The sequence below is a fragment of the Maritalea sp. genome (assembly GCF_047634455.1).
GTDB lineage: Bacteria > Pseudomonadota > Alphaproteobacteria > Rhizobiales > Devosiaceae > Maritalea.
This window is the reverse complement of record NZ_JBLIAI010000018.1, coordinates 1-47101: the sequence shown is the minus strand read 5'-3', so window position 1 is coordinate 47101 and position 47101 is coordinate 1. Positions and strand designations below refer to the sequence as shown.

Annotated in this window: 48 protein-coding genes and 1 tRNA gene; 23 read left to right on the top strand and 26 right to left on the bottom strand. The window is 51.3% G+C overall.

Features of this window, described 5'->3' with window-relative positions; all coding sequences use genetic code 11:
* The first annotated feature begins 313 nt into the window (after window positions 1–313).
* Both ACJAZW_RS07020 and ACJAZW_RS07015 read left to right on the top strand, forming a co-directional pair.
* Entirely contained in the window at window positions 314–1711 is a 1398-nt protein-coding gene (locus ACJAZW_RS07020; RefSeq protein WP_415156451.1) for an L-serine ammonia-lyase, read from the top strand.
* Window positions 1712–1718: 7 nt separating this feature from the next.
* Window positions 1719–2405 (top strand): formylglycine-generating enzyme family protein, encoded by a 687-nt coding sequence (locus ACJAZW_RS07015; RefSeq protein ID WP_415156449.1) that lies wholly within the window; start codon window positions 1719–1721, stop codon window positions 2403–2405.
* On the opposite strand, the gene ACJAZW_RS07010 is transcribed toward ACJAZW_RS07015, so the two are convergent.
* The 8 genes from ACJAZW_RS07010 to ACJAZW_RS06975 all read right to left on the bottom strand — a co-directional run bounded on the left by ACJAZW_RS07010 (window position 2402) and on the right by ACJAZW_RS06975 (window position 10534).
* Entirely contained in the window at window positions 2402–2764 is a 363-nt protein-coding gene (locus ACJAZW_RS07010) for a GFA family protein (RefSeq protein ID WP_415156447.1), read from the bottom strand. The genes ACJAZW_RS07015 and ACJAZW_RS07010 overlap by 4 nt on opposite strands.
* The gene (gene flhA, locus ACJAZW_RS07005; RefSeq protein ID WP_415156445.1) at window positions 2765–4903 is read right to left on the bottom strand and encodes a flagellar biosynthesis protein FlhA; all 2139 of its coding nucleotides are present in this window, start codon (window positions 4901–4903) and stop codon (window positions 2765–2767) included. It abuts the gene before it with no gap.
* Between the two features lie 17 nt (window positions 4904–4920).
* Window positions 4921–6294, bottom strand: a complete 1374-nt coding sequence (locus tag ACJAZW_RS07000) for a sigma-54-dependent transcriptional regulator (protein WP_415156443.1) — start codon at window positions 6292–6294, stop codon at window positions 4921–4923.
* A gap of 33 nt (window positions 6295–6327) precedes the next feature.
* Window positions 6328–6690 carry a flagellar motor switch protein FliN gene (gene fliN, locus ACJAZW_RS06995; RefSeq protein ID WP_415156441.1) on the bottom strand — a complete coding sequence of 121 codons (363 nt, stop codon included), beginning with the start codon at window positions 6688–6690 and terminating at the stop codon, window positions 6328–6330.
* Complete coding sequence (locus ACJAZW_RS06990; RefSeq protein WP_415156439.1) at window positions 6687–7373, bottom strand: hypothetical protein; 687 nt, start codon at window positions 7371–7373, stop codon at window positions 6687–6689. Before ACJAZW_RS06990 ends, fliN begins: the two co-directional genes overlap by 4 nt.
* Window positions 7373–8434 (bottom strand): flagellar motor switch protein FliG, encoded by a 1062-nt coding sequence (gene fliG, locus ACJAZW_RS06985; RefSeq protein WP_415156437.1) that lies wholly within the window; start codon window positions 8432–8434, stop codon window positions 7373–7375. The genes ACJAZW_RS06990 and fliG overlap by 1 nt, the downstream gene beginning before the upstream one ends.
* Window positions 8435–8437: 3 nt before the next feature.
* On the bottom strand, window positions 8438–10084 hold the full coding sequence (gene fliF / locus ACJAZW_RS06980) for a flagellar basal-body MS-ring/collar protein FliF (protein WP_415156435.1): 1647 nt from the start codon (window positions 10082–10084) through the stop codon (window positions 8438–8440).
* A 171-nt stretch (window positions 10085–10255) separates the two neighbouring features.
* Window positions 10256–10534 (bottom strand): DUF1153 domain-containing protein, encoded by a 279-nt coding sequence (locus ACJAZW_RS06975; RefSeq protein ID WP_269394777.1) that lies wholly within the window; start codon window positions 10532–10534, stop codon window positions 10256–10258.
* 289 nt (window positions 10535–10823) lie between these two features.
* Between ACJAZW_RS06975 and ACJAZW_RS06970 the strand changes: the two genes are divergently transcribed.
* The 8 genes from ACJAZW_RS06970 to ACJAZW_RS06935 all read left to right on the top strand — a co-directional run bounded on the left by ACJAZW_RS06970 (window position 10824) and on the right by ACJAZW_RS06935 (window position 15341).
* Window positions 10824–11312: a toxin-activating lysine-acyltransferase gene (locus ACJAZW_RS06970; RefSeq protein ID WP_415156432.1), complete on the top strand. Its 489-nt coding sequence runs from the start codon at window positions 10824–10826 to the stop codon at window positions 11310–11312.
* 108 nt (window positions 11313–11420) lie between these two features.
* The gene (locus ACJAZW_RS06965; RefSeq protein WP_415156430.1) at window positions 11421–12173 is read left to right on the top strand and encodes a hypothetical protein; all 753 of its coding nucleotides are present in this window, start codon (window positions 11421–11423) and stop codon (window positions 12171–12173) included.
* Window positions 12170–12496 carry a hypothetical protein gene (locus tag ACJAZW_RS06960; RefSeq protein ID WP_415156428.1) on the top strand — a complete coding sequence of 109 codons (327 nt, stop codon included), beginning with the start codon at window positions 12170–12172 and terminating at the stop codon, window positions 12494–12496. The genes ACJAZW_RS06965 and ACJAZW_RS06960 overlap by 4 nt, the downstream gene beginning before the upstream one ends.
* Before the next feature lie 104 nt (window positions 12497–12600).
* The gene (locus ACJAZW_RS06955; protein WP_415156426.1) at window positions 12601–13266 is read left to right on the top strand and encodes a transposase; all 666 of its coding nucleotides are present in this window, start codon (window positions 12601–12603) and stop codon (window positions 13264–13266) included.
* A gap of 303 nt (window positions 13267–13569) precedes the next feature.
* Window positions 13570–13908 (top strand): hypothetical protein, encoded by a 339-nt coding sequence (locus tag ACJAZW_RS06950; protein ID WP_415156424.1) that lies wholly within the window; start codon window positions 13570–13572, stop codon window positions 13906–13908.
* 53 nt (window positions 13909–13961) lie between these two features.
* Entirely contained in the window at window positions 13962–14510 is a 549-nt protein-coding gene (locus tag ACJAZW_RS06945) for a hypothetical protein (RefSeq protein WP_415156422.1), read from the top strand.
* A 5-nt stretch (window positions 14511–14515) separates the two neighbouring features.
* Complete coding sequence (locus ACJAZW_RS06940) at window positions 14516–15025, top strand: hypothetical protein (protein WP_415156420.1); 510 nt, start codon at window positions 14516–14518, stop codon at window positions 15023–15025.
* Between the two features lie 148 nt (window positions 15026–15173).
* The gene (locus ACJAZW_RS06935; RefSeq protein ID WP_415156418.1) at window positions 15174–15341 is read left to right on the top strand and encodes a hypothetical protein; all 168 of its coding nucleotides are present in this window, start codon (window positions 15174–15176) and stop codon (window positions 15339–15341) included.
* Window positions 15342–15609: 268 nt separating this feature from the next.
* On the opposite strand, the gene ACJAZW_RS06930 is transcribed toward ACJAZW_RS06935, so the two are convergent.
* The gene (locus ACJAZW_RS06930; protein WP_415156416.1) at window positions 15610–17028 is read right to left on the bottom strand and encodes a PLP-dependent aminotransferase family protein; all 1419 of its coding nucleotides are present in this window, start codon (window positions 17026–17028) and stop codon (window positions 15610–15612) included.
* Between the two features lie 101 nt (window positions 17029–17129).
* On the opposite strand from ACJAZW_RS06930, the gene ACJAZW_RS06925 reads away from it, so the two are divergent.
* Window positions 17130–17990, top strand: a complete 861-nt coding sequence (locus ACJAZW_RS06925) for a DMT family transporter (protein ID WP_415156455.1) — start codon at window positions 17130–17132, stop codon at window positions 17988–17990.
* Window positions 17991–18024: 34 nt separating this feature from the next.
* Here ACJAZW_RS06925 and ACJAZW_RS06920 read toward each other — a convergent pair whose 3' ends face one another.
* Window positions 18025–18687 carry a flagellar hook assembly protein FlgD gene (locus ACJAZW_RS06920; protein WP_415156414.1) on the bottom strand — a complete coding sequence of 221 codons (663 nt, stop codon included), beginning with the start codon at window positions 18685–18687 and terminating at the stop codon, window positions 18025–18027.
* Window positions 18688–18696: 9 nt separating this feature from the next.
* Entirely contained in the window at window positions 18697–20415 is a 1719-nt protein-coding gene (locus ACJAZW_RS06915; protein ID WP_415156413.1) for a flagellar hook-length control protein FliK, read from the bottom strand.
* 289 nt (window positions 20416–20704) lie between these two features.
* On the opposite strand from ACJAZW_RS06915, the gene mnmA reads away from it, so the two are divergent.
* A complete protein-coding gene (mnmA, locus tag ACJAZW_RS06910) occupies window positions 20705–21847 on the top strand; it encodes a tRNA 2-thiouridine(34) synthase MnmA (protein WP_415156411.1) in 1143 nt (380 codons plus the stop codon).
* Window positions 21848–22010: 163 nt separating this feature from the next.
* Here the strand turns inward: mnmA and ACJAZW_RS06905 are convergent, their stop codons facing one another.
* The 3 genes from ACJAZW_RS06905 to ACJAZW_RS06895 are packed head-to-tail and all read right to left on the bottom strand — an operon-like array spanning window position 22011 to window position 26038.
* Entirely contained in the window at window positions 22011–23654 is a 1644-nt protein-coding gene (locus ACJAZW_RS06905) for a thiamine pyrophosphate-binding protein (RefSeq protein ID WP_415156409.1), read from the bottom strand.
* A gap of 12 nt (window positions 23655–23666) precedes the next feature.
* Window positions 23667–24815 carry a CaiB/BaiF CoA transferase family protein gene (locus tag ACJAZW_RS06900; protein WP_415156407.1) on the bottom strand — a complete coding sequence of 383 codons (1149 nt, stop codon included), beginning with the start codon at window positions 24813–24815 and terminating at the stop codon, window positions 23667–23669.
* Entirely contained in the window at window positions 24815–26038 is a 1224-nt protein-coding gene (locus ACJAZW_RS06895; RefSeq protein WP_415156405.1) for an acyl-CoA dehydrogenase, read from the bottom strand. Before ACJAZW_RS06895 ends, ACJAZW_RS06900 begins: the two co-directional genes overlap by 1 nt.
* A gap of 165 nt (window positions 26039–26203) precedes the next feature.
* On the opposite strand from ACJAZW_RS06895, the gene ACJAZW_RS06890 reads away from it, so the two are divergent.
* A tRNA-Gly gene (locus tag ACJAZW_RS06890) sits at window positions 26204–26277 on the top strand.
* Window position 26278: 1 nt separating this feature from the next.
* On the opposite strand, the gene ACJAZW_RS06885 is transcribed toward ACJAZW_RS06890, so the two are convergent.
* The 11 genes from ACJAZW_RS06885 to ACJAZW_RS06835 form a co-directional block, all read right to left on the bottom strand.
* Window positions 26279–26944 carry a GNAT family N-acetyltransferase gene (locus tag ACJAZW_RS06885; protein WP_415156403.1) on the bottom strand — a complete coding sequence of 222 codons (666 nt, stop codon included), beginning with the start codon at window positions 26942–26944 and terminating at the stop codon, window positions 26279–26281.
* The gene (locus ACJAZW_RS06880) at window positions 26868–27311 is read right to left on the bottom strand and encodes a hypothetical protein (protein WP_415156401.1); all 444 of its coding nucleotides are present in this window, start codon (window positions 27309–27311) and stop codon (window positions 26868–26870) included. The genes ACJAZW_RS06885 and ACJAZW_RS06880 overlap by 77 nt, the downstream gene beginning before the upstream one ends.
* 441 nt (window positions 27312–27752) lie before the next feature.
* Window positions 27753–27992: an Lrp/AsnC family transcriptional regulator gene (locus ACJAZW_RS06875; protein ID WP_415156399.1), complete on the bottom strand. Its 240-nt coding sequence runs from the start codon at window positions 27990–27992 to the stop codon at window positions 27753–27755.
* Window positions 27989–28834 carry a tryptophan 2,3-dioxygenase gene (gene kynA / locus ACJAZW_RS06870; protein WP_415156397.1) on the bottom strand — a complete coding sequence of 282 codons (846 nt, stop codon included), beginning with the start codon at window positions 28832–28834 and terminating at the stop codon, window positions 27989–27991. Before kynA ends, ACJAZW_RS06875 begins: the two co-directional genes overlap by 4 nt.
* 185 nt (window positions 28835–29019) lie before the next feature.
* Window positions 29020–30213, bottom strand: coding sequence for a kynureninase (gene kynU, locus ACJAZW_RS06865; RefSeq protein WP_415156395.1), 1194 nt, complete (start codon window positions 30211–30213; stop codon window positions 29020–29022).
* 5 nt (window positions 30214–30218) lie between these two features.
* A complete protein-coding gene (locus ACJAZW_RS06860; RefSeq protein ID WP_415156393.1) occupies window positions 30219–31835 on the bottom strand; it encodes an AMP-binding protein in 1617 nt (538 codons plus the stop codon).
* Complete coding sequence (locus ACJAZW_RS06855; RefSeq protein WP_415156391.1) at window positions 31835–32980, bottom strand: acyl-CoA dehydrogenase family protein; 1146 nt, start codon at window positions 32978–32980, stop codon at window positions 31835–31837. Before ACJAZW_RS06855 ends, ACJAZW_RS06860 begins: the two co-directional genes overlap by 1 nt.
* Complete coding sequence (locus ACJAZW_RS06850) at window positions 32980–33783, bottom strand: enoyl-CoA hydratase family protein (protein WP_415156453.1); 804 nt, start codon at window positions 33781–33783, stop codon at window positions 32980–32982. Before ACJAZW_RS06850 ends, ACJAZW_RS06855 begins: the two co-directional genes overlap by 1 nt.
* Before the next feature lie 11 nt (window positions 33784–33794).
* Window positions 33795–34259, bottom strand: coding sequence for a MarR family winged helix-turn-helix transcriptional regulator (locus ACJAZW_RS06845; protein WP_415156389.1), 465 nt, complete (start codon window positions 34257–34259; stop codon window positions 33795–33797).
* A complete protein-coding gene (locus tag ACJAZW_RS06840; RefSeq protein WP_415156387.1) occupies window positions 34256–35002 on the bottom strand; it encodes an SDR family NAD(P)-dependent oxidoreductase in 747 nt (248 codons plus the stop codon). The genes ACJAZW_RS06845 and ACJAZW_RS06840 overlap by 4 nt, the downstream gene beginning before the upstream one ends.
* Window positions 34999–37287, bottom strand: a complete 2289-nt coding sequence (locus ACJAZW_RS06835) for a bifunctional salicylyl-CoA 5-hydroxylase/oxidoreductase (RefSeq protein ID WP_415156385.1) — start codon at window positions 37285–37287, stop codon at window positions 34999–35001. The genes ACJAZW_RS06840 and ACJAZW_RS06835 overlap by 4 nt, the downstream gene beginning before the upstream one ends.
* A gap of 160 nt (window positions 37288–37447) precedes the next feature.
* On the opposite strand from ACJAZW_RS06835, the gene ACJAZW_RS06830 reads away from it, so the two are divergent.
* From ACJAZW_RS06830 to ACJAZW_RS06795, 8 genes are all read left to right on the top strand, one after another.
* The gene (locus ACJAZW_RS06830; RefSeq protein ID WP_415156383.1) at window positions 37448–38287 is read left to right on the top strand and encodes an alpha/beta hydrolase; all 840 of its coding nucleotides are present in this window, start codon (window positions 37448–37450) and stop codon (window positions 38285–38287) included.
* A gap of 274 nt (window positions 38288–38561) precedes the next feature.
* On the top strand, window positions 38562–39707 hold the full coding sequence (locus tag ACJAZW_RS06825) for an ABC transporter substrate-binding protein (protein ID WP_415156381.1): 1146 nt from the start codon (window positions 38562–38564) through the stop codon (window positions 39705–39707).
* A gap of 65 nt (window positions 39708–39772) precedes the next feature.
* Window positions 39773–40693, top strand: a complete 921-nt coding sequence (locus ACJAZW_RS06820; protein ID WP_415156379.1) for a branched-chain amino acid ABC transporter permease — start codon at window positions 39773–39775, stop codon at window positions 40691–40693.
* Window positions 40686–41675 carry a branched-chain amino acid ABC transporter permease gene (locus tag ACJAZW_RS06815; RefSeq protein WP_415156377.1) on the top strand — a complete coding sequence of 330 codons (990 nt, stop codon included), beginning with the start codon at window positions 40686–40688 and terminating at the stop codon, window positions 41673–41675. Before ACJAZW_RS06820 ends, ACJAZW_RS06815 begins: the two co-directional genes overlap by 8 nt.
* The gene (locus ACJAZW_RS06810) at window positions 41668–42417 is read left to right on the top strand and encodes an ABC transporter ATP-binding protein (RefSeq protein ID WP_415156375.1); all 750 of its coding nucleotides are present in this window, start codon (window positions 41668–41670) and stop codon (window positions 42415–42417) included. Before ACJAZW_RS06815 ends, ACJAZW_RS06810 begins: the two co-directional genes overlap by 8 nt.
* Complete coding sequence (locus ACJAZW_RS06805) at window positions 42414–43103, top strand: ABC transporter ATP-binding protein (protein ID WP_415156373.1); 690 nt, start codon at window positions 42414–42416, stop codon at window positions 43101–43103. The genes ACJAZW_RS06810 and ACJAZW_RS06805 overlap by 4 nt, the downstream gene beginning before the upstream one ends.
* Window positions 43103–43522: an acyl-CoA thioesterase gene (locus ACJAZW_RS06800; RefSeq protein ID WP_415156371.1), complete on the top strand. Its 420-nt coding sequence runs from the start codon at window positions 43103–43105 to the stop codon at window positions 43520–43522. Before ACJAZW_RS06805 ends, ACJAZW_RS06800 begins: the two co-directional genes overlap by 1 nt.
* Window positions 43522–43920, top strand: coding sequence for a RidA family protein (locus tag ACJAZW_RS06795; RefSeq protein WP_415156369.1), 399 nt, complete (start codon window positions 43522–43524; stop codon window positions 43918–43920). Before ACJAZW_RS06800 ends, ACJAZW_RS06795 begins: the two co-directional genes overlap by 1 nt.
* On the opposite strand, the gene ACJAZW_RS06790 is transcribed toward ACJAZW_RS06795, so the two are convergent.
* The gene (locus ACJAZW_RS06790) at window positions 43917–44915 is read right to left on the bottom strand and encodes an AraC family transcriptional regulator (RefSeq protein WP_415156367.1); all 999 of its coding nucleotides are present in this window, start codon (window positions 44913–44915) and stop codon (window positions 43917–43919) included. The genes ACJAZW_RS06795 and ACJAZW_RS06790 overlap by 4 nt on opposite strands.
* Before the next feature lie 89 nt (window positions 44916–45004).
* On the opposite strand from ACJAZW_RS06790, the gene ACJAZW_RS06785 reads away from it, so the two are divergent.
* Window positions 45005–46495, top strand: a complete 1491-nt coding sequence (locus ACJAZW_RS06785) for a flavin-containing monooxygenase (protein ID WP_415156365.1) — start codon at window positions 45005–45007, stop codon at window positions 46493–46495.
* Between the two features lie 68 nt (window positions 46496–46563).
* Window positions 46564–47007: a cupin domain-containing protein gene (locus ACJAZW_RS06780; protein WP_415156363.1), complete on the top strand. Its 444-nt coding sequence runs from the start codon at window positions 46564–46566 to the stop codon at window positions 47005–47007.
* The last annotated feature ends 94 nt before the right edge of the window (window positions 47008–47101 follow it).

Here is a 47101-nt window from a genome sequence, read left to right as displayed (position 1 = left end):
GGGGTCTCCTTGCTGGTGCTGCCAGCAAAGGTTGGGCAAAGCGTGGCGGACGCGTTCGTTAATCGGGCCGGGTTGATCAACGTCATGTTTGGGTTTTGCGTTGCCATTGGGCTGCTGTTTACCTATTACGGTTTCTTTGCTTAGTTCAAACCGGCTGAAACAAAAGTTGAATAGGAGAGTGTAGTTATTTCTTTGCACTTCATCCTATTCACCGTTAATCCTGTTGTTAGATCGGGGGCATAGACCCCAATAACGACATGTGGAGGAAGCGAACCCAAAAGAGGTGCGCGGCTTCGCAACAAAGGGATAGCGCATGTTTGTCAGCGTATTTGAAATATTCAAGGTCTCGATTGGACCTTCGTCTTCGCACACTATGGGACCAATGGTCTCCGCCAATCGATTTGCGGAACATCTAGCAAAAAACAACGGCCGATTTGACCGTGGTGACGCGTGCATCGTGCAATGTAAATTGCAGGGATCATTGGCGTTTACGGGCAAGGGGCACGCCACAGATCAAGCAGTTTTGTTTGGGTTAATCGGTTTTTCGCCCGAGACATTTGATCGCGAAGATGCCGAAGACAAAATGGTCAAATTGCGCATCGGCAAAAGCGCTGAAATCTGTGACGGCTTTACGGTTGGCTTGGACCCAGAAACCGGTATCATTTTTGACTATGACACCATCGAGATACCGCATCCAAACACAATGGTTCTTTCGCTGATCGGTCCAGACGGCGACGTAAGGTTTCAAGAAACCTACCTCTCTATCGGCGGTGGTTTTGTGCTGACGCGCGAAGAGCATAAGAATGTCGATAAGCTCAAAATGAAGATCGAAGCGATTGCCATTCCGTTTCCGTTTCATAGCGCAAAAGAAATGCTGGAAATGGGCAAAAAGAGCGGCAAAACCATTGCTGAAATGAAACGCGCAAACGAACTCACACGGATGAGCGAAACAGATCTTGAGATCGGACTTAAGAAACTTTGGGTGGTGATGGATGATTGCGTGGAACGCGGTTTGGCGGGAACGGGGATTTTGCCCGGTGGCTTGAAGGTGCGGCGGCGCGCGGCAAATGTGCATGAAAAACTGATTGAACAACGTAAGTCCAATCAGCAAATGCCCCATGCAGCAAATGATTGGATTTCGCTCTATGCGATGGCGGTGAACGAAGAAAACGCTGCGGGCGGGCAAGTGGTGACATCACCGACAAATGGCGCGGCGGGTGTGTTCCCCGCGGTGATCAAATATTATCTAAACCATGTGCCGGGTGCCACCATTGCCAAGGCGATGGACATGCTTTTGGTTGGTGCAGCGATTGGCGGTTTGATCAAACATAATGCGTCGATTTCTGGTGCTGAAGTGGGCTGTCAGGGCGAAATTGGTTCAGCATCGGCCATGGCGGCCAGCGCGTTTTGTGCGGTTCTGGGCGGTTCCAACGAGCAAGTGGAAAATGCTGCCGAAATCGCGTTGGAACATCATTTGGGCATGACCTGCGATCCGATTGCGGGCTTGGTGCAAGTGCCATGCATAGAGCGCAACGGCATGGGGGCCATCAAAGCCATTGCTGCCGCGTCACTGGCTTTGAATGGTGATGGGGATCATATTGTGCCGCTCGATGCCTGTATCAAAACCATGTACGAAACGGGCAGAGATATGGACAGCCGCTACAAAGAAACATCATTGGGCGGCTTAAGTGTTAATCACGCCGCTTGCTGATTGAACGATGATGAAACATAGTCAACTAATTGAATTGATCGATGCGGATATAGTTCGCATTGAAGGTGGCGTCGTCGCACTGCGTGACGATCGGGTGAAACGCCACTGGCAGCTCGAACTTGCGCCTTTCCGCCTATCGAAATTTCAAGTGACACAAAAATCCTACGCATCGATTATGGGTAAAAACCCAGCAACTTTTTTTGGTGATGATCGCCCGGTCGAAAATGTGTCGTGGTATGACGCAATTGGATTTTGCAATGCCTTATCGGATGCAGCGGGGTTGGGACGCACTTACACAGTGGGTGCAAATCCAGATGATGTTTTGATCAACCAAAATGCCAATGGCTATCGCTTGCCATCAGACGGAGAATGGCAGTTTGCCGCTCTAGGTGGGCAAGAGAAACCGCGTTATGGCGAAGTGGGTGATGTGGCCTGGTACAAAGAAAATTCGGGCGGCGAAACACACCCTGTTGGTCTGAAACAACCTAACGCATATGGCCTGCATGATATGCTGGGCAACGTCTGGGAATGGTGTTTCGACATCTACGACGCCGAGATTTATGGCACCTATCGCGTGTTTCGCGGTGGTGGCTGGAACGACCCAGAGCGAGGCTGCTTGGCCACCAACCGACGGCGCAGCCACCCAACATATGGCATTGATGATGTTGGATTTCGTTTGGCGCGGAACGTCTAGTCCAAAAATTTCCAAGTGTCAGCGCCGTCAAAATGGCGAATTGGGATCGTCTTAATCACTTCAAGCTCAGCCATATTCAGGTTTAGCGCTGTGCGGCCCTTGCCGGGTGTGGTGGCGGATTGCCATAGAATGGATGTGCCGCAAGTTTTACACGTGCGGAAGTCCAATTCCTTGTCGGCGTGGCTGTAGCTCAAACTGTTTTCATCATTGGCGTTGATGGTGATATTTGCAGCGTCGGTATAAATCCACAAGGTACCCAGGCGGCGGCAGATCGAGCAGTTGCACCGGACTGTGAATTGGGGGGTGTCGCGAAACTCATAGCTTATTTCGCCGCAATGGCACTTGCCTTTGATGGTCATTTATATACTCCCGATGGTTTTAAGGCGGGCGCGCGGGTGGATTTCGTTTTGGCTCATCACCACTGTTTGTGGGCGGAAACGTTCAACAATGGCGCGCACGTGGGGGCGAATTGGCGGGGAGGTGATCAACACGGGCAATTCGCCCATTTGTGCCGCGCTTTCAAACCCGGATTGAATTTCTTGAATGAATTCATGCAAGCGCGATGGCGCCATGGCAAGGTGACGTTCAGCGCCTTCGCCGTGCAGGGCCTCGGAGAAATCGCGCTCCCATTCTGGTGATAGGGTCAGGATGGGCAGTGTGCCATCAGGCGATGAGTTGGCGGCGCATAATTGGCGGGCAAGGCGCGAACGCACATGCTCGGCGATCAGCTTGGCAGACGTCAAATTGCCTGCCACTTCGGCGATGCCTTCAAGAATAGATGCAAGATCTCGGATCGAAATGCGTTCGGAAAGCAGGCTTTGCAACACGCGTTGAATGGAAGAAACTGACACCATGTTTGGCACCATGTCGTCGACCAGTTTTTGCTGTTCTTTGGGTAAGTTGTTCAACAGTTCTTGAACGTTTGCATAGCTCAAAAGATCAGAAATATTGGTTTTGAGGACTTCGGTGAGGTGTGTTGAAATCACCGATGATGGGTCAACAATTGTATACCCCTTCACTTCGGCTTCGTCGCGAAGGCCAGCATCTACCCATGTGGCGGGCAAGCCAAATGTCGGTTCAATTGTGTGTTGGCCGGGCAGGTCAATTTGTCCGCCCATTGAGTCCATCACCATATACTGGTCGGGGTACACATTGCCTTGGCCTGCTTCAACTTCCTTGATGCGCACCACATAGTCATTGGGTTGCAATTGCATGTTATCCAAGATGCGCACTGACGGCATGATGATGCCCATATCGGTGGCCAACTGGCGCCGCAGCGCCTTAATTTGCTCGGTGAGACGATCATTGCCTTGGTCATCTTCTTTGACCAGTGAAAGTAAACCATAGCCAAGCTCAAGTTTGAGCTCATCCATTTTGAGCGAATCGGTAATGGGTGGCTCTTTATTAGGTGCGTCTTTAGCGATTTTTTCAGCAACTTTTGTCGCCAACTTTTCGTCAGCGACTTTGGCTTTGTCTGTTGAGAATTTGTAGGCCAAATAACCCGCACCAGCAGCAAGGCTGAGAAACGGTATAATCGGCATGCCCGGCATTAAAGCCATAATGCCCATCACCGCAGCGGTCATGCCCAAGGCGCGCGGATATCCAGAAAATTGTTCGGCTAGTGCTTGGTTGGCAGAGCCCGTAACACCAGCTTTTGAGACCAACAGGCCGGCCGCTGTGGAAACGATCAAAGCGGGAATTTGCGACACCAATCCATCGCCCACTGTGAGCAATGTGTAGTTGTTGGCCGCGTCGCCGATTGGCATTTGTTTTTGCCCGACGCCGATAATGATGCCCGCAGCAATGTTGATGAATGTGATCAACAAGCCCGCGATTGCGTCACCACGTACGAATTTGGACGCACCGTCCATAGCCCCAAAAAACGAGCTTTCATCTTCAAGGGTTTTCCGGCGGGTGCGGGCGGTTTCTTCGTCGATCATGCCCGCTGACAGGTCGGCGTCGATGGCCATCTGCTTGCCCGGCATCGCATCAAGGGTGAAGCGTGCAGCGACCTCCGCAATCCGGCCAGAACCTTTGGTGATAACGACAAAGTTCACAATGATCAGGATGGCAAAAACAATGATCCCGATCACAAAGTTGCCCTGCATAACGAAATTACCAAAGGCCTCGATGACGTTGCCAGCCGCATCTGTGCCCAAATGCCCATTGGCCAAAATTAACCGGGTTGATGCCAGATTGAGCGCCAAACGCATCATGGCAGCAATCAACAAAACGGTTGGAAATGCGGAGAATTCCAGCGGTGTGCGGATGAACAAGGTGGTCATCAAAATCAACACTGAGAACACGATGGAAATTGCCAATAGCATATCCAGCACGATCGCAGGCATCGGCATGATTAAAACGAACAGGATTGAAACGACGCCAATGGCTAGGGCGATATCGCCTTGCCGTAGGATGTCCAACACTGAACCAAATGATGGGAATGCAGATGTAGCGCCAGTAGTTTTGGGGCTTGGAACTTGGGATGTGTCACTCATCTATGTACTGTCGCTTTTCACGCTGCACCTGACGAGCGGTTTTCACCGGGTGCGGGTATCTGTTCACCGTTATCTGCATATTGGTTCAATTTGTTACGCAAGGTGCGGATTGAAATGCCCAATATGTTGGATGCATGGGTGCGATTGCCCAAACAATGGCCCAGCGTATCCAGAATCAGTTCTTTCTCGACGTCGGCAACTGTGCGCCCCACCATCGCGCGTGAAATGGCATCAGCGGTACTGGCAGCCTGTGCCACAATATTGTTGGCTTGTGGTGCTGCGCCAAGGCCAGAGCCGTCTGGCAAACTGATGGCTGCCGCGTCAATCTCATCGCCTGTGGCCAACAAGACCGCGCGGTGCAGTGTGTTTTCCAATTCGCGAACATTGCCGGGCCAATGTGCTTGTACCAGTTGAACCCGTGCATCGTCGGCCAAGGGACGTTCAGGCACGCCATTGGCTTTTGCGTATTTTTTGATGAAATGTTCTGCAAGGGCTAAAATGTCACCGGGACGTTCGCGCAGCGCAGGAATTTTGAGATTGACCACGTTCAGGCGGAACATCAAATCTTCGCGAAATTGACCGTTTCTGACGCTCTCATCAAGGTCGCGGTTGGATGTGGCGAGAATGCGGATGTCCACTGGAACAGGTTTGGTGCCGCCCACCCGATCAATAATTCTTTCCTGGATGGCGCGCAGCAATTTGGCTTGCAAGCGAATATCCATCTCTGAAATCTCGTCCAGCAGCAATGTGCCGCCATTGGCCTCTTCGAATTTACCGATCCGACGTGCCACTGCGCCGGTAAACGCACCTTTTTCATGGCCAAACAGCTCGCTTTCCAGCAAATTGTCGGGGATGGCCGCGCAGTTGATGGATATGAAGGGCCTGGATGCTCGTTTGGACCGCGCATGCACATATTTGGCGACAACTTCCTTACCCGAACCGCTTTCACCAGTGATCAAGACGCTGGCCTCAGATGGGGCGATCTGGTCAGCCAGTTTGACCAGTTTTGCCATGATAGGATCGCGATAAAGGAAGTCGCTTGATTCTCGGGCCACGGCTGAAATGATGGCGGCGATCAGTTCTGCATCGGGTGGCAGCGGAATATATTCTTTTGCGCCAGCACGAATAGCGTTTACGGCTGCGGCTGCGTTGCTTTCAGTTCCGCAGGCCACGACCGGAATATGGATGCGCTCGGCTTCAAGTGCTGCCAAAAGTCCTGGAATATCGGCCATGACATCGGCAAGCAGCAAATCGGCTCCGCGACCAGCGCGCAGGCTGGCTAATGCCACTTCGATATTATCAGCATGCGCAACTTTTGCGCCCCCGTCCATGGCCAGTTTAGTGGCTTGACTGAGTTGACCTTCTAACGCACCGATAATCATTAAACGCATGTGATTTTCCTTGCTGGCTTATTTTGTGAAGGCTTAGCCAGCCTTAATAATTTCTGTCATTGTGATGCCAAGCTTGTCTTCCACAAGCACGATTTCGCCGCGGGCCACAAGGCGTTGATTTACATAGATATCGATCGCTTCTCCCACCTGTCGGTCAAGTTCCACAACCGAGCCTGCATCCATTTCTAACAGGTCGGAAACCGCCATCTTCGTGCGGCCAAGAACGGCGGAAATTCGTACCGGTACGTCGAAAACGGCTTCAAGGTCGTCGGCGGTTTTTTCGGCGCTTGCTTTTCGCGCGGGCTTTTGCTCGGCTTCCATTTCTTCGAGACCGTCCAACATGGACGCCAGGCCATCATTTGGAGCTTCTACTGTGGGATCGTCTGTGTCACTCATTGGGCTTCCTCGGGGTCAATTGCTGTTGCCGGTGCGTCCATTTCTGGGTCATTTTCCAGCGGCGCAGTTGGCGGCGTTTTATGGCGCACAAATTGTGCGATTTTTTCGTCGATTTCTTGGGCTAGGTTTTCAAAATTTCGCGCTAGGCCGCCATCGGACCATTCAATCCGGCAATCACCCAAGGCAAAATCTGGTTCGCCCATAACAATTAGCCGGCCGTCAAATCCGGCTTGGTGAGCGAACTCTTTTGCGATCGGCTGAATTTTGTCTGAAAGTTGATCGTTGCATCTAATGACCAAGTGCGCGGTGCGGCCAAGTGAGGAAAGGCAGTCTTCCAACAATGCGGAAATTTCGGGTGTTGGGTTATGTTCGATCAAGTGAGCCGCAAGCTTATGTCCCACTGTTGTCGCTAGTTTGGTGGACTGTGTTAAATGGTGCTGTTGTGCATGATCTAGGGTTTGCAAAAAGTCTTTGCTACGATTTGCAAGCATTTCGACCGCAGCGGCAATCTGTTGGTTGGTCTTGCTCAGCACGGATTGCTGCCCGGTTTCCAATCCTTCATTGTAGCCTTGTTCGTGTGCCTGGGAGATAAGCAGATCAATGTCTTTTTCTTCCATAAGCTTTGTCTTGCGCGTTGATTGCGCGAGGTCTAAATCAAATGTGAACTTAGCCGGTTGGGTCATTAACCAATCATTTCTTCGTCGGAGCCGTTTTTGGTGATCACGATTTCACCTTTGGCGGCAAGGTCTTTTGCAAGGTTCACCATAGATGACTGGGCTTCATCCACATCTTTCAAACGGACAGGCCCCATCGCCTCCATATCGTCTTTCATCATCTTGGCCGCACGGGCAGACATGTTTTTGAGGAACAGTTCTCTTGTTTCTTCTGAAGCACCTTTAAGGCCCAATGTAAGCATTGGTTTTTCGATAGTCTGCAATACCGTTTGAATGGCGGTGCCGTCCAGATTGCCCAAATCATCGAATGTAAACATCAACGCTTTGATGCGTTCGGCTGCTTCAACGTCTCGTTCCTCGAGATTTGTAAGAAAACGTGCCTCAGTTTGACGATCAAAAGAGTTGAAAATGTCCGCCATCTGTTCGTGACTATCGCGCCGTCTTGTGTGCGACAGGGTTGACATGAATTCCTTGCGCAAAGTGTCTTCGATTTTTTCAACGATTTCTTTTTGCACGGGTTCAATGGCCAGCATGCGCTGAACCACATCCATCGACAATTCTTCTGGCAAGGAGGCCAACACGCGTGAGGCATGGTCGGTGGCCAGTTTTGTCATGACAACTGAAATGGTTTGTGGATATTCGTTCTTTAGAAAACTCGCCAAAATGTCTTCTTGGACGTTTGACAGTTTTTCCCAAATGTTGCGTCCGGCGGGGCCACGAATTTCTTCCATGATCATTTCCACCCGGTCTTTGGATAAGAATGAGAGCAACAAACGCTCTGTGGAATCCGCGCCGCCGTTCAAATCACCATTGGAGGTGACCCCCATTACGAATTGTGCAAAAACTTGGTCGAGCATGTCCTGGGTTACTGAACCCATGTTGGACATGGCGCGTGACAGCTGACGAATTTCGATATCGTCAAGCTCCTCAAAAATCGGTTTGCCATAGGCTGGCCCCAGCGCCATCAAGATCACCGCAGCGCGCTCGTCACCTTGAAGCTCGCGTTCTTTAGCGCTGTCTCCAACTTCGAGTTGGTTGCTTACGCCCTGCTTTGCAAGTTCATTGGCCATGGTTTACGCCGCCTCCATAAGCCAATTACGGATAATCATGGACGCCTGTTTTGGATTTTCCTGAACCAGCGTGCCAACGCGTTCTATGGCTTCGACTTGCGCTTTTCCTAAGCTGCGGGCATCATCAAGCCATGCTTCTCTTGCTTCTTCCTCGAGCGATCCAGGTCCATCAACATGCTTGCCGGATGCGTCAACGGCTTCTTGTGCGGTGACCAGCATCGGGGTTTCATCAGGCTCTAGGACCTTTTTCACCAATGGGCGCATGACGAAGAACACAAGCGCTAGACCGATCAGCAAGGTGACGGCCATTTCGATTGCTGCGAACATGTCGTCGCGGGTGAAATCAAACAGGCTGGATTCAGATGGTTCAAAGCTGAGCTCGGGGCGCTCAGCGAACTTCATGTTGAGCACTTCGAGTTGATCGCCCCGGCTGAGGTCGTAGCCGATTGCGGAACTAACCAGTGCGCGAATTTGCTCAATTTCGGCAGTTGAACGGGCGGTATATTCGGGGACGCCAGCCGCGTTGTTTATGTAAAGCCCATCAACCACAACCGCAACTGAAAGGCGTTTGATTGCGCCCGCTTCGATGACTTCGGTCTGGGTGGTTTTTGAAATTTCGTAATTGATGGTTTCTTCGGTGGTGGCGGATTGCTCGGTGGCGCCAGAGCTGTCGCCTTGGTTGGCAGAGGCGCCGGGCAATTCGTTGGCGACACTGACTTGCCCGCCATTCGCCGCACCTTGTGAATTGTTGCTCAAATCGCGGGTTTGCGCTGAACGAATAACCTGACCGTTCGGGTCGAAATTCTCCGAAGTGCGGGTCAATCGGTTCATGTCCAACTCGGCGCTGACCTGTACCCGCGCGCGTCCGGCACCAACAACGTTTGCGAGCAGTTCTTCCAGTCGGTTGCGCAAACGGCTTTCTATGGCCAATGTCCGCTCTTCGCCAATGGTTGCGAGGGCGCTTTCTTGACCGTCGGTTCCAGTTGCCAACAGTTGGCCCGCGCTATTTACAATTGAAACCATGTTGGGAGAAAGACTGTCGACGGCAGAGGCGACCAGATGCTGAACAGCGCGAATTTCGCCCGCTGAAAGTACGCCGCGCACTTCTAAGACAATTGAGGCTGAAGGTTGTTTGGCTTCGCGGCGGAATAGTTCACGTTCGGGCAGAACCAAGTGCACGCGAGCTGACTTTACCCGGGTGAGGGAAGATATTGTGCGGGCCAATTCGCCTTCAAGGGCGCGCAAATGGTTGAGGTTTTGCACAAAGCTTGTGGCACCAAGCGTGTTTTGTTGGTCAAAGATTTCGTAACCGACTTGGCCTTTGTTGGGCAAACCACTTTCAGCCAAGCTCATCCTAATGGTTGTGATCTGATCGCGCGGCACCAAAATGCTTTCGCCGTCGCCTTTAATTTCGAACGGAACGCCCATGGTGCGTAACTCTTTTACGATTGCCGCCGAATCTTCAAATTCAAGCCCTGAATAAACAGGTGCCATTTGTGGAGAGGTGACCCTGAAAATCAGAAACCCAAAGAATCCAACCATCAAAACCGCTGTCACGGCCATGGCAGCAACCCGGGCTATGCCCAATCGCGCCAGAAACTCGCCAAATCCGTTCACTCGTCCACCCAACTCAAAATTGATTTCCAACAAATTGCGGAAAAATTTCCCGCTAGGCAAAAATTACCTAGGAGGTGGTAAACATAGTGTTAATCATTGGCTCAAAAAGGGAAAATAGTGGGGAAAAAATTGCCGCACACAAAAAAGCCCACCAAAATGGCGGACTTTTCATGCAGTTTGCAAAAATGATGAAGGTTCAGCGACTTAATGGTCGCGGTAATGTTGAACCCATGTTGTGCGCAAGCCGGCTAAACCGTGCTTATCAATAGCGGCTTGCCAGTTTAAAAACTCGTCTACGCTTAACGTGTACCTTGTACAAGCCTCTTCCAGGCTCAACAATCCTCCACGAACAGCTGCGACGACCTCTGCCTTGCGGCGGATCACCCATCTTCGGGTATTTGTAGGCGGCAGATCAGCAATCGTTAAAGGGCTGCCATCTGGACCTATGACGTATTTTACTCGTGGACGCATCTGTGCGGTCATTTTACTCACTACTCAAAAACCTGACCAATTATTGTCTTAACCTAGCGCACCAGCCTTAAAATTTGACTAAGCCAATGGTTAGAATTGGTTAAGGGTGTTTGTTAAGAGTCTGGTGAGGAGAAGGGGAGTTGGGTGTGCTTTGCCTGGCTTTGGTTGTCAAAGGTCCTCACTACTGTTTATGCTCGAACTAAGATGATGATTGATGTTTTTAGAATATGTAAAGTTTGGTATTTGGGGGTGCAATCAGAATGCGGCTATTCGCTAGCAAGACATTGCGTGGTTTTCTGAAGTGCGCACCAAAGTGCACGAGACGTTCGATAAAGTTGCGCTCGCGATGATGGCATTGCCAAGATATCGCAGCCTGTCTTTGCTTGATTTGAACCATGTGCTTTTGGAACCGCTGGTGCGGGATCGGGTTGCCATTGCTTCAAATGCTAAGAAGTCAGAAGACGGTGAAACGCCCTCTTTGGAAGCACTTTCAGGCGTGGCGATTTGGGCTTCGGTTTCTGAAGAAGTCGACGCAAAAATCCGCGAGCAGATCAAAGCTGGTGTGTTTCCTGTGCGGTTAGGGGCTGATGAATGGAATTCAGGTTCCATCAATTGGTTGTTTGACGTTATTGCGCCGAACCAAAAGCTGACCACCTCGGTAATTGCGAACTTCAAACAAGTAATCAAAGAAGGCGATTTGCGCATTCATCCGCTGATCACGCGTTTGGTTGATCCTGACACATTGAAAAAAATGGGCGCCGCACCTGTGGCGAAAACCGAAGACGCATAATTAGGTTCATCCACGGAATCAAACAACTACTTTAAGCGGCAGAAACGGCGGCTGAAACCTGGTCGCCACCTCTGTCTGAATACTGAAAACAATATTTATGGTGGCACCATGCCGATGAGACAAATTGAAGTTATGGCCAACTCTGTTCAGATTTTTGAGCGGGCGAGTTATGTGAAATCAGCCTTTATGTGCATGTCGCATTCTATGCGAACATCTTGGTTGCCAGCGCTTGCTGCTTTGCTGGCAATTTTTCTTTTGTCGGGTTGTGACCAACGTCGTGACTGGCATCAAAAAATGTCGCTGACGGTGGAAACACCCGATGGGGTGAAGTCCGCTTTGTCCGTTATTGAAGTTAAGTCCAGATATGTTGGACCAGATTCAATGGGCAATGAGGTTTTCTATGGCTTACGTGGCGAGGCAGTGACGATGGAGATCGCGCCGGGTCGCTATTTGTTTGTGCTGCTGGAAGAAAGTTTCTCTGAACTTTATTATCGGTCATCTCCCGAAAGTTTCTCCAATCCAAAAAATCGCGGCAAATGGCTTGCAGAAATGCCATCCATGCGTGAGGTCGTGAATGTACCTTGGGATCGTTTCCCTATGCTGGTCACCTTTGACGATATCAAAAATCCAGCAAGCGTTAAGCGCGTTAATCCAAGCAAACTAGCGGCCAGCTTTGGCCAGGGCTATCGGTTCAAATCCATCACTCTAGAAATAACCGACGAACCAGTCACGGAAGGCCGAATTGGGGGCGTTTTGGGGTGGTTAGAGCAGCTTGAAGGCGGATATTTGCATGGTGGGTTCACTTCAAAGGGTGCGCCGTTAGGGTTGACCGGATTAGAATTTGTGAGGAAGAAAAAATGACAGTCTCAAAAGATCTATTTCTCGCTATTCTAGCGATGGATTCTTACAATCGAGGTTATGGCGCTGGCATCGATGGTCTCGGCGGCGAAAACGCTAGCCTTGGAACTGCGACAATTGATCAAGATAAGGGTGACGCCGAAGCGCAAGAAGCGGGCTTCTACGCAGTCTCCTATGACACTGAATATGGCACGGTTGTTTCCTATCGTGGCACGGATAATCCTTCAGTTTTCGCAGATGAAGTAAACGGAGCTGGCGACATCACAGCGGGCTGGGTAACTGGGGGTGGTGTTTGCAATTACGGTGACAGTTTACAAAATAGTTGAAGCCATTTCCCATTGGGCAGCCGTTTCAATTACGGTGACAGTTTACTTAATTCTAGGTTGGGATACGATTACGGGAAGGTCATCAATTTAAAGGGGAATGAACATTGGCGAGACTAGCAAGATTGGTTGTTCCTGGGTTGCCGCATCATGTTACGCAGCGCGGAAACAGGCGACAGCCTACATTTTTTGAAGAGGCAGACTACGCCTACTATTTGGAGCTAATCTCTGCTGCGGCAAAAAAGAGCGGCTGTGAGATTTGGTGTTACTGTTTGATGCCTAATCACGTGCACTTTATTGTCATTCCATCAGATGTGGATGGATTGCGAAGGATGTTTGCCGATGCCCACCGCCGCTACACCGGCTATGTTAACGCGCGGTTGAAAGTTACCGGTCACCTCTGGCAAGGTCGGTTTGGTTCGGTGGTGATGGATGAAGAGCATTTGGCGAACGCTGTTCGGTATGTTTCGCTCAATCCGGTTCGCGCAAAGCTGGTTCAAAAAGCGCAAAACTGGAAGTGGTCAAGCGTGCTGGCGCACATTATTGGGAAAACTGACGGGGTCGTTACGGTCAAGCCGGTACTCGAGAGGTATGGAGAATTCTCACATTTTGTCGATCTGGTCCCTGAAGGAGAATACGATTACTCGCCATTGCGCAGCTCGGAAACCAGCGGCCGCCCATTGGGTTCAAATGACTGGATAAAGGAATTGGAGCACCGTACAAAACGATCACTACTTCCACAAAAACGTGGGCCGAAGCCAATAATTAAGTAAACTGTCACCGTAACCCTAACTGTCACCGTAACCCACCGTAACCCCGTAACCCTAATTTGTAACCATAAACTGTCACCGTAATCGAAGAATTAAGTAAACTGTCACCGTAATTTACGTAATTTACCGTAATTTTCGTAATTCGTAATTTTAAATTCCATTAGCGTAGGATTTCGTCCCCAGCCGGAGCAGACCCCTACATCTGTACCAATTGCGTTTCGTACTGAATTGACCACAATCGAGGCCGAATGAATAGTCCTTGTGGGAGCAAGGCATCATAGTCAGCGCTTTATGAAGGAAGATTCAATGAACAAGTCACGATTAGCAATGATCACGTCGGCACTTACCATCGGCCTAATTTCGGCGACACCTGGTTCTGCAACCGAATTGGACATGGCCATAAAGGGCGCCAACTTTACTGTGTGGACAACCATGGCAGAGTGCGTTGCCGATGCGCCGAGAAGTGACTGCGCCTACTATCTCAGGCCCGACCTTGCCTGTGGCTGGAGCGTTTACGCTGCAGATTATGTCCGTAGAGATGTTACAAATTCTTATGTAAATGGAGGAAGTGTATCATTGAACACGATCAAGTATGATTCGGGTCGACGTTACTTTGACCAGCTTGTTTGCACACTTAAAAAGTAATGGTTCGTGTTTTGGAAAAAGATACCTATCAGTATCCGGGATACATGACTTGAATGATGACTAATACAATAAACTTTACGGTTGGTTTGCTTGCCTTGTTGGTAAGCTCTACACCTATTCTGGCGTATTCCGAACTCACATCACCGGACGAATGGCAGATATTGATCGGCACAACCGATGCAGGGTTGGATTACGCCAAAGTCTGGATTGATGCCCCTGAATATCGGCTGGAATTATCCTGCGACACGCGTGACGACAGCCAGATGTTTTACAAGCAGGTGTATTTTAGGCTGTTTGTGCCGTCTTTGCCAAACCTGTTCGCGCAAGGCGATATGAACGCAAAACTGTGGCTGTTTTTCGCACTTCCGGGTGGCGGCATATATGAGGAAAGCATTTCAGCGCACTATTATGATGGCGGCCCGCGCGATCAAGCCTGGCTTGGCATTTTTCCGGCGCAGTATTCAACACTGAACGTCATGGCGGCTGCCGATACAATTCAACTCCTTAATCCCGACGGAGAACCGGTTTTTACCCTGCCGACGAAGGGCGCTGAAGATGGAGTCGCTGCCATTCGTGAACAATGCAAGATCGGTTTGATGTGAACATCGTGAACGAGATTCGCAAATGCGGGAAATGCGCTGAATCAGCCTTGAAGCCGGTCATTCGTCATATGCAGATCTATAACAGTGTCACCACTTTTGAATGTGAGCACTGTGGCAACAAGGTTGAGATCATCCCGATGGCCAGCATCGGCATGCTTGGCACGGTTGGGCTGTTGGTGATGGCTTTCTGGGGCGTGGTCCTGTTTCGCGACGGAACGCATATTGGCATGCTCGGCACCTCCCTTTTCACCCTTGCAGGGCTTGCCCTGTTGGCGACACTTGTATCCAATTTACGGCCTCATGTGAAAAACCCGATTGACGGCAAGGGACGTTTGGCGGATGACGCGCAGCCGGATATTATGCTGAATGAAGCCGAGAGCCACATTGCGAAATCCCCCCTTACTTGGCTGGAAAATATGGGCCTCATCGCCGGGCTTGTTGCCCCTCTTCTCGTCATTGGCCTCGTTTTGGGGCTGGCCGCCATGATCGGCTATATCTCATTCACCTATTTTTGAGAATGGCATTTGGCAGCTCGCAAGAGCCGACGACCGGTACATCTGTACGGGTTGCTGCTGTTGCGTTTTGGTGTCTACTATTCGATGAGCTGACATACTTTAGTTGCCAAAATTTGACCAAATAGTGAAGCGAGATGGAGACATTGTCATGAAGAAAATAATCGTATTGTCGCTCATATTAACTGCAACCTTGGGCGGTTGCGCCCGAAATCCTGAGGTCGACAAGCTCTTATGGTGGGGCGTTGACCCGGAATGCAAGGAAATCTACGTACCGAATGAAGATGGCGATTATGTCCGGTCATGCGAGTATGATTGATGCATATGCTGTAAGCAGATATTCGTGGGCGTAACTGCGCAATAGGTAATACTCGGAAGAGGTTCAATGCATTTCTAAATGTGATATCATTTTAATGAAAGTTCGTGGAATTACGGTGACAGTTTGAATTGCGGTGACAAAATACGAAATTGTGATTTTGGCCGCAACTGTGGCACATGAACAAGTTGGAATTACGGTGACAGTTTACAAAATAGTTGAAGCCATTTCCCATTGGGCAGCCGTTTCGATTTGCTTCACTCCCAAGACATCAAACTTCCGTTGAACGCGATATTGCCTGTTCAATAAGCGGATAAATTGCGGCGTTATTGGTTTGCGCGACGTTGAACCGCATATATTCGGTCGCAGAATGCGACAGGCTAAAGGCATTGCCGGGCGCAAGTACCACGCCGGCTTCCAATCCGGTAGCAGCGACTTTTGTTGCGTCCAGACCCGTAGGCAATTTGCACCATAAAAACATGCCCGCATTTGGTTCAAGCCAAGGTTCTAACCCGATCTTTTTTAGATTTGCACAAACAGATGTCATGGCGTTGGCCAGTTGGGCGTGAACCCGGTTCATATGCTTGCGATAGGAACCGTCTTTTAAAACTGAAAGCACCAATTGTGCAGAGAGATTGCCACCGCCAAATGATGTGGCAAGTTTTAGATCGATAAGCTCTTCAACCCAATCCGCACGCGCTGCGATATAGCCGCACCGTATTGAGGCGGTAAGGGTTTTGGAAAAACTGCCTATATGTATAACACGATCCAAGCCATCAAACGCCGCTAGGCGGGTTGAAGGCTGGGGTTCGAAATCGGCGAAAATGTCGTCCTCAACGATAAGTAGTTTGTGTTGCTCCGCCAGCTTAAGCACCCGGTGGGCAACGTGGGGAGCAAGCGACGCACCAGTTGGATTATGTAGGGCAGAATTGGTGATATAGAGTTTTGGCTTATGCTGCGCCAATACCTGTTCAAATTGCACCAAGTCTGGTCCCGAGTGCGTATAGGGTACACTGACAATATTGACCCGATGCACACGCAGCAACGAATGAAAGTTGAAATAGCACGGGTCGTCAATCAGCACCGTATCGCCCGGATTGAGGAAGTATCGGCAAACCAAATCCAGCGCCTGAGTGCCCGATTCGGTGAGCAGGATTTGGTGCTCAGCTGCGCTGATCTCAAAATTCGCCAATCGACGCGACAGGAATTGCCTTAACTGAGGCAAGCCGTTTGGCGGTGCATAATCTGTCAAATCCGCATGCTCGTGCCGGGCGAGGGAACGTAGCGCCCTTTTAATGTCATCTTTGGGCATCCAATGGGATGGCAACCAGCCACAGCCCGGTTTGAATTTAACATCTTGAGATTGCAACGCATTCCTGGTTAGCCATAGGGGATCAATGTCCTGGTCCAGTTTCGGCCCAACATCGGCAATGGAAAAAGGTCTGGCCTGTGCGGCCACATAAAAACCTGAGCCGGGCTTTGAAATGATAATGCCATCTGCGGTTAGCCGATCATAGGCGTCCACCACCGTTGATTTTGATACACCCATTCTGTTCGCCATATCGCGAATGGAAGCGACCCTGCTACCCGGCAACGCGCTTCGGCTGGATATCCGCTTTTGCACTGCGTCCATCACTTGCGCCACCAAAGATGTGGTCTCTTTGGTATCTTCTTGTCGATTTTGTATCATTTGTACCGCTTTTGTCATCAATACACTTTTGTCAAATTGTATTGAAGTGTCGCTTGCGCGGCAAGTTGGAAATGCGCAATTTGCGGACAAAGGAGTACATGATGCGTTTTATCGGTGAAGGGTATGGTTATGGTTTTCTCGGGGTTGTAATATTCAGCGCGTCATTGCCTGCGACCAAAATTGCCGTCGGAGCGTTTGATCCGGTCTTTTTGACTTTTGCACGGGCATCAATTGCGGGCCTTTGTGCGCTGCTTTTGCTGTGGGGCTTTAAGGTTGGCCGTCCAGATCGAAATGATGTTGGCAAGCTCTTGATGGTGGCGGGTGGCGTAGTGGTTGGGTTTCCTTTGCTCACCGCATTGGCGCTGCAACACATCAATTCTGCCCGCTCCATTGTTTTTATAGGCTTGTTGCCGCTTGCGACCGCGACTTTTGCGGTGGTTCGTGGTGGTGAAAACCCGAAATCTGCGTTTTGGTTGTTTTCTATTGTGGGCAGCTTAGTCGTTGCTGGGTTCGCATTGGCGCAAGGTGGTCCCGGTTCGTGGTTGGGCGATATATTGATGCTGGGCGCGATTGTTGTGTGTGGCTTAGGCTATGCGGAAGGCGGCGCGCTATCGCGCAAGCTTGGCGGTTGGCAGGTAATATGCTGGGCGCTGGTTATCTCGCTGCCTGTGATGGTGCCGTTCGCACTTATCGGCATGCCTAAATCGTTTGTGCAAGTAGATATAGGCCAGTGGGTCGCGCTCGGCTATGTCTCATTGTTCAGCATGCTTACCGGGTTCGTATTTTGGTATCGCGGGTTGGCGCAAGGTGGGGTGGCTGCCGTTGGACAATTGCAATTGTTACAACCGTTCATGGGGCTGATGTTGGCCGCAACTGTGGCGCAAGAATATGTTGGTTGGCCGATGATCGCTGCAAGCGTTCTTGTGGTCGCCTGTGTTGCTGGCGCTAAGCGATTTGGTTAAGCAACTATGTACTCAGGCACGTTCCGGAGCAATTTTAACTCGCCAGTCCAACCTTTGCCACGGAAGACAATTTGACCTTATTTCCATTGATGGTCAGGATAGGTTCTTCGCCCGCAAAGTCGACGGTATCCACAATGCCTTTGGTCATTGTGTAATTGTCAATAATCTTACCGTCAGTGTTCTTCGCTTCAATATCAAGACTATATTGTCCTTCAGGCAGCAACGATCCGTCCTTGTCTTTGCCATCCCAGGTGTAAGTGCTTTCGCCTTGGGTTAACGCTTTTTCTTCAGTGAACACGACAGCACCGGCAGCGTTCTTGATGGTGATTTTGCTTTCAGGCGCGTCGCTGGTCAGGCCGTAAGTCCATTCTGCGTTGCCGTCTTTCATTTGCGCTTCATCACCAAATGCGGTAACCGCTTTGCCAATATAGGACACAGCTTGTGAGGCAAATGAGCCCTCGTTGGCTTTGATCAAGGCTTCCAGATATTCGTTGGTTTTGAGTTGTTGTTCAACGCCGGTAAATTCGACCATTTGCGAAGTGAATTGATTGGTGTCAAGGGGGTCCATCGGGTTTTGATTTTTGAGCTGGGTGGTTAGAATGCTCAAAAACGTGTCAAAATTCTCCGCAATGGTCTTGCGCGAACTGGTGAGGTCCGACTTCGTGGCGCCGATGCCGCTTGCTGGGGTAATATCCATATTTTACTCCTAGGCCCACACATTGAGGCCGCCGGGTCCGGCGGTGCCGCGATAGACGGTGGTTTCACTCAATGGGGCTTGTTCGTCCGGATTTGGTTCAGTACCTGCCGAACGTGAATTATTCTGATCTTGGCCTTGATTTTCGAATTGCGGGCTTGAATTTTGTCCGTCTTGTTTCAATGAAAACTGCAAGTTTGCGCGATCAGCGTTCAACCCAGCTTGCTGCAATGCACGCTCCAGCACCCGCGCGTCGCGCTGCAATAAGTCAAGGGTTTCAGCACGTTCCACCACCATCCGCGCGGTTACGTTGTTGCCTTCGATTTCCATGCGCACATCAATACGGCCCAATTCTGCTGGGTCTAAGCGCACCTCAAAACGTTGTATACCGGCACGGAATTGGCGCACAATTTCAAATGCGACGCCGGGGATATTGACCTGCCGCCCGGCCGTTTGGCTTTTGGCGGCGTCAATCAGGTTGGTTTGTTGCTGGAATGTTTCTATTTTTTGCTGTCCCAACAGTCTTTCGGTGCCGGTTTCCACGCCGTCCAATTCAGTCGGCAAAGGAGCGGTCGCTGTAGCGACCAATGCGGGTTTTTGCAATTCTGGATAGGCTGCCGCAGCTTGTAAGTTGGCTTCGCGCGTGGCCTGCCCAAATGTCATTCGAGCAGCGGGTAATTCAGGTGTTTGAGCAGAAATAGCATCGGCGAAGCCAGTTGGGACCTGCGCGCTGTTCGCTCTTTTTGGATCAGCATTTTGCTGTTGCCCCAAATTGGCCAATTGCGCCAATATGTCAGGTTTGGCACCGTCAGGTGTTGGCTTGGGCGCTTCAGCAGTTGCTTGTGGCTGTGCATTGGCGCGTGCAGCAGTGCTATTTGGGTCAAGAGCAAGCGGTGCAGTTTTTTCAGGTGCACCATTTACCGCTTCTGGTGAAGCTGGACTTAAAGTGGGATTTGCGTTCAGTGGTGATTGACCGGAGGTCGAAAACGCTTGTCGCTGAGCTGGATTTGCTTGGGCTTCAAAAATTGAGTTGCCAAATGGCTTCGGCTTACCCTCCAACTGCGCTTGCGCTTTTAGTTGAGCTGCAACTTGGGCAGGCAGGGTCGGTAATTTATCAGCCAATTGATTGAGGCGATCAATCATCTGGTTTATGTTTAGTGACGCTTTTTCACCATTCGGATTTTGTCCGCCGCCTGGTGCAGTTCCGCCCATTTGGGTCAGGATGTTTTCAAGCCGCTCCATTAAATTGCCAACTTTGGCAAAGTCACTGACGCCCTTTTTGCCTGTATCAAGGCCTGCTTGGCGCAACTCAGATAGTTGGGCTGCAAATGCGCCGATTGGACCCTTGATCGCGAGTTCGGGTCGGTTTGGGTGCGCGTTGATGGTCTCAACAAGTTTACCCAACGCGTCGCGTGCTACGTCCAATTGCTCTGTCGTTGGGATTTGCAGTTTGTCAAAAGCGTTGGCCAGCGGCACCAGAGCGTCGGCCATGCCTGCCAGTGCGTCAACAATGTCCTGGGTTTCAGGCGTGACATCGCCCGATTTCAACTTTTCAATATTGAGTTCGTTTTGACCGTTTGCATTGCCTGCAACCAACGCCGCCAACAGGGCTTCAAATCCGGTTCCACCCTCGCTAGGTTGGCCTGAATTGACAGTTCCCGCGTCAGTCGTGATTTCGCCTGCCAATTCAAAGCCTGGAAAACTCGCCGCTGCTGATAAACCAATTTGCACGTTTAATACCCACTCATCGAACTTTTGACATGTGTCCACCCACATTGATGCAAGTAGTGGGCCAAGTTTTGGCGGAATAATAGTTGTAGCAAAATCAAAGTGTTGCTTGTTTCGTGACCAACAAATTTGTGTCCGGATTGTTGTTGCACGGAAAATATTGCGAGGTGAACGGCAGAAAATGCCGATCTGAGCTGGTGACAAGGTTGCCGAAAACTATTGTTATTTGCTGCCAAAATTGTTAGATCGCGTCCATCCGTTGGCCCTTAACCCCAATTTGGATGGAGAAAAAATGAATTCGCTTGGACTTAATAAGCGCCCAGAGGACACGCGCGTTGTTGTTGCGATGTCGGGCGGCGTAGACAGCTCGGTTGTTGCTGGCCTTATGGCGCAAGAGGGATATGAAACCCTTGGCGTTACCCTCCAACTTTATGATCATGGCGAAGCGATGCACCGCAAGGGTGCGTGCTGCGCGGGTCAAGATATTCACGATGCGCGGCGCGTTGCTGCGGCGATCGGCATTCCGCATTATGTGTTGGATTATGAAAGCCGTTTTCGCGAAGCTGTGATTGAGGACTTTGCCGACAGCTATGTGCGCGGCGAAACACCAATCCCTTGCGTAAAGTGCAATCAAACCGTCAAATTTGTCGATCTGATGCGTGTCTCCAAAGAGCTTGGTGCAGATGTTTTGGTGACGGGGCACTATATCCAGTCGCTTGAAAAGGATGGTCGCTGGGGCATGTATCGGCCAAATGATCATGCCCGCGATCAAAGCTATTTCCTGTTCGCAACAGATCAAGAGCAATTGGACTTTTTGCGCTTTCCCCTGGGCGGCATGACGAAGGATGCCGTGCGCGATATTGCGCGTGACATGGGCCTTGTGGTTGCAGAGAAAAGCGATAGCCAAGATATTTGTTTCGTGCCGAACGGCAATTATGCGCAAATCATCGCGAAGCTTCGGCCTGAGGCAATTGGCAGCGGCGAGATCGTTCATATGGATGGGCGCGTGCTTGGCGAGCATAAGGGCATCATTCATTACACGATTGGCCAACGTAAAGGCTTGGGCATTTCAGCACCTGATCCACTTTACGTGGTCAAGCTGGACCCAGACGCAAAACGCGTCATCGTTGGGCCATATGCGGCGTTGGCGACGCGGTCTGTTCGGCTAAAGCAAGTCAATTGGCTCGGTGCAAAATCGCTTGCGGATATTGAACGCGACGGCCCGATCGAAATTGAAGCCAAAGTACGCTCAACCCGCCCCCCGCAACCGGCACGCCTTAGCGTTGTTGATGGCATCGTGGAAGTTGAACTCATCGGCGGTGAACATGGCGTTTCTCCGGGGCAAGCTTGTGTGTTTTATGCTGACGATAGCGAGAACAGTGAAGTGCTTGGTGGTGGTTGGATCACTGAAGCGGTGAGTGCCAAGGCGGCTTGACGCCGACCTTGACCGATTTGTGAGGCGTCACCCCACCCTTAATCCCTCCCCATCAAGGGGAGGGAGATGATTTTCGCCCCCTCATGGTGAGCTTGTCGAACCATGGAGGCCGTGCGCTGATATGATCCTTCGACAAGCTCAGGATGAAGGTTCGATTGTTGTGCTAGGCACCACGCAATTTGGTAATTGTCGTGGTTGGTGAAATCGCTTCGGGGTCAATTTTGATGTGAATGATTGAAGGTTTGCCTGAAGTTCGGGCGCGGTCGAAGGCATCGGCAAATTGTTCTGTGCGTTCAACCGTTTCGCCGTGGCCGCCATAGGCGCGGGCGAAGGCGGCGAAATCTGGGTTGACCAAATTGGTGGCGGAGATGCGCGCAGGGTAATGCTTTTCTTGGTGCATGCGGATGGTGCCGTAGATGCCATTGTCGATAACCAAGGTGACCACGTTGGCACCCGATTGCATGGCGGCGCCAAACTCATTGCCCGTCATTTGAAAGCACCCATCGCCTGCAAAGCAGATCACGTCGCGTGTCGGATGGCGGAGCTTGCCCGCGATAGCGGCGGGAAGGCCATATCCCATGGAGCCTGAAGTTGGGGCAAGCTGGGTGCCATATTGTTTGAAACGCCAAAAGCGGTGCAGCCAAATGGCATAGTTGCCCGCGCCATTGGTGAGGATTGCATCGTCGTTGAGGGCGTCGCGCAGGTGAGACATGATCTTACCCATTTGCACATCGCCCGGGGTGGTTGGCAGATTGTCGGTCCATGCGTGATAGGCCGTGTTTGCGGCTTTGGCGGCGCCTGTGTCGGGGCGAGCAGGAATGTTTTCAACCGCGTCAAAGAATGCGCCCGGTGTGGCGTTGATCGCCAATGTTGGCGTGTATATCCGGCCCAGCTCTTCAGCGCCAGAATGCACATGAATGAGAGTTTTGCCAGGATTTGGCATGCCCAAAAGGGTGAAGTTTTGGCTGGGGTTTTCAGAAAAACGTGCGCCGAGTAAAATCACGCAATCGGACTGTTCAATGCGCTCATTAAGCGCTGGATTGATGCCCAACCCAACGTCACCAGCATAATTTTGGTGCGTATGATCAAACAATTGCTGACGACGGAACGAGCAGCCAACGGGCAAGTGATGCTTTTCGCTAAAGGCTTGGAGTTGGGCGACCGAAGTTTCATCCCAACGGGAGCCACCAACGATGACAATTGGGTCTTTTGCCGTGGCCAAAAGCTGGGCAAATTTTTCAGCTGCCTTTTTAGTCGGGGCGGGTTCGGCCACTTCGACGAAGGTGCACGGATCAACGTCCACCATGTCGCGCAGCATGTCTTCGGGCAGAGCCAAAACCACAGGGCCGGGGCGACCGCTCATGGCGATGTGGTAGGCGTGGGCGATCACTTCGGGAATGCGGGACGCGTCGTCGATCTCTTCAACCCATTTGGCGAGGTCGCCGAAGGTTTGGCGGTAATCAACTTCTTGGAAGGCTTCGCGGCCCTTCATTGCACGGCCAATTTGGCCAACAAACAGGATCATGGGCGTTGAATCTTGTTTGGCAATATGTACGCCAGCGGCGGCGTTGGTGGCGCCGGGGCCGCGGGTGACCATACAAATGCCGGGGCGGCCCAGCATTTTGCCGTCGGCTTCAGCCATGATCGCCGCGCCGCCTTCATGCCGGGAAGTGATCACATCGATATTGCTGTCGTGCAGCCCGTCCAAAACGGCGAGATAGCTTTCACCGGGCACACAGAATACGCGGTCTACGCGCTGGGCCTCAAGGCATTTCACCAAAATTTCGCCGCCGGTCATTTTTGCCATTTGAAAATGGTCCTACTGTTTATTGTTTTTGAGTTCTGCCAAAATCTCAGCGCGGTGCTGATCGAGTTTTGGCGATGCATCATTGAGTGTCAATTCAGCATCAGAAAAACTGATCGGGGTGCGCACGCCGGGCACGCCATTTAGGTCGAGTTGCATGCCGCGAGAAATGACCTGCGGGTCTGCAAAGACCTCATCGATATTGTTAATCGGTCCAGCAGGAACGTTGCACTTGTGCAAGGCTTCCAGCATTTCCCATTTGTCCCATCGGGCAAAAGCCTTAGCCAAAATTCCAGTCAGGGTTTCGCGATGGATTTGGCGCGCCGAATTCGTGGCGTAGGCCGCATCGCTTGCCAGATGGTCAAGTTCTAACAGATGGCACAGGCGTTGGAATTGTCGATCATTGCCTACCGCCAAAATGATGTGGCCGTTTTTCACTTCCAGCACTTGATAAGGCACAATGTTGGGGTGGGCGTTGCCCATGCGTTGTGGCGCAATACCGGACACAAGATAATTCATGGCTTGGTTGGCGAGAACGCCGACCATGGAATCCAAAAGCGCCAAATCAACTTGTTGGCCCAATCCGGTGCGTTCGCGCTGCCACAGGGCGGCTTGAATGCCGATGGTGGCGTAAAGCCCAGTCATAATGTCGGCCAAGGCCGTGCCGATTTTTTGCGGTTCACGACCCGGTTCGCCGGTGATTGACATCATGCCAGACATGCCTTGCACGATAAAATCGTAGCCCGGTTGTGCGGCGTATGGGCCGGTTTGGCCAAAGCCGGTGATCGAGCAATAGATTAGACGCGGATTAATTTCTTTTAGGGTCTGATAATCAAGGCCGTATTTTTTCAAACCGCCAAGCTTGAAGTTTTCCACCAGCACGTCCGACTGTTTGACCAATTCGATGACGATTTCGCGGTCGGATTCTTGCGTGAAATCCAAAGCAATCGAACGCTTGCCCCGGTTGCAGGCGTGAAAATAGGCGGCGGACCTGTCGCCTTCACGCTCGACAAAGGGAGGCCCCCATGTGCGGGTGTCATCGCCTTGTGGGCTTTCCACCTTGATCACATCGGCACCAAGATCGGCGAGGGTTTGGCCAACCCAAGGGCCAGCCAAAACACGCGCAAGTTCGAGGACTTTGAGCCCTTCAAGCGGCTTGTTCATCAAAAGAACGCCTGCAACCCGGTTTGTGAGCGCCCAAGGATTAGTGCGTGTACGTCGGCGGTGCCCTCATAGGTGTTCACGGTTTCAAGGTTGATCATATGGCGCATGACTTCGAACTCGTCAGAGATGCCGTTGCCGCCATGCATATCGCGGGCCATGCGGGCAATGTCCAACGCTTTGACGCAGTTGTTGCGCTTCATCATTGAGATCATTTCAGGGGCGGCATTGGCGTCGTTCATCAAACGACCAACACGCAGCGAACCTTGCAGCCCGAGCGTTATGTCGGTCATCATGTTGGCCAATTTCATTTGGAACAATTGCATTTGCGCCAAAGGTTTGCCGAACTGTTTGCGCTCCATGCCGTATTTGTTGGCCGCGTGCCAGCACGCTTCTGCAGCGCCCATTGCGCCCCACGAAATGCCGTAGCGGGCGCGGTTCAAGCAGCCGAATGGACCTTTAAGACCTTCAATATGTGGCAGTAAAGCATCTTCGCCCACTTCTACATTTTCCATCACAATTTCGCCGGTGATCGAAGCGCGAAGCGAAAGTTTTCCGCCAATTTTAGGCGCTGAAAGGCCTTTCATGCCTTTGTCCAAAACAAAGCCACGGATTTTGTTGTCGTGGGCATCAGATTTTGCCCATACCACAAACACATCAGCGATTGGGCTGTTCGAAATCCACATCTTTGAGCCGTTGAGCACATAGCCATTTTTGGTTTTGGTGGCGCGGGTCAACATGCCGCCGGGGTCAGAACCTGCATCGGGTTCGGTGAGGCCAAAGCACCCGATCAGATCGCCAGCAATCAAGCCGGGAAGGTATTTTTGGCGTTGCTCTTCAGAGCCGTAAGCGTAGATCGGATAAATAACTAGAGACGATTGCACCGACATCATGGAGCGATAACCGCTGTCAACGCGCTCAACTTCGCGGGCAATCAATCCATAGGCCACATAGCCCATGTCAACGCCGCCATATTCTTCTGGAATGGTGGAGCCGAGCAGGCCCATATCACCCATTTCTTTGAATAGGGCTGGGTCGGTTTTTTCTTCGTTATAGGCTTCGCGAACGCGCGGACGCAGCTTTTCATCAGCAAAGGCGCGGGCGGTGTCTTGCACCATGCGCTCTTCTTCGGTCAGCTGATCATCCAGCCGAAATGGGTCTTGCCAAGTGAATGCCCCCAGGTCAGGGCGGTCTTTATCGCGAATGCTTGGGCGCTTCGTTGTCACGGGTCATACCTATGGTTATTTTAAACTTCAAATAGTTTATCAGATCAATAGGGTCTATTCCAACGATAGATGCGCATTTGTTCATGCGCAAAATGCATTTAAACCAAAAGTTGGACACAGTTCTTGACGGAAATCAGGCGTAACTGCATAAGATGCAAGTTATTAGCGGGTGTAGCTCAATGGTAGAGCAGCAGCTTCCCAAGCTGACGACGGGAGTTCGATTCTCCTCACCCGCTCCACTTATCCCAGCCGATAGACATCTGTTGGCAAGCCACTTTCATCGAGTCCACTTGAAATCAGCTCAAACCCCAGGGATTTGAGGATTTTGATCGAGGCTGCATTTTCTGGGTCGACCGTGGCGCGCAGGCGGGTGAATTGTCGGATAGACAACCCATCGTCGACGATTTTAGTGGCAATTTCGCGGCCATAGCCGTTGCCCCAAGCACAAAACTCCAAGCCATAGATAATTTCTGGTGATGTGCCTTGCGGGTGGACGATACCGCCCCAGCCGATCATTCGTTTCGTTGATTTTTCTATGATGGCGCCAGCGCAGGTGCCATGTTTTTGAATTGAGGCAAATGACGCAGCGACCCAACGCCTAGCTTGTTCGTCGCTCATGGCAGTGGAGTTGTCTACCCATTTGGAAACACGGCTGTCAGAAAATATTTCGACAATGCGTTTTGCGTCTGCAGCGATAAAGGGGCGCACGAAAAGACGTTTTGTTTCAAGATGATAATTCTTGTTATCGTTGCTCTGCTGCGCGTGGGTCATGCGCAAGTTTACGAGCTGTCGCGAAGGCAGGCAACCAAGAATTTTGCTTGCACGAAGCCTAGTCGTTGCAGATTGTTTTGACGATGCTGGACAGCGAAGTGGCGATTTCATCAAGCTGGCTTGCATATCGCGCATGCTTGCGCTCCATCATAAATGGGTCTTCGCTTGTATGGATCGAGCCGTAGAAAAAGTCATTTTGTTCGCTGATTTTCGCGCAATGTTCCAATGCAATAGAGCATTTGCGGGCTAATTGATGGGAAGCTGTACTATCGGGTTCAACGGACTTTGCTTCCAATTGCGCTTTGTCAGCAATTTGACGCATTTTGCCAATGCTTGTGTTGATTTCCGAAAGGCGTGAGAGGGTTTGTTGGCGGGTGAGAGGAATTGGTTTTTTGAGTAATTTGCCGCTTTCGTCACGTGTTGTAAGTGCGAAACCTTTGGGCGTGCGGAAGATTTCGGGCAACAAATGATCAAGGAAGTTTCGTTTGACGGTGGCAAACATGATTTCTTACACTCGAATTGGTCTGATGTAATATGTTGTGCGGCAAACTACTATGTAAAGATTTAGCAAAACTTAAACCTGTGGTTGTGATGCGCAGTAGTACAAAGTTAATGGGCAGGCGTGGAGCAAAGAAATTCAGAATATAAGTTTTATCATGTGGTAAAATATTTTCAGTTGGAGTATTGGCAATTATAATACTGCATTTTCTGACAATGTACTTAAGTCGTTTACATGTGTACTGCTGAGTGTGCTGCTGCGGCAAGTGGATATGCCGTTTTTTGGTCAATGGTGGTTGTTGAACAAAATCTCGCATGCCACAGATGCCAGGTTTTTCGTGATTGCGGATTCGTGAGCTTGAATGACCACATTCTCCCCTTCGGCTTGCCGGAAGGGGAGTTTAGGCGCGGTGCGCGGTAAATAGGATGAGACCAAATTGGGGTCTTAGAACGCTTTGAACGTTAAAGTTGTCAGCGACCTCGATATACCGGGAATATCAACGATATGGTCGTTGAGATACATTCCCACGTCTTCGCCTTCGGGGATGTAGATTTTCATCAGCAAATCGAAATCGCCGCTGGTGGAATAGAGTTCTGAAGTAATTTCGCGCTCGTAAATGGCATCGGCGACTTCGTAAGTCTTGCCGGGGTGGCAACGCAGTTGCACAAAAACACAAGTGGTCATAGTTGGGTCCTTACATGCCAAAGTTCGGGGAACAATTCTACCTCAAGCATACGCCGAAGATAAGACACGCCGCCAGTACCGCCGGTGCCCCGCTTAAATCCTATAATTCGCTCAACTGTTGTAACGTGATTAAAACGCCAGCGGCGGAAATAATCCTCAAAATCAACAAGCTTTTCAGCGAGCTCGTAAAGCGTCCAATATTCGCCTGTGTTTTGATAGATCTGTTTCCAAGCCAGTTCCACACCATCGTTTGGTTGATGTTGTTCGCTCACGTCGCGGTTTAGGACTTCTGTCGGCACTTCAACGCCTTTGCGGCTGAGCAGGCGCAGTGCCTCATCGTAAAGGCTCGGTACCAGCAATTCGGCTTGCAGTAAAGCATGGGTTTCGGGTTTGTGGGCGTGTGGTTTGAGCATCGCTTTGTTGCGATTGCCCAACACATATTCAACCAAACGATATTGGTGTGACTGAAAGCCTGAAGACTGGCCAAGCGTGTTGCGAAACTCTGTGTATTCACTTGGGGTCATGGTGCGCAAAACGTCCCATGCATTGTTGAGCTGTTCAAAGATTCGGGCGACGCGCGATAGCATTTTGAACGCTGGTGGGAGATTGTCGGTTTTGATGGCTTCGCGCGCGGCGCTTAGTTCGTGGATTGCGAGGCGCATCCACAACTCGGACGTTTGATGCTGGATGATAAACAGCATTTCATCATGGGCTTTGGATAGCGGATGTTGTGCATCAAGAATTTTGTCGATCTGCAAATAATCGCCATATGACATGCGTCCGTCAAACGACATTTGCGCGCCTTCTTTGGCGGGATCATAAGGTTTGTTTTCGTTGGTCATTTGGTGCGTCCATTGTTGAATTTCAGCATTGCCCGAATTTGGGCGAAGAACAATTGCTAATTCAAAAAGGACGACGCATCCCTTGGAATGCCAAAGCGGCTTTCATCTGTCACATACCAATCAGGCGCAATTGTGCATTGCTGCGCCCAATTGTTTTTGATGTGACCGAATGAATTTGTCATTGATTAGGTGACCCGTGACCGTGTTTGATATGTTGGATTGTCCCACAATTTGTCGTTGATGACACGCTCTAAAATGACAGCAGCGCCGATCACATCAGCTTCATCAATATATAGCGGGGTGAAACCAAAGCGCATGGAGTCTGGCGCACGGAAATCGCCGATTACGCCGTTGTCGATTAGGGCTTGCATGGCTGCATAAGCATGATCGAATTTGAACGAGATTTGTGAGCCGCGGTTAACACCATCGCGTGGGCTGGCCAGCGTAAGGGTTGGGCAACGTTTTTCAACTTCTGCAATAAACAGGTCGCAAAGTTCAATCGATTTTGCGCGCACGTCGGCCATGTTCACCATGTCCCAAATATCAAGTGAAGCTTCCAATGCGGTGAGGGCAATCACTGGCGGTGTGCCAACGCGCATGCGCTCAATGCCTGCACCTGATTTGTAATTTAGATCGAAGGCGAATGGAGATTCATGGCCCATCCAACCGGATAGCGCTGGTCGAATATTGTCTTGATGTTTGGGCGCAACATAAATGAAAGCTGGCGCGCCGGGGCCACCGTTCAGATATTTGTAGGTGCAGCCAACCGCAAAGTCAGCGTTGCATCCGGCAAGGTCGACTTCAAGTGCGCCCGCTGAATGGGCCAAGTCCCAAATCACGACAATGCCGAGGGCATGCGCTTTTTGGGTCAATGCCTTCATGTCGTGCTTGCAGCCCGTGCGGTAATCCACTTCGGTCAGCATCAAGACGGCGATGTCTTCGCTTAGTGTTGCTTCAACGTCCGCTGGATTAGCGAGACGCAGCTCTTGACCTTTGTCGAGCGATTTCAATAGGCCTTCGACCATATAAAGATCGGTCGGAAAATTACCGTTGTCCGACAGCACCACTTTGCGGTTTGGGTTCAATTCGAGCGCTGATGCTACAGCCTGATAGACTTTGATCGACAGCGTATCGCCCATGACGACAGAGCCAGCGGGTGCGCCGATCAGTTTGCCAATGCGGTCGCCGATCCGTGATGGTTGGCCCATCCAGTCGGCTTTGTTCCAGCCGGTGATCAGCATGTCGCCCCATTCCTTGGTCAACATGCTGCCCACGCGGTCTGGCAACGCCTTGGGTAAGGGCCCCAAAGAGTTGCCGTCCAGATAAATCATTCCATCGGGCAGGTGGAACATGGATTTGGTTTTTTGAAAGTCGCTCATGGTTTTTACGAAGCCCGCAATTGGAAACGTTGAATTTTGCCGGTTTGGGTTTTGGGCAACGTGTCTGTGAACACCACAGAACGTGGATATTTATAGGGCGCGATGGTGGCCTTCACATGATCTTGCAGCCGCTTGATCGTATACTCGTCTCTGGGCACATCATTGGTTAAAACCACATGCGCTTGTACGATGAACCCGCGATCTTCGTCAGGAATACCAATGACGGCGCATTCGACAACATGGGGGTGTGACAGCAGAGCGGCTTCAACCTCAGGGCCAGCAATATTGTAACCAGCTGAGACAATCATATCGTCGTTGCGAGCAGCAAAGTGGAAATAGCCGTGATCGTCCTGCACAAATGTATCACCGGTAATATTCCAGCCATCTCGCACGTATTTTTGTTGACGATCATCTGCCAAATAGCGGCAACCTGTCGGGCCGCGCACGGCCAAACGTCCGGGTTCGCCGCGAGGCATTTCTCTCATATCATCGTCGACGACTTTGGCTTCGTAGCCCGTTACAGGTCGTCCGGTGCATGCCGACTTTGCGTCATCAAAACGATTGGTGATGAAGATATGCAGCAACTCCGTTGCGCCGATTCCGTCCAACATAGGTTTGCCGGTTTTCTTATGCCATTCGTCGAACACTGGAGCGGGCAAAGTTTCGCCCGCGGAGACCGCGCAGCGCAATGTGGACAGGTCTGCGCCTTCATCCATGGCGCGCATCATGGCGCGATAGGCGGTTGGCGCAGTAAAGCAAATGGTGGCTTTGTGGGTTTCGATGATCTCGATCATGTTGGCAGGGGAAGCTGTTTCCAGCAATGTTGCCGTTGCGCCAAATCGAAGCGGGAAAATTGCCAAGCCACCAAGACCAAATGTGAAGGCCAGGGGCGGAGAGCCAACAAATACGTCGTTCGGCGTCACGCCCAACACTTCTGCGGCATAGCCATCTGCGATCATCAATAGATCACGGTGGAAATGCATGGTGGCTTTTGGATCGCCCGTTGTGCCAGAGGTGAAACCCAACAGCGCCACATCATCGCGGCCGGTTTTTACCGCTGCAAATTTCACCGACTTGCCGAGCGCAATGCGGTCGAGTTCAGCGTCGTGATTGGCGGTGCCGTCAAAGCTGACAATGGTTTTAAGGAATTTTGACGTTTTGCCACAGGAAACGATCTCGTCCATCATCCGGCTATCGCAAAGCGCGATGCTGATTTCGGCTTTATCGACTATGGCTGACAATTCGCCTGCGCGCAGCATAGGCATGGTGTTGACGACCACTGCGCCCGCTTTGGTGGCGGCAAGCCAACAGGCAACCATTGCAGGGTTATTGGCTGAGCGGATCAACACACGGTTGCCGGGTTTGACGCCATAGTCTTCAACCAAAGCGTGGGCCAAACGGTTGGTCCAGTCGGCGAGTTCTTTGTAGGTGCGTTGGCGGCCATTGCCGATCAGCGCCACATTGTCGCCAAAGCCTTTATCGACCATCGCATCGGTTAGGATGCTGCCGACATTGATATGCTCTGGATAATTGAAGTTTTCCGTGAGAAATGTCGGCCAGCTGTCGGCTGGTGGCAGATTGTCACGTGTGTAGGTATCTGTGTGAGCGCTTGGTCCCAGCATTATTTGATCTCTCCCAAACATTGTCGCGCAATGACGATCTTTTGGACCTCAGATGCGCCCTCATAGATGCGCAAGGCGCGAATTTCGCGATAAAGGCTTTCCACAATGCAGCCCTTGCGAACCCCATCCCCTCCGTGGATTTGAACTGCCTTATCGATGACGGTTTGTGCTTTGTCAGTGGCGTATAGTTTTGCCATAGCGGCTTCGCGGGTGACCCGCGCTGCGCCCACATCTTTTGTCCATGCGGCGCGGTAGACCAGCAGCGCTGCGGCATCTACGTCTAACGCCATATCAGCGATATGGCCTTGCACCATTTGCAAATCAAACAAAGGCGCGCCAAACAATTCGCGGTTGGTGGCGCGGTTTAGCGTTTCGTCCAACGCGCGGCGGGCAAAGCCAAGCGCGGCGGCACCAACGGTTGAACGGAACACATCCAAAACAGACATGGCGATCTTAAAGCCTTGTCCGGGTGCACCAATCATCGCGGACGGTGGTAATTGTATATCGTTGAATTTGAGACGTGCAAGCGGGTGTGGTGCGATAACATCGATGCGTTCGGCGATCTCAAAACCGTCAGTGTCAGCGGGCACCAAAAAGGCCGATAGACCTTTTGCGCCCGGGCCTTCACCGGTGCGGGCGAACACGACATAGACGTTTGCAATGCCGCCGTTCGAAATCCAAGTTTTTTCGCCGTTCAGCACGTAGTGATTGCCGACCAGTTCGGCACTGCATTCAATATTGGCGACGTCGGATCCAGATTTTGGCTCGCTTAAAGCAAAGGCGGAAAGGGCATTGCCAGCACGGGTTTTAGCGAGCCATTTGCGTTGTTCGGGGGACCCGAACAAGGATACAGCGCCCATGCCAAGGCCCTGCATGGCAAAGGCAAAATCGGCCAAACCATCGTGACGGGCCAGTGTTTCGCGGATGATGCAAAGGCTACGCACGTCAAGTTTTTCGCCTTCACCTGCGCCCGAATGGTGCAGAAATCCCGCTTCGCCAAGGGCGGCAACAAGTTTGATACAAGCCGCATCCACGTCGGTATGATCGACAGGCAGGTTGGCGGCGCACCATGCTTCAAGCTCTTCAGACAAAGCGCGGTGTTTGTCTTCAAGAAATGGCCAATTGAGGAAGCTTTTGTCTGCCATCAGTCGCCCTCAAATATTGGTTTTTCTTTTTTCACAAACGCATTGTAAGCGCGTTCAAAGTCTTTGGTTTGCATGCAAATGGCTTGGGCCTGTGCTTCACTTTCAATCGCTTGATCCAAGGACATGTTCCATTCTTGGTTCAATTGGGTTTTGGTAATCCCATGTGCAAAAGTGGGGCCAGAAGCGATGCGCTGCGCCATTTTGATGGCGGCGGCTTCAAGTTCGTCGGCGCTGTGCAGCGCGTTGAAGAAGCCCCAGTTTGAACCCTCTTCGGCGCTCATCGAGCGACCAGTGTAGAGCAGCTCAGCAGCGCGACCTTGGCCGATGATACGTGGCAACATGGCGCAGGCACCCATGTCGCAGCCCGCAAGGCCGACGCGGGTAAACAGGAAGGCGGTTTTGGCTTCTGGTGTTGCTAGACGGAGATCTGAGCACATGGCGATGATCGCGCCTGCACCAACGCACACGCCGTCAATCGCGGAAATGATCGGCTTGCCGCAATGGATCATGGCTTTGACCAAATCCCCGGTCATGCGGGTAAACGCCAACAATTCCTTCATATCCATATTGACCAGCGGGCCAATGATTTCGTGCACATCGCCACCAGAACAGAAATTGCCACCGTTTGAGGTGAACACCACCGCGTCCACATCGTCGGCATAGACCATGTCGCGGAATGTATCGCGCAGCTCGGCGTAGCTTTCAAAAGTCAGTGGATTTTTGCGATCAGGGCGCAACAGATTGATGATTGCCACGCGACCATCCATGCGCCATGCGAAATGCTCAGGAGCGAGGTCTTTCATTGCAACGGGTTTCAATGGTCTTCCTCCCGCGCTTTGGAGAGGACTTCGATGAAGTGCGCGATTTCACTTTCGTCGATTTCTTTGAGGTGCTCGTTGATCCACGCTTCGTGCTCTTTGGCCATTTCAGCGAATTTTTGAATGCCTTTTGGCGTTAGGCGCACAAGGGTAGCGCGCTTGTCACCTTTAACTTGCACGCGCATCACAAAACCTTCTTGCACCAAGCGATCAATGATGCCGGTGACATTGCCGTTTGAGACCATCAATTGTTTGGACAATTGGCTCATCCGCAGCCCATCGCGGGTGCGATCGAGCATCGCCATCACGTCAAAACGCGGCAATGTGGATTGGAAACCCAAACGCAATTCCTCGCGCAATTCATTTTCAATGAATCGGGTGGTTTTGAGCATTTGCAGCCATAAGCGTAAACGCTGTTTGCTGACGGGTTGGTCTGCTAGTTTTTCGTTTGCCACGCTCATATTTCGCCCCCTGAAATTGAAATGGCTTGTCCGTTGATGCCTTCTGATCCTTCGCCGCATAGCCAAAGCGCTGCAGCGCTGACTTCTGCGGGTTCGATCAATCGGCCTTGCGGGTTGTTTTTTGCAATGGTTGCTCGTGCTTCGCCTTCGCGCATGCCGGTTTTGTCGATAATCGTTGCGACAGAACGATCCGTCATTTCGGTGTTTAAAAAACCCGGGCAAAGCGCATTAGCGGTGATGCCTTTTTTGGCCACTTCGAGCGCCAATGATTTGGTGAGGCCGATCACGCCGTGTTTGGCCGCGGAATAGGGGGCCACATAAGAATAGCCGCGCAATCCAGCAGTTGAAGCGACGGAAATGAGCCGTCCCCATTCCTTGCCCTGCATGCGGATCAGGCCTTCTTTCAGCGTCAGAAAAACGCCCGTCAGGTTGACGGCAATCATCCGGTTCCAACTGTCCAAGTCAGTTTTGATCAGCGGGGCACTCTCCGCCGCGCCCGCATTGGCAATCACGATATCCATAGGCCCGATTTGATCGAACATGGATTTGACCGAGCCTTCGTCGGTTACATCGGCTGTCACGGTGGAAATATTTTTGTGTTGGGATGCTGCATTATCGAGCGAAGTTTGGGTGCGGCCGGAAATAAAAACGCGTGCGCCCTGATTGGCGAAAGCGCGCGCCATATCGGCACCTACACCCGTACCACCACCTGTGATGAGAACTGATTTGCTGTCCAAACTCATACCTTAATTCCTGCGCCCTCGGCCCGTTCAGCCAAGCGCATCATTTGGTCGCGACCCGGATGGTAAGGATCTGGCCATTTGCTTTGCTTATCACCCAGCGCCGCTGCTGCGTGTAACGTCCAGTATGGATTGGCAAGGTGTGGTCGCGCAAGGCAAACAAGGTCAGCGCGTCCTGCCATTAAGATCGAGTTGGCGTGATCAGTTTCGTAGATGTTGCCAACGGCCATTGTTTTGAGCCCGGTTTCGTTACGGATGCGATCTGAAAATGGGGTTTGGAACATCCGGCCATAAACCGGCTTTGCGTCCTTTGATGTTTGCCCAGCAGATACGTCAATAATGTCGATGCCCACATCGGCAAACATTTGTGCGATCTGCACGGATTCTTCGGGCGTAACACCATCATCGCCAACCCAGTCGTTCGCCGAAATCCGCACAGACATTGGTTTGTCGCTTGGCCATGCGGTACGCATAGCTGTTGCGACTTCAAGTGGATAGCGCATGCGGTTTTCAAGCGAACCGCCATATTCATCGGATCGATTGTTCGACGTTGGCGAAATGAACGAGGAGATCAAATAGCCGTGGGCGGCGTGTAATTCGATCATATCAAAGCCGGACCGCTCTGCCATTTCAACTGAAGACACAAATTGATCGCGCACCATATCCATATCCGCGCGGTCCATGGCTGTTGGTGTTGCATTGTTTTTTGACCATGGAATGTCGGACGCGGATAGCAGGGGCCAATTGTCCGCTTTCAGCGGCGCGTCCATTTCTTCCCAACCGAGTTGGGTTGAACCTTTGCGCCCGGAGTGACCAATCTGGCAACAGATTTTCGCATCCGTTTCCGTGTGTACAAAACTGGTGAGGCGCGACCATGCGGTTTCATGTTCTGGTGCGTAAAGGCCAGGACAGCCTGGAGTGATACGCCCTTCGGGGGATACGCAAGTCATTTCCACGTAAACAAGTCCCGCGCCGCCTTTGGCACGTTCTGCATAGTGCGAAAAGTGCCAATCTGTGGGGCAGCCCCCAACGGCTTTATACTGGGCCATAGGAGAAACGACGACGCGGTTTTTCAGTTCCATCTCGCGCAGTTTGAACGGGGCAAACATGGGTGCGCGATGGGTATCTTTTGCGCCAGCTTGGGTTTGGAACCAAGTTTCTGCGGACTTAAGCCAGTTCGGATCGCGCAAGCGCAGATTTTCATGGCTGATCCGCTGCGAGCGGGTCAAAAGTGAATAGTTGAATTGCACAGGGTCTAGGTCAAGATAGCGCTCGACTTGCTCAAACCATTCGGTTGAGTTGCGGGCGGCTGATTGTAAACGCAGCACATCAAGACGCCGGTCTTCTTGATATTTTAGAAATGCAGCTTCCATGGTTGGCTCGGTGTGCAAAAACTCAGCCAAAGCAATGGCGCTTTCAAAAGCAAGTTTGGTGCCGGAACCAATGGAAAAGTGGGCGGTGGCGGAGGCATCGCCGAGCAGAACCACATTTTCATGATGCCATTTTTCGCATAGAACGCGGGGAAAGTTGATCCAAGCCGAACCGCGAATGTGGTTGGCGTTGGTCATGAGGCTGTGGCCGCCTAGATGGGTTTTGAAGATCTCTTCGCACAGCGCAATAGTGCCTGCTTGATCCAACTCGCCAAAGCCAAACTTATCGAATGTATCTTGGTTGCATTCTACAATGAAAGTGGCTGTTTCATCATCAAACTGATAGGCGTGGGCCCAAATCCAGCCGTGTTCTGTTTCTTCAAAAATGAAGGTAAAAGCGTCGTCAAATTTTTGGTGGGTGCCAAGCCAAACGAACTTGCACTCACGCACATCAATGTCGGGCTTGAAGTGCTCGGCGAACTCGGTGCGTGTTGCAGAGTTGAGCCCGTCTGCGGCGACCACCAAGTCATATTCGTCCATATATTTGGAAGCTGGTTTGGCATTGGTTTCAAACTGCATATCAACGCCCAATTCAGCGGCGCGATGTTGTAATGAAAGCAGCAGCTGTTTGCGACCGACGCCACAAAACCCGTGTCCTGTAGACACTGTTTTAGTGCCGCGATGGTGGACCGCCACATCGTCCCAATAGGCGAAATGTTCGCGGATCATTTGCGCGCTGATCTTGTCGTTTTTAGCCATGTTGTCGAGCGTTTCATCGCTCAAGACAACGCCCCAGCCAAATGTGTCGTCGGCTTTGTTGCGCTCAAGAATGGTTATTTCATTTGCAGGATTGCGCAACTTCATGCTGATCGCAAAATATAGTGCCGCTGGCCCGCCGCCTAAACATACAACCTTCATAAATTCCTCCTGCTCGATTTGTAATCATGATGGCATTGTCAAAAATATATTTCAAGCACAAAATTTTAAGCTTGAAGTATTTTTTGTTTCGTGTCTGAATGGGGGTGTGGAGGTTGCGCTTCAAGCTTGTCTTAATGGCCAAGTTGCGCAACGATAGGGAATGAATGACGCGATGAAGCATCCGGTAATTACGGATTGGGACGATGCCTATGCAAACGGGGCATATATTGACGGGGCAGATGAGTTTGTGCCGCGCTGGGCCGCGCTTGCGCAGCAATATCGCGAGGAACTGAGTGCGCTTGGTCGGGTTGAGACTGATCTTGCATACGGCAAGACGAACCGCGAGTGTCTTGATCTGTTTTTGCCTGCAGCGAAGCCCAAGGGCTTGGCTGTGTTTGTGCATGGCGGCTATTGGATGGCGTTTGACAAGTCGTCCTGGTCGCACTTGGCGAGGGGAGCTGTTGACAATGGTTGGGCGGTTGCAATGCCCAGCTACACATTGGCACCAGAGGCGCATTTGACACGCATGACAGACCAAATTGCAAAAGCGATTGAATTTGCGGCCAAAAAAATCGATGGCCCGATCCGACTGTCGGGGCACTCAGCAGGTGGCCATTTGGTCACGCGGCAAATTTGCTTAAAAGCGCCGCTCAAAATGGCTGTTCAAAAGCGGATTGCGAAAGTGGTGTCGATTTCTGGATTGCATGATTTGCGCCCACTGATGAAGACCAAAATGAACGAGACTTTGTTTTTGGATGAGGATGAAGCGCTGGATGAAAGCGCTGCGTTACAACGCCCAGTGGCGCATGCAGATTTGGTGTGTTGGGTTGGCGCAAATGAGCGGCCCGAATTCTTGCGGCAAAACAGGTTGCTCGCCGAAATTTGGTCCGGGTTTGGGGTGGAAACCGAATGGCATGAGGCGGCGGGGAAACACCATTTCAACGTGATTGATGATCTGGCGGATCAAAATTCTGATTTGGTTCAACAGTTTGCGCCTTAGGTGATTTGTGCCGATGCTTTAAGCTTGATATTTTAATATTGAAATATATTGAAAATCGTGCACACTAAAAGGGGATGAGAAGAGAGCTGGGAGATTGAGCTGTGCTTTTTAGCGTTGATGCTAGAGTGATGCAGCGAGTTCAAAAATTGGCCTTGTGGTTTGCGGCTACAAACTAAATTCAAGGCATTTGAACTTTACCAAAAGTAATCGCCCTTCCGGTCTGTTTTCTGATCAGAACAGTTGCCAGTGCTGGCAACATTAATGGGAGGAATATATGAAACACTTTAAGAAAATCGCGGCGAGTGCATTAGCGCTTTCGCTGGCGGCTTCTAGCTTGGCTTACGCCGGTGGAGCAAAGATTGGGATGATCACCACCTTGTCTGGCGGCGGTTCTGGCCTGGGCATTGATGTGCGTGACGGCTTTATGCTGGCGATCGGTCAATCCGACAATAAAGACGTCGAGGTCGTGATCGAAGATGATGCACGTAAGCCTGAATTGGCCGTGCAAATCTCGGATAAAATGATCCAGAGTGACAAAGTCGATATTTTGACCGGGATCATTTGGTCGAACTTGGCTATGGCTGTTGTACCGTCAGCCGTTGCGCAAGGTAAATTCTACCTTTCGCCAAATGCGGGTCCATCGGCTTTGGCAGGTAAAGGCTGTAACCCAAACTACTTTAACGTTGCGTGGCAAAACGACAATTTGCATGAAGCCATGGGCGCATATGCTAACGACGAAGCTTTGACAAACACCTTCATTCTTGCACCGAACTACCCTGCGGGTCAGGATGCTTTGACAGGCTATAAACGCTTCTACAAAGGCAATTTGGCGGGTGAAGTTTACACCAAACTTGGTGCCACAGATTACGCGGCAGAAATTGCGCAAATCCGGGCATCTGGTGCGGACAGTGTGTTCTTCTTCTTGCCAGGTGGCATGGGCATTGCGTTCATGAAGCAATATGCAGCTTCTGGCGTTGACATTCCGGTGCTTGGCCCAGCGTTCTCCTTCGACCAAGGCATTCTTGGCGCGGTAGGTGATGCAGCGCTTGGCGTGCGCAACTCTTCTCAGTGGTCTAAAGATTTGAACAACACCACGAACGTGGAATTTGTGGCAAGCTTCCAAGAAGCCTATGGCCGTTTACCATCGCTTTATGCCAGCCAAGGTTTTGACACGGCGAACCTGATTTTGTCTGCATTGGAAAGTGCCGATGTGAAAGATCAGGATGCGTTCCGTGCGGCCCTTAAAGCGGCTGAGTTTAGCTCTGTGCGCGGTGCGTTTAAGTTTGGCAACAACAACCACCCAATTCAGGACATTTATGTTCGTGAAGTTGTGCGCGAAGGCGATATCTTGACCAATAAAGTTTTGGGCGTTGTGCTTGACGATCACCAAGACGCGTACGCTGCAGAGTGTAGCATGTAACCATGGTTTGCGGGGCGCCAATGCCCCGCATCCCCCTTTGTTGGCTCTAGTTGGATATTCTCTCCATGACAGCTGCCCTTTTCTTCGAGCAAATGCTGAACGGTTTGCAATTCGGCGTCACGCTATTCTTGATGGCGGCCGGGTTGACCCTTGTGTTTGGTGTGATGGGTTTGATCAATCTCGCCCACGGCTCACTCTTTATGGTTGGTGCTTTTGCTTGCGCAGCGGTCGCTGCTGCAACAGGCTCCTTTTGGCTCGGACTAATTGCCTCGATTGTTGCCGCCGCTTTTGCTGGTGCGATCATTGAGATGGTGATTATTCGACGGCTCTATGACCGCGATCACCTTGACCAAGTGCTGGCGACTTTTGCGCTAATTCTGATTATTTCGGAAGGGACCCGCTTTGTATTTGGCTCGTTTCCGCTGTTTTTGGATGTGCCTGCGATCTTAGCTGGTCCCGTGATTTTGCCCGGTGGCTTGCCTTACCCTATATATCGCCTCTCGATCATCGTTGTTGGTGGCCTTGTGGCTTTGGGGCTCTATTTATTGATTGCGAAGACACGGCTTGGCATCCGCATTCGTGCCGGCGAGGCAGATCGTGAAATGATTGCGGCGCTGGGCGTTGATATTCGCACGCTTTATACGATTGTGTTCGCGCTTGGTGCTGGCTTGGCCGGATTTGCTGGCGCGATGGTAGGGGCTCTGCAATCTGTGCAAGTTGGAATGGGTGAACCCGTTCTGATCCTTGCCTTTGTCGTGATTGTGATTGGCGGCATTGGCTCCATCAAGGGCGCGTTGATCGCGTCAATATTGGTGGGCATCGTCGATACGATGGGGCGGGTTTCATTGCCCTCAATGTTTGGTCTGTTTATGGAGCCAAGCGCTGCCAATTCGATCGGTTCTTCAGTATCGTCGATGTTGATTTATGTGCTGATGGCGGTTGTTCTGGTTTTCAAGCCTGAAGGGTTGGTGTCACAAAATGGCTAATCTTTCACGAGAAACGATGCTTAATATCGTTCTGACGCTTGGTATGTTGGCATTGCCATTTGTGGCAACTGCAATTGATGAGCCGTTCTATATTACCTTGGCGACGCGGGTCGCCATATTGGGCCTTGCGGGTGTGGGGCTGAACCTCGCTCTGGGTACAGGCGGCCTTGTGTCCTTTGGTCATGCGGCGTTCTTTGGTCTTGGTGGTTATGCAGCTGGTATCTTGGCCAGCCATGCGCTCAATTACACGCCGATTATGGAGAGCCCGTTTCTGATTGAAGGCACCAATCAAATGTTGATCATTTGGCTGGTGGCGATCATCGTTTCGGGCGGGGCTGCCTATTTTATTGGCCTGTTGAGCCTACGCACATCCGGCGTCTATTTTATCATGATCACCTTGGCCTTTGCGCAAATGATCTATTATTTCGCGATCTCTTGGCCCGCATATGGTGGTGAAGATGGGTTGTCGATTTATGTGCGCAATGCATTTCCCGGCGTGAACACGCTTGATCCGCAGAGTTTCTATTTCATCAGCCTTGCGCTGTTGATGGGCGGCATTTGGCTATCGGTCGTGTTGAAAAATTCACGGTTTGGCGCAGCGTTGCAATCCGCTCGGCAAAACGAAGAGCGGCTAAGCGCAGTAGGTGTGCGGCCCTTCAATATTAAACTCACCGCCTTTGTGATCTCTGGCATGATGACTGGGTTGGCAGGCGCGCTGTTTGCCGACCTCAATCGGTTCGTTTCCCCCTCAATGATGTCTTGGCAAATGTCAGGTGAGATCATGATTTTGGTGATTTTAGGCGGCGTTGGTCGTCTTTACGGACCGCTGGCGGGTGCAATCATTTACATCCTGTTTGAGTTCATTTTTGGCGGTATGACGGAACATTGGCAGTTCTTCCTCGGGCTCGTTTTGCTGGGTGTGGTTTTGTTTGCACGTGGTGGCGTGATTGGCCTGATTGCAGGGAGGGCGCGCCATGACTGATCCGGTGTTGGAAATCAAAAATCTTAAGAAAAGCTTTGGTGCACTAAAGGCCACAGACGATGTATCGATCACGCTATACAAAGGCGAGATCCATGCTTTGATCGGCCCCAATGGGGCGGGAAAATCAACGCTGATCAAGCAAATTTGCGGTGGAATATCCTCAGATAGTGGCTCGGTGATCTTTAATGGCCAAGACCTTGCCGGACTTAATGTGGCTGAACGGGCGCAATTGGGGTTGGGACGAACTTTTCAAATCTCTTCGGTGATCATGGAGTTTTCGGCGCTGCGTAATGTGATGCTTGCAGTGCAGGCACACAATGGGTCGAGCTATCGGTTTTTCAAAAATGTACGTTCGGACAAGGTTCTGGTTGATCAAGCCATGTTGGTGTTAAAGCGCGTTGAACTTGAGGCTCGCGCGGACGTAAGCGCAGCCGAACTGTCACATGGCGAAAGGCGACAGCTTGAAATTGCCTTGGCGTTGGCGTTGGAGCCAAAAGCATTTCTGCTCGACGAACCTATGGCGGGCATGGGACCGGAAGGGTCAAAACGCTTGATCGCCTTTTTGGATGAGTTGCGCGGTGAAGCACCAATTTTGTTGATTGAACACGATATGGATGCGGTATTTTCGCTCGCGGACCGAATTTCGGTTCTGGTTTATGGCCGGGTGGTGGCCACAGGCACCGTTGACGAAATTCGCAATGATCCTGCGGTGCGCGAAGCTTATCTGGGAGAAACCGCATGAGTGATCTCCTGAATATCGAGAACATTGAGGTATTCTATGGCCCATCCCAAGCGCTGTTTGGCGTTGATTTGAAGATGGGTGAAGGTGAAGTTGTGGCGCTGATGGGCCGCAACGGCATGGGCAAAACCACGACCATTCGCACGCTTTGCCGGATGTCCAAACACAAGACTGGTCGCATTGAGTTTGCCGGTGTTGATATTGGTAGCCTGCCTTCCCATAAGGTCGCCCAACTTGGGGTTGGTTTGGTGCCGGAAGGGCGGCGGTGTTTTGCTACGCTCACCGTTGAAGAAAACCTGCTGGCCGCAGCGCGCGGAACGGACTGGACCCTTGAGCGGGTATATGAGTTGTTCCCCCGACTTGAAGAGCGCCATACCCAGAGCGCCAATACGCTTTCCGGTGGAGAGCAGCAAATGTTGGCCATTGGCCGGGCGTTGATGACCAATCCGCGTTTGTTGGTTTTGGATGAAGCGACCGAAGGCTTAGCCCCTGTGATCCGCGAAGAGATTTGGCGTGCGGTGCGAGAGCTCAAAGCGACAGGACAATCGATCCTGATCGTTGATAAGACGCTCGCCGAATTGCTGCCAATTGCCGATCATTGTGTGATTTTAGAACGTGGGCACACCGCTTGGACGGGAAAGCCGGACGCGTTAACGCCTGAACTCGCTGACCGTTATTTGGGAGTGTAATGATGGCCACTTACACCTATGAGCAACCCGTAATGTTCCAGCACTGCGACCCGGCGCAAATTGTTTTTTATCCGCGCTATTTTGAAATGGTCAATGCAACGGTTGAAACTTGGTTTGAGCGGATTGTCGACTATTCCTATTTGACCATGTTCAGCCAAGCGCATAGCGGTATTCCGACGGCGGCTATTGAAGCACGGTTTCATAACCCGAGCCGTTTGGGCGACGTTTTGAACTGGACGCTGCAAGTAACAAAACTTGGTAAGTCGAGCATCAGTTTGGCGATTGAGGCCCATTGTGGGTCACAAAAGCGAATGAGCGTCACAACAACCTTGGTGCATATAGATGGTGCCAAGGGAAAATCAGCGTCTTGGCCGAATATGGCCCGGTCAAACATTTTAAACTTTATGGAAAAAGAATAATGGCAAATATCAGCTTACACCCTAAAGGATGGAAACCGGCTAAAGGCTATGCCAACGGCATGCTTGCTGAGGGCCGTACCGTTTATGTGGGCGGGCAAATTGGCTGGACTGCCGATCAAGTTTTTGAAACTGATGATTTTATCGAGCAGATGCAGCAGGCGCTGCGCAACATTATTGACGTGGTGCAAGAAGCTGGCGGCGAACCAAAAGACATTGTGCGGCTGACGTGGTTTGTCACCGATAAACGCGAATATTTGGAAAAGCAAAGCCAGGTGGGCAAAGCCTATCGCGACGTGATGGGCTATAATTTCCCTGCGATGACTATGGTTGTGGTGGCGGATTTGATTGAAGATCAAGCAAAGATTGAGATTGAAGCGACCGCTGTCCTTCCGACCTAGCCAGATTGTTGCTTACTGTTTTGCAGCGTTTGGTTCGGCGTTTCGCCAAAGGCTTCGCGGTATTCTTGTGCAAATCGGCCCAAATGCTGGAAGCCCAAATCAAGGGCGATTTGAGTGACGGTTTGCTGGCGATAGGCCGTTAGCAGCAGATGCCGGGCCCAGCGCAAGCGCTCGAGGCGCAGCATTTGCATCGGGGTCATGCCATAATTGTCTTTAAAGCCGTATTGCAGTGCGCGGGGCGACGCACCCGCAGCACGTGCAATTTCATCCAAGGTCAAGTCCTGACGAAAACTCGATTTAATATAATCCATCGCGCGCTTGATCTGGTTTGGCGCAATGCCCGAAGGGGCGACGTCAAAAAAACATTGTACGTTGCTGGGGGCCGCTTCGAGCAATTGCAGGATCATTTCGGTGCTGCCGATGGGCATCTGACCGTGTTCCGCATCGCGAAACATAGAACGCAATTGATGCCGCCATTCGCTGAGTTGTTTGGCTTTCATCCGAATTGTCGGCTCAAACCGAACGGGCGCTAAAAGGTTGCGGCCCAAGAATTTCTCGGCCTCTTGGTTTACTCTGTTCGCGTCAATTTGCACCAACAACATTTCACAGTCTGCATGCCAGACCATCTCGGTTTTCAAATCCGGGTTGAGAATGGTGGCGAACTCAACAGTGCTATCAACGGTTTGGTTGCCGTTGCGCACTTGCGCCCCACCGCGCAGTGGGATTTGGATGAGATAGAACTCGTTCAATTCGCCAGGATTGATCTCAACTTTGCCGCCATAGCGCATATAGTTGAAACTAAGATCGCCCGTCGCAAAATGGTTGTGCACAACGTCCAGATCGGTGTCGCCCGGCGCAATATCCAGTTTGTGGGCGCAATATTTACGCGCAACCATTTCCCGGGCGCAATCAAGGTCGCCCGACCGGAATAGTCGGTGTTTTGCCAGTGGCTCGTGGACAATTTGCTCGTTTAACCAAGCACTGTCTTCGCACATTTGCGTTTTCTGGATAGACTGCTCTCCCTATATGTCTATTAGTTTAGGCATAAAATAAAAATGATGCAATCGGCGAGGAGGAGGGGACGATGGCGATCAAGAAAAAAGTGGCAGTTATTGGCGCTGGCGTGAGTGGTTTGGCGACAGCCAAAACGTTCAAGGAAAAGGGGCATGACGTAACAATTATCGAACGCAGCCATGATTTGGGCGGTGTCTGGGAACTGTCTCGATCATATCCTGACGTGCAAACACAAAGCCCAAAAGATCTGTATCGGTATACCGATAAGCCAATGCCGAAGGACTATCCAGAGTGGCCGAAGGGTCCGCAGGTTCACGCCTATCTGGATAGTTACGCCAAAGACTATAATTTGCGTGATCTCATTCGTTTCAACACCAGCGTGAGTGGCATGGCCCGTCGTGCGGATGGTGCGCCGGGGTGGACACTTTCGATTGTTGATGGCAGTGGCAAGGAAACTGAAGAGGATTTCGATTTTCTCGCCGTCTGCACCGGACAGTTTAGCGAAAAGAACATCCTAACCCATCCGGGCCAAGAGGCGTTCGAGGCGCAAGGCGGTCAGGTGATGCATTCGTCTGAATATACCGACCCATCGGTTGTTGCGGGCAAAGACGTCACGGTACTTGGGTTTTCAAAATCTGCGACCGATATCGCTGTAAATGCGGTAAATTCGGGCGCTAAGTCCGTCAATATCATTTATTTGAAAAGCGTTTGGCGGGTGCCGTATTTCATTGGCGGGCTGATCAATTTCAAACGCATTCTTTATATCCGCAAGCAAGAGGACATGTTCCCAAGCTGGGGCATGAACTCGATGCAAAAGCTTGCGCATGTGATCGGCAAACCGTTTGTTTGGGCCAACTGGCGTGGATTGGAAGCGTTGCTGACCATTCAGTTGAAGTTGAACAAAACTGGTCTAAAGCCAGACATCAAAATTGAAGATGAGATCAATTGTTCGGTGCCAATTGTGACGCCGGGACTGTTTGATATGATTGCTGATAGGCGCATAAAAGCGATCAAAGGCACTTTCAAAGAATATGACGGAGATAATGTTGTTTTGACCGGCGGCGAGCGGGTGAAAACTGATCTGGCCATTCAGGCGGTTGGCTGGAAACTTGGCGTGCCATTTTTACCAGACGAATATCAACAAAAGTTGGTCGAGAAGGATGGGCAATATCGTTTGTACCGCATCATTGCAAATCCAGATCTACCGGATATGGGCTTTGTTGGCTTCAACTCGTCATTCTGTACGGTGTTGTGCGCTGATCTCGCTGCAAACTGGTTGGTGCGCTATGCCGATGGTAAATTGGCCAAGCAACCTTCGGCCAGCCAAATGACCCAAAACATTGAGATGATGCTGAATTGGAAACGCAACGAAAAACCATCCGCGCAAGTCTATGGCGGACTATGTGTTGCCCCCTACCACTTTAAGCATTTCGATGAATTGCTTGACGATATGGGTGCAAAAAAGCGCCACCGAAATCCAATCGCGGAAAACCTTGCGCCGCCAAACGCGGATGCTTATCGCGCGTTCTTGAATTCGACCCCGGACTACAAAGTTAGCTAGCGGGCCGATCATTAGCCGCTGCATTTGACACCTGCGGCGGCACATAAAAACCTAAATGGAGAGAAAAGATGAATATGACACCCGGCATTACGCCGAGCGGTGAAGGCATTTCTGCGCTCAAATGGAACATTTTGGGGCAGACTTACACGCCCAAATTACACTCGGAAAATGCAATGATATGGCACGCTTTGCTGCCTGCTGATAGCTTCGTGCCGCCGCATGTGCACCCAACCCAAGATGAATGGATCACCTTGTTAGATGGTGAGTTGGACGTGGCGTTTGGCGACGAAGTCTTTACGGCGCGCACAGGAGATACCGTTCGTATGCCAAGGGGTATCGTGCACGGGATTACCAACCGATCAGGCAAAGACGCGAACTGCTTTTTTGGTGTTGCACCAAGCCGCAAACTTTTCGACTTGTTCAATGCGCTTCACAATTTGGGCGACCCTGCGGAAGTGGTGCGTCTTTCTGCGTTACACGAGGTGGATTTCCTCCCCCCGCCAGCAGAATAGGTTTGCGATTTCTAGCCCAAACTGGGCGGAGGCTTTGCCAGCTTCCGCCCATATTATGTGCCCTATTGAGATTTTTTGCTGCGGCTTGTCAGGA

Excerpts from the sequence above, each read along its gene's own strand:
- ACJAZW_RS07020 (WP_415156451.1), top strand. The coding sequence starts at position 314 with ATGTTTGTCAGCGTATTTGAAATATTCAAGGTCTCGATTGGACCTTCG.
- ACJAZW_RS07015 (WP_415156449.1), top strand. The coding sequence starts at position 1,719 with ATGATGAAACATAGTCAACTAATTGAATTGATCGATGCGGATATAGTT.
- ACJAZW_RS07010 (WP_415156447.1), bottom strand. The coding sequence starts at position 2,764 with ATGACCATCAAAGGCAAGTGCCATTGCGGCGAAATAAGCTATGAGTTT.
- flhA (WP_415156445.1), bottom strand. The coding sequence starts at position 4,903 with ATGAGTGACACATCCCAAGTTCCAAGCCCCAAAACTACTGGCGCTACA.
- ACJAZW_RS07000 (WP_415156443.1), bottom strand. The coding sequence starts at position 6,294 with ATGCGTTTAATGATTATCGGTGCGTTAGAAGGTCAACTCAGTCAAGCC.
- fliN (WP_415156441.1), bottom strand. The coding sequence starts at position 6,690 with ATGAGTGACACAGACGATCCCACAGTAGAAGCTCCAAATGATGGCCTG.
- ACJAZW_RS06990 (WP_415156439.1), bottom strand. The coding sequence starts at position 7,373 with ATGACCCAACCGGCTAAGTTCACATTTGATTTAGACCTCGCGCAATCA.
- fliG (WP_415156437.1), bottom strand. The coding sequence starts at position 8,434 with ATGGCCAATGAACTTGCAAAGCAGGGCGTAAGCAACCAACTCGAAGTT.
- ACJAZW_RS06975 (WP_269394777.1), bottom strand. The coding sequence starts at position 10,534 with ATGACCGCACAGATGCGTCCACGAGTAAAATACGTCATAGGTCCAGAT.
- ACJAZW_RS06965 (WP_415156430.1), top strand. The coding sequence starts at position 11,421 with ATGCCGATGAGACAAATTGAAGTTATGGCCAACTCTGTTCAGATTTTT.
- ACJAZW_RS06960 (WP_415156428.1), top strand. The coding sequence starts at position 12,170 with ATGACAGTCTCAAAAGATCTATTTCTCGCTATTCTAGCGATGGATTCT.
- ACJAZW_RS06950 (WP_415156424.1), top strand. The coding sequence starts at position 13,570 with ATGAACAAGTCACGATTAGCAATGATCACGTCGGCACTTACCATCGGC.
- ACJAZW_RS06945 (WP_415156422.1), top strand. The coding sequence starts at position 13,962 with ATGATGACTAATACAATAAACTTTACGGTTGGTTTGCTTGCCTTGTTG.
- ACJAZW_RS06935 (WP_415156418.1), top strand. The coding sequence starts at position 15,174 with ATGAAGAAAATAATCGTATTGTCGCTCATATTAACTGCAACCTTGGGC.
- ACJAZW_RS06930 (WP_415156416.1), bottom strand. The coding sequence starts at position 17,028 with ATGATACAAAATCGACAAGAAGATACCAAAGAGACCACATCTTTGGTG.
- ACJAZW_RS06925 (WP_415156455.1), top strand. The coding sequence starts at position 17,130 with ATGCGTTTTATCGGTGAAGGGTATGGTTATGGTTTTCTCGGGGTTGTA.
- ACJAZW_RS06920 (WP_415156414.1), bottom strand. The coding sequence starts at position 18,687 with ATGGATATTACCCCAGCAAGCGGCATCGGCGCCACGAAGTCGGACCTC.
- mnmA (WP_415156411.1), top strand. The coding sequence starts at position 20,705 with ATGAATTCGCTTGGACTTAATAAGCGCCCAGAGGACACGCGCGTTGTT.
- ACJAZW_RS06905 (WP_415156409.1), bottom strand. The coding sequence starts at position 23,654 with ATGGCAAAAATGACCGGCGGCGAAATTTTGGTGAAATGCCTTGAGGCC.
- ACJAZW_RS06900 (WP_415156407.1), bottom strand. The coding sequence starts at position 24,815 with ATGAACAAGCCGCTTGAAGGGCTCAAAGTCCTCGAACTTGCGCGTGTT.
- ACJAZW_RS06885 (WP_415156403.1), bottom strand. The coding sequence starts at position 26,944 with ATGCGCGATATGCAAGCCAGCTTGATGAAATCGCCACTTCGCTGTCCA.
- ACJAZW_RS06880 (WP_415156401.1), bottom strand. The coding sequence starts at position 27,311 with ATGTTTGCCACCGTCAAACGAAACTTCCTTGATCATTTGTTGCCCGAA.
- ACJAZW_RS06875 (WP_415156399.1), bottom strand. The coding sequence starts at position 27,992 with ATGACCACTTGTGTTTTTGTGCAACTGCGTTGCCACCCCGGCAAGACT.
- kynA (WP_415156397.1), bottom strand. The coding sequence starts at position 28,834 with ATGACCAACGAAAACAAACCTTATGATCCCGCCAAAGAAGGCGCGCAA.
- kynU (WP_415156395.1), bottom strand. The coding sequence starts at position 30,213 with ATGAGCGACTTTCAAAAAACCAAATCCATGTTCCACCTGCCCGATGGA.
- ACJAZW_RS06860 (WP_415156393.1), bottom strand. The coding sequence starts at position 31,835 with ATGCTGGGACCAAGCGCTCACACAGATACCTACACACGTGACAATCTG.
- ACJAZW_RS06855 (WP_415156391.1), bottom strand. The coding sequence starts at position 32,980 with ATGGCAGACAAAAGCTTCCTCAATTGGCCATTTCTTGAAGACAAACAC.
- ACJAZW_RS06850 (WP_415156453.1), bottom strand. The coding sequence starts at position 33,783 with ATGAAAGACCTCGCTCCTGAGCATTTCGCATGGCGCATGGATGGTCGC.
- ACJAZW_RS06845 (WP_415156389.1), bottom strand. The coding sequence starts at position 34,259 with ATGAGCGTGGCAAACGAAAAACTAGCAGACCAACCCGTCAGCAAACAG.
- ACJAZW_RS06840 (WP_415156387.1), bottom strand. The coding sequence starts at position 35,002 with ATGAGTTTGGACAGCAAATCAGTTCTCATCACAGGTGGTGGTACGGGT.
- ACJAZW_RS06835 (WP_415156385.1), bottom strand. The coding sequence starts at position 37,287 with ATGAAGGTTGTATGTTTAGGCGGCGGGCCAGCGGCACTATATTTTGCG.
- ACJAZW_RS06830 (WP_415156383.1), top strand. The coding sequence starts at position 37,448 with ATGAATGACGCGATGAAGCATCCGGTAATTACGGATTGGGACGATGCC.
- ACJAZW_RS06825 (WP_415156381.1), top strand. The coding sequence starts at position 38,562 with ATGAAACACTTTAAGAAAATCGCGGCGAGTGCATTAGCGCTTTCGCTG.
- ACJAZW_RS06820 (WP_415156379.1), top strand. The coding sequence starts at position 39,773 with ATGACAGCTGCCCTTTTCTTCGAGCAAATGCTGAACGGTTTGCAATTC.
- ACJAZW_RS06815 (WP_415156377.1), top strand. The coding sequence starts at position 40,686 with ATGGCTAATCTTTCACGAGAAACGATGCTTAATATCGTTCTGACGCTT.
- ACJAZW_RS06810 (WP_415156375.1), top strand. The coding sequence starts at position 41,668 with ATGACTGATCCGGTGTTGGAAATCAAAAATCTTAAGAAAAGCTTTGGT.
- ACJAZW_RS06805 (WP_415156373.1), top strand. The coding sequence starts at position 42,414 with ATGAGTGATCTCCTGAATATCGAGAACATTGAGGTATTCTATGGCCCA.
- ACJAZW_RS06800 (WP_415156371.1), top strand. The coding sequence starts at position 43,103 with ATGATGGCCACTTACACCTATGAGCAACCCGTAATGTTCCAGCACTGC.
- ACJAZW_RS06795 (WP_415156369.1), top strand. The coding sequence starts at position 43,522 with ATGGCAAATATCAGCTTACACCCTAAAGGATGGAAACCGGCTAAAGGC.
- ACJAZW_RS06790 (WP_415156367.1), bottom strand. The coding sequence starts at position 44,915 with ATGTGCGAAGACAGTGCTTGGTTAAACGAGCAAATTGTCCACGAGCCA.
- ACJAZW_RS06785 (WP_415156365.1), top strand. The coding sequence starts at position 45,005 with ATGGCGATCAAGAAAAAAGTGGCAGTTATTGGCGCTGGCGTGAGTGGT.
- ACJAZW_RS06780 (WP_415156363.1), top strand. The coding sequence starts at position 46,564 with ATGAATATGACACCCGGCATTACGCCGAGCGGTGAAGGCATTTCTGCG.